This is a genomic window from Pseudonocardia sp. OZ21 (genome assembly GCF_059359135.1).
Genome location: NZ_JCADBN010000001.1, coordinates 110,912 through 168,167, shown reverse-complemented (window position 1 = coordinate 168,167; position 57,256 = coordinate 110,912). Strand labels below are relative to the sequence as shown.

General features: G+C 72.6%; 52 protein-coding genes and 1 pseudogene (2 of these 53 cut by a window edge). 32 read left to right on the top strand and 21 right to left on the bottom strand.

From position 1 onward, the window contains the following. The 11 genes from trpA to AC5L35_RS00810 form a co-directional block, all read left to right on the top strand. Positions 1-409, top strand: the 3' portion of a protein-coding gene (gene trpA, locus AC5L35_RS00860) for a tryptophan synthase subunit alpha (RefSeq protein WP_495057550.1). It extends 404 nt beyond the left edge of the window; only the last 409 of its 813 coding nucleotides appear in the window; its start codon lies off the left edge, out of view; its stop codon occupies positions 407-409. A gap of 156 nt (positions 410-565) precedes the next feature. After that, positions 566-1,519: a prolipoprotein diacylglyceryl transferase gene (gene lgt / locus AC5L35_RS00855; RefSeq protein ID WP_495058061.1), complete on the top strand. Its 954-nt coding sequence runs from the start codon at positions 566-568 to the stop codon at positions 1,517-1,519. Beyond that, positions 1,516-2,151: a DUF2461 domain-containing protein gene (locus AC5L35_RS00850; protein ID WP_495057549.1), complete on the top strand. Its 636-nt coding sequence runs from the start codon at positions 1,516-1,518 to the stop codon at positions 2,149-2,151. Before lgt ends, AC5L35_RS00850 begins: the two co-directional genes overlap by 4 nt. Before the next feature lie 62 nt (positions 2,152-2,213). Further along, on the top strand, positions 2,214-3,635 hold the full coding sequence (gene pyk / locus AC5L35_RS00845) for a pyruvate kinase (protein WP_495057548.1): 1,422 nt from the start codon (positions 2,214-2,216) through the stop codon (positions 3,633-3,635). Next, positions 3,632-4,177 (top strand): GNAT family N-acetyltransferase, encoded by a 546-nt coding sequence (locus AC5L35_RS00840; protein WP_495058060.1) that lies wholly within the window; start codon positions 3,632-3,634, stop codon positions 4,175-4,177. Before pyk ends, AC5L35_RS00840 begins: the two co-directional genes overlap by 4 nt. Then, positions 4,174-5,082 (top strand): acyl-CoA thioesterase, encoded by a 909-nt coding sequence (locus AC5L35_RS00835; protein ID WP_495057547.1) that lies wholly within the window; start codon positions 4,174-4,176, stop codon positions 5,080-5,082. Before AC5L35_RS00840 ends, AC5L35_RS00835 begins: the two co-directional genes overlap by 4 nt. Before the next feature lie 132 nt (positions 5,083-5,214). After that, positions 5,215-5,784, top strand: a complete 570-nt coding sequence (locus AC5L35_RS00830; RefSeq protein WP_495057546.1) for a DUF3558 domain-containing protein — start codon at positions 5,215-5,217, stop codon at positions 5,782-5,784. 129 nt (positions 5,785-5,913) lie between these two features. Continuing rightward, positions 5,914-6,249: a hypothetical protein gene (locus AC5L35_RS00825; RefSeq protein WP_495057545.1), complete on the top strand. Its 336-nt coding sequence runs from the start codon at positions 5,914-5,916 to the stop codon at positions 6,247-6,249. Then, positions 6,246-7,634, top strand: a complete 1,389-nt coding sequence (locus AC5L35_RS00820; protein WP_495057544.1) for a hypothetical protein — start codon at positions 6,246-6,248, stop codon at positions 7,632-7,634. Before AC5L35_RS00825 ends, AC5L35_RS00820 begins: the two co-directional genes overlap by 4 nt. A gap of 145 nt (positions 7,635-7,779) precedes the next feature. Continuing rightward, positions 7,780-9,114: an O-acetylhomoserine aminocarboxypropyltransferase/cysteine synthase family protein gene (locus AC5L35_RS00815; RefSeq protein WP_495057543.1), complete on the top strand. Its 1,335-nt coding sequence runs from the start codon at positions 7,780-7,782 to the stop codon at positions 9,112-9,114. Then, entirely contained in the window at positions 9,111-9,593 is a 483-nt protein-coding gene (locus tag AC5L35_RS00810; RefSeq protein WP_495057542.1) for a CoA-binding protein, read from the top strand. Before AC5L35_RS00815 ends, AC5L35_RS00810 begins: the two co-directional genes overlap by 4 nt. On the opposite strand, the gene AC5L35_RS00805 is transcribed toward AC5L35_RS00810, so the two are convergent. After that, positions 9,568-11,148: an FAD-dependent oxidoreductase gene (locus tag AC5L35_RS00805; protein ID WP_495057541.1), complete on the bottom strand. Its 1,581-nt coding sequence runs from the start codon at positions 11,146-11,148 to the stop codon at positions 9,568-9,570. The two genes, AC5L35_RS00810 and AC5L35_RS00805, sit on opposite strands and share 26 nt — an antisense overlap. 54 nt (positions 11,149-11,202) lie before the next feature. Between AC5L35_RS00805 and AC5L35_RS00800 the strand changes: the two genes are divergently transcribed. Further along, the gene (locus tag AC5L35_RS00800) at positions 11,203-11,847 is read left to right on the top strand and encodes a TetR/AcrR family transcriptional regulator (RefSeq protein ID WP_495057540.1); all 645 of its coding nucleotides are present in this window, start codon (positions 11,203-11,205) and stop codon (positions 11,845-11,847) included. A gap of 7 nt (positions 11,848-11,854) precedes the next feature. On the opposite strand, the gene AC5L35_RS00795 is transcribed toward AC5L35_RS00800, so the two are convergent. Together AC5L35_RS00795 and AC5L35_RS00790 are read right to left on the bottom strand one after the other, a co-directional pair. After that, positions 11,855-12,307: a hypothetical protein gene (locus AC5L35_RS00795; protein WP_495057539.1), complete on the bottom strand. Its 453-nt coding sequence runs from the start codon at positions 12,305-12,307 to the stop codon at positions 11,855-11,857. 99 nt (positions 12,308-12,406) lie between these two features. Further along, positions 12,407-13,618, bottom strand: a complete 1,212-nt coding sequence (locus AC5L35_RS00790) for a DUF418 domain-containing protein (protein ID WP_495057538.1) — start codon at positions 13,616-13,618, stop codon at positions 12,407-12,409. 130 nt (positions 13,619-13,748) lie between these two features. Here AC5L35_RS00790 and AC5L35_RS00785 point away from each other — a divergent pair, with 130 nt between their 5' ends. After that, the gene (locus tag AC5L35_RS00785; RefSeq protein ID WP_495057537.1) at positions 13,749-14,741 is read left to right on the top strand and encodes a malate dehydrogenase; all 993 of its coding nucleotides are present in this window, start codon (positions 13,749-13,751) and stop codon (positions 14,739-14,741) included. Between the two features lie 60 nt (positions 14,742-14,801). Here the strand turns inward: AC5L35_RS00785 and AC5L35_RS00780 are convergent, their stop codons facing one another. Beyond that, positions 14,802-15,260, bottom strand: a complete 459-nt coding sequence (locus AC5L35_RS00780) for a nuclear transport factor 2 family protein (protein WP_495057536.1) — start codon at positions 15,258-15,260, stop codon at positions 14,802-14,804. Positions 15,261-15,356: 96 nt separating this feature from the next. On the opposite strand from AC5L35_RS00780, the gene AC5L35_RS00775 reads away from it, so the two are divergent. Further along, positions 15,357-15,917 (top strand): TetR/AcrR family transcriptional regulator, encoded by a 561-nt coding sequence (locus tag AC5L35_RS00775; protein WP_495057535.1) that lies wholly within the window; start codon positions 15,357-15,359, stop codon positions 15,915-15,917. A 12-nt stretch (positions 15,918-15,929) separates the two neighbouring features. On the opposite strand, the gene treZ is transcribed toward AC5L35_RS00775, so the two are convergent. The 4 genes from treZ to AC5L35_RS00755 form a co-directional block, all read right to left on the bottom strand. Beyond that, complete coding sequence (treZ, locus tag AC5L35_RS00770) at positions 15,930-17,672, bottom strand: malto-oligosyltrehalose trehalohydrolase (RefSeq protein ID WP_495057534.1); 1,743 nt, start codon at positions 17,670-17,672, stop codon at positions 15,930-15,932. Positions 17,673-17,768: 96 nt separating this feature from the next. After that, positions 17,769-20,138, bottom strand: coding sequence for a malto-oligosyltrehalose synthase (gene treY / locus AC5L35_RS00765; RefSeq protein WP_495057533.1), 2,370 nt, complete (start codon positions 20,136-20,138; stop codon positions 17,769-17,771). Beyond that, positions 20,135-22,303 carry a glycogen debranching protein GlgX gene (gene glgX, locus AC5L35_RS00760; protein WP_495057532.1) on the bottom strand — a complete coding sequence of 723 codons (2,169 nt, stop codon included), beginning with the start codon at positions 22,301-22,303 and terminating at the stop codon, positions 20,135-20,137. Before glgX ends, treY begins: the two co-directional genes overlap by 4 nt. Before the next feature lie 169 nt (positions 22,304-22,472). Further along, positions 22,473-22,934: a PPOX class F420-dependent oxidoreductase gene (locus tag AC5L35_RS00755; protein ID WP_495057531.1), complete on the bottom strand. Its 462-nt coding sequence runs from the start codon at positions 22,932-22,934 to the stop codon at positions 22,473-22,475. Between the two features lie 46 nt (positions 22,935-22,980). Between AC5L35_RS00755 and AC5L35_RS00750 the strand changes: the two genes are divergently transcribed. The 9 genes from AC5L35_RS00750 to AC5L35_RS00710 all read left to right on the top strand — a co-directional run bounded on the left by AC5L35_RS00750 (position 22,981) and on the right by AC5L35_RS00710 (position 35,224). Beyond that, a complete protein-coding gene (locus tag AC5L35_RS00750) occupies positions 22,981-23,406 on the top strand; it encodes an HIT family protein (protein WP_495057530.1) in 426 nt (141 codons plus the stop codon). Between the two features lie 4 nt (positions 23,407-23,410). Next, on the top strand, positions 23,411-24,049 hold the full coding sequence (locus tag AC5L35_RS00745; RefSeq protein WP_495057529.1) for a histidine phosphatase family protein: 639 nt from the start codon (positions 23,411-23,413) through the stop codon (positions 24,047-24,049). A gap of 14 nt (positions 24,050-24,063) precedes the next feature. After that, positions 24,064-25,182, top strand: a complete 1,119-nt coding sequence (ald, locus tag AC5L35_RS00740) for an alanine dehydrogenase (protein ID WP_495057528.1) — start codon at positions 24,064-24,066, stop codon at positions 25,180-25,182. A gap of 156 nt (positions 25,183-25,338) precedes the next feature. After that, complete coding sequence (locus AC5L35_RS00735) at positions 25,339-26,610, top strand: MFS transporter (protein ID WP_495057527.1); 1,272 nt, start codon at positions 25,339-25,341, stop codon at positions 26,608-26,610. 1,415 nt (positions 26,611-28,025) lie between these two features. Further along, on the top strand, positions 28,026-29,393 hold the full coding sequence (locus tag AC5L35_RS00730) for a sensor domain-containing diguanylate cyclase (protein ID WP_495057526.1): 1,368 nt from the start codon (positions 28,026-28,028) through the stop codon (positions 29,391-29,393). A 512-nt stretch (positions 29,394-29,905) separates the two neighbouring features. Next, on the top strand, positions 29,906-31,201 hold the full coding sequence (locus AC5L35_RS00725; protein ID WP_495057525.1) for a GGDEF domain-containing protein: 1,296 nt from the start codon (positions 29,906-29,908) through the stop codon (positions 31,199-31,201). Positions 31,202-31,246: 45 nt separating this feature from the next. Next, entirely contained in the window at positions 31,247-33,289 is a 2,043-nt protein-coding gene (locus tag AC5L35_RS00720; protein WP_495057524.1) for a 1-deoxy-D-xylulose-5-phosphate synthase, read from the top strand. Beyond that, complete coding sequence (locus AC5L35_RS00715) at positions 33,289-33,954, top strand: response regulator transcription factor (protein WP_495057523.1); 666 nt, start codon at positions 33,289-33,291, stop codon at positions 33,952-33,954. Before AC5L35_RS00720 ends, AC5L35_RS00715 begins: the two co-directional genes overlap by 1 nt. Positions 33,955-34,069: 115 nt before the next feature. Continuing rightward, entirely contained in the window at positions 34,070-35,224 is a 1,155-nt protein-coding gene (locus tag AC5L35_RS00710; RefSeq protein WP_495058059.1) for a sensor histidine kinase, read from the top strand. Here AC5L35_RS00710 and AC5L35_RS00705 read toward each other — a convergent pair whose 3' ends face one another. From AC5L35_RS00705 to AC5L35_RS00695, 3 genes are all read right to left on the bottom strand, one after another. Then, positions 35,225-36,349: an HRDC domain-containing protein gene (locus AC5L35_RS00705; protein WP_495057522.1), complete on the bottom strand. Its 1,125-nt coding sequence runs from the start codon at positions 36,347-36,349 to the stop codon at positions 35,225-35,227. A 116-nt stretch (positions 36,350-36,465) separates the two neighbouring features. Beyond that, positions 36,466-37,119, bottom strand: coding sequence for a LuxR C-terminal-related transcriptional regulator (locus tag AC5L35_RS00700; protein ID WP_075949948.1), 654 nt, complete (start codon positions 37,117-37,119; stop codon positions 36,466-36,468). Positions 37,120-37,423: 304 nt separating this feature from the next. Further along, the gene (locus AC5L35_RS00695) at positions 37,424-38,005 is read right to left on the bottom strand and encodes a DUF3000 domain-containing protein (protein ID WP_344015332.1); all 582 of its coding nucleotides are present in this window, start codon (positions 38,003-38,005) and stop codon (positions 37,424-37,426) included. A gap of 114 nt (positions 38,006-38,119) precedes the next feature. Between AC5L35_RS00695 and hemE the strand changes: the two genes are divergently transcribed. From hemE to hemQ, 3 genes are all read left to right on the top strand, one after another. Next, entirely contained in the window at positions 38,120-39,190 is a 1,071-nt protein-coding gene (gene hemE / locus AC5L35_RS00690) for a uroporphyrinogen decarboxylase (RefSeq protein ID WP_495057521.1), read from the top strand. Continuing rightward, positions 39,187-40,656: a protoporphyrinogen oxidase gene (gene hemG / locus AC5L35_RS00685; RefSeq protein ID WP_495057520.1), complete on the top strand. Its 1,470-nt coding sequence runs from the start codon at positions 39,187-39,189 to the stop codon at positions 40,654-40,656. Before hemE ends, hemG begins: the two co-directional genes overlap by 4 nt. A 132-nt stretch (positions 40,657-40,788) precedes the next feature. After that, a complete protein-coding gene (gene hemQ / locus AC5L35_RS00680; protein WP_495057519.1) occupies positions 40,789-41,484 on the top strand; it encodes a hydrogen peroxide-dependent heme synthase in 696 nt (231 codons plus the stop codon). A 27-nt stretch (positions 41,485-41,511) separates the two neighbouring features. Here hemQ and AC5L35_RS00675 read toward each other — a convergent pair whose 3' ends face one another. The 3 genes from AC5L35_RS00675 to AC5L35_RS00665 all read right to left on the bottom strand — a co-directional run bounded on the left by AC5L35_RS00675 (position 41,512) and on the right by AC5L35_RS00665 (position 43,773). Beyond that, positions 41,512-42,876: a hypothetical protein gene (locus tag AC5L35_RS00675; protein ID WP_495057518.1), complete on the bottom strand. Its 1,365-nt coding sequence runs from the start codon at positions 42,874-42,876 to the stop codon at positions 41,512-41,514. 82 nt (positions 42,877-42,958) lie between these two features. Beyond that, entirely contained in the window at positions 42,959-43,399 is a 441-nt protein-coding gene (gene msrB / locus AC5L35_RS00670) for a peptide-methionine (R)-S-oxide reductase MsrB (RefSeq protein WP_495057517.1), read from the bottom strand. A gap of 68 nt (positions 43,400-43,467) precedes the next feature. Then, positions 43,468-43,773, bottom strand: coding sequence for a hypothetical protein (locus AC5L35_RS00665; protein ID WP_495057516.1), 306 nt, complete (start codon positions 43,771-43,773; stop codon positions 43,468-43,470). Between the two features lie 31 nt (positions 43,774-43,804). Between AC5L35_RS00665 and ligD the strand changes: the two genes are divergently transcribed. From ligD to AC5L35_RS00650, 3 genes and pseudogenes are all read left to right on the top strand, one after another. Further along, positions 43,805-44,851 (top strand): non-homologous end-joining DNA ligase, encoded by a 1,047-nt coding sequence (ligD, locus tag AC5L35_RS00660; protein WP_495057515.1) that lies wholly within the window; start codon positions 43,805-43,807, stop codon positions 44,849-44,851. A 355-nt stretch (positions 44,852-45,206) separates the two neighbouring features. Next, positions 45,207-45,596, top strand: a pseudogene (locus AC5L35_RS00655) (tyrosine-type recombinase/integrase); the annotation flags it as partial. A gap of 489 nt (positions 45,597-46,085) precedes the next feature. Next, entirely contained in the window at positions 46,086-46,292 is a 207-nt protein-coding gene (locus AC5L35_RS00650; protein WP_495057514.1) for a hypothetical protein, read from the top strand. A 170-nt stretch (positions 46,293-46,462) separates the two neighbouring features. Here AC5L35_RS00650 and AC5L35_RS00645 read toward each other — a convergent pair whose 3' ends face one another. Continuing rightward, positions 46,463-47,116, bottom strand: coding sequence for an Rv1352/Rv1906c domain-containing protein (locus tag AC5L35_RS00645; RefSeq protein ID WP_495057513.1), 654 nt, complete (start codon positions 47,114-47,116; stop codon positions 46,463-46,465). A gap of 510 nt (positions 47,117-47,626) precedes the next feature. Here AC5L35_RS00645 and AC5L35_RS00640 point away from each other — a divergent pair. Then, entirely contained in the window at positions 47,627-48,331 is a 705-nt protein-coding gene (locus AC5L35_RS00640) for an Imm52 family immunity protein (protein ID WP_495057512.1), read from the top strand. Positions 48,332-48,346: 15 nt separating this feature from the next. Here AC5L35_RS00640 and AC5L35_RS00635 read toward each other — a convergent pair whose 3' ends face one another. From AC5L35_RS00635 to AC5L35_RS00610, 6 genes are all read right to left on the bottom strand, one after another. Further along, positions 48,347-49,627: an MFS transporter gene (locus AC5L35_RS00635; RefSeq protein ID WP_495057511.1), complete on the bottom strand. Its 1,281-nt coding sequence runs from the start codon at positions 49,625-49,627 to the stop codon at positions 48,347-48,349. 192 nt (positions 49,628-49,819) lie between these two features. Further along, complete coding sequence (locus tag AC5L35_RS00630; RefSeq protein WP_495057510.1) at positions 49,820-51,232, bottom strand: MmgE/PrpD family protein; 1,413 nt, start codon at positions 51,230-51,232, stop codon at positions 49,820-49,822. Beyond that, positions 51,229-52,077, bottom strand: a complete 849-nt coding sequence (locus AC5L35_RS00625; RefSeq protein ID WP_495057509.1) for a cyclase family protein — start codon at positions 52,075-52,077, stop codon at positions 51,229-51,231. The genes AC5L35_RS00630 and AC5L35_RS00625 overlap by 4 nt, the downstream gene beginning before the upstream one ends. Beyond that, positions 52,074-52,952: an HpcH/HpaI aldolase/citrate lyase family protein gene (locus tag AC5L35_RS00620; RefSeq protein ID WP_495057508.1), complete on the bottom strand. Its 879-nt coding sequence runs from the start codon at positions 52,950-52,952 to the stop codon at positions 52,074-52,076. Before AC5L35_RS00620 ends, AC5L35_RS00625 begins: the two co-directional genes overlap by 4 nt. Continuing rightward, positions 52,949-54,157, bottom strand: a complete 1,209-nt coding sequence (locus tag AC5L35_RS00615; protein WP_495058058.1) for a CaiB/BaiF CoA transferase family protein — start codon at positions 54,155-54,157, stop codon at positions 52,949-52,951. The genes AC5L35_RS00620 and AC5L35_RS00615 overlap by 4 nt, the downstream gene beginning before the upstream one ends. Then, a complete protein-coding gene (locus AC5L35_RS00610; RefSeq protein WP_495057507.1) occupies positions 54,157-54,996 on the bottom strand; it encodes an IclR family transcriptional regulator in 840 nt (279 codons plus the stop codon). Before AC5L35_RS00610 ends, AC5L35_RS00615 begins: the two co-directional genes overlap by 1 nt. Before the next feature lie 172 nt (positions 54,997-55,168). On the opposite strand from AC5L35_RS00610, the gene AC5L35_RS00605 reads away from it, so the two are divergent. Both AC5L35_RS00605 and AC5L35_RS00600 read left to right on the top strand, forming a co-directional pair. After that, positions 55,169-56,563 carry an FAD-dependent oxidoreductase gene (locus AC5L35_RS00605; RefSeq protein WP_495057506.1) on the top strand — a complete coding sequence of 465 codons (1,395 nt, stop codon included), beginning with the start codon at positions 55,169-55,171 and terminating at the stop codon, positions 56,561-56,563. Beyond that, positions 56,560-57,256: the 5' portion of a dihydroorotase gene (locus tag AC5L35_RS00600; RefSeq protein ID WP_495057505.1), read on the top strand. 770 nt of this gene lie beyond the right edge of the window; only the first 697 of its 1,467 coding nucleotides appear in the window; its start codon is at positions 56,560-56,562; its stop codon lies beyond the right edge, outside the window. Before AC5L35_RS00605 ends, AC5L35_RS00600 begins: the two co-directional genes overlap by 4 nt.

The following is a 57,256-nucleotide window of genomic DNA, read 5'->3' as shown; positions in this document are numbered from 1 at the left end:
CGAGTGGCTGGCCGCCTCCGCCACGCACGACCTGGACCGGATCTTCCTCGTCGCACCCTCGTCCGGGGAGGAACGCATCGCCTCCACCGCGGCGGCGGGCAGCGGCTTCCTCTACGCCACGTCGACGATGGGTGTCACGGGGGCCCGCGACACGGTCGCCTCGGTCGCCCCGCAACTCGTGGCCCGCTGCCGCGCCCACACCTCGCTGCCGATCGGCGTCGGGCTCGGCGTGCGGTCGGCCGACCAGGCCGCCGAGGTCGCCTCCTTCGCCGACGGCGTGATCGTCGGGTCGGCGTTCGTCACGGCGAACGAACGCGGTGGGGCCTCAGGGGTACGCGCTCTGGCGGCCGAACTGGCCGAGGGCGTCCGGCGCGCAGACGTGCCGTCGGCCGCGCCCACCCCGGCCTGACATCGCCCGCCGCGCGACGCTCGTCGGACGGCGGCCGACGCGCGGTGGCGGGCGCCTCCCCGGCCGTCTGACTACTGGCGATACCGTGGCGTGGTGAGTTCTGCCGTGGCGACCGCCGTGCTGGCCTTCATCCCGAGCCCGGATCGCGGGGTCTGGATGCTCGGTCCGATCCCGATCCGGGCCTACGCGATCTGCATCATCGCCGGCATCATCATCGCGGTGCTGTGGGGTGACCGGCGCTTCGTCGCCCGCGGCGGGGAACCGGGCACGGTCACGGACGTGGCGGTGTTCGCCGTGCCGTTCGGGCTGGTGGGTGGGCGGCTCTACCACGTGGCCACCGACTGGTACACGTACTTCGGCCCGGGCGGCGATCCGGTCGGCGCCCTGAAGATCTGGCAGGGCGGCCTCGGGATCTGGGGAGCCGTCGCGCTCGGCGCGGTCGGGGCCTGGATCGGCTGCCGCCGCCGCGGGGTGCCGCTGCCGTTCTTCGCCGACGCCGTGGCGCCCGGGATCGTGGTCGCGCAGGCCATCGGCCGCGTGGGGAACTACTTCAACCAGGAGCTCTACGGCGGCCCGACCACCCTTCCGTGGGGCCTCGAGATCTACCGCAGGGTGGACCCCCAGACCGGACTCCCGGACAGCCTGGGTGGCGTCGCGCTGGATCACACGCCGATCGAGATCGTGCACCCGACGTTCCTCTACGAGCTCCTGTGGAACCTGGTCGTCGCCGCGGTCGTGGTCTGGGCCGACCGCCGCTTCCGGCTCGGCCACGGCCGGGCCTTCGCGCTCTACGTCGCCGGCTACACCCTGGGTCGCTTCTTCATCGAGATGGCCCGCACCGACCACGCCACCCGGGTCTTCGGCGACATCCGCATCAACGTCGTCGTCGCCGGGGTCGTGTTCATCGGCGCGGTGGCCTACATGGTGCTCGTCCGCAAACCGCGGGAGGTGTACCCCGTCCCCGCCGACGACACGCCGGACGGCCCGGTCGACGACGACACGCCCGGGGACGACGCCGCTGAACCTCCCGCAGCCGACGCGGCCGCGCCGGAGGCCGAGACCGCCGACCGGGATCGGGTGGTGGCCGAACCGGGCGAGCGTTCACCGTGACGTTCACCGGGTTCGGGGAGGGCGCCGTCGAGTTCTACGACGGGCTCGTCGTGGACAACTCGAAGGCCTACTGGAGCGACAACCGCGAGATCTACGAGAGCGACGTCCGGGCCCCGATGCAGGCCCTGCTCGCCGTGCTGGAACCGGAGTTCGGGCCGGGGAAGATCTTCCGCCCGTACCGCGACGTCCGGTTCGCCGCCGACAAGACGCCGTACAAGACCCACTGCGGCGCCACAGCCGGCCCGTTCTACGTGCAGATCGGCGCCGACGGGCTGATGGCGGCGGGCGGGTACTACCGGATGGCGTCCGACCAGGTGGCGCGCTTCCGCACGGCCGTCGACGACGAGCGGCGCGGCACCGCCCTGGAGAAGCTGCTCGAGGTGCTGCGTGCCGACGGGCTCACGGTGGCGGGGGAGCAGCTCAAGACCAGGCCGCGGGGCGTCGACCCGGATCACCCGCGGATCGACCTGCTGCGCCACAAGGCCCTCTACGGCCACCGCAGCTGGGAGCCCGACGACGTGCTGCACGAGGCGGGCGCGGTGGAGCGCGTGGTCACGGCGTGGCGGGCGCTGCGACCCCTCAGTGAGTGGCTGGCCGATCACGTCGGATCCAGCGACCTGCCCCGGCGCTGACACCCCCGCTGTTCTTCCCCGCGCTCCCTGATCGTTCCAGAACCCGCGCTAGACTGCTTCTCGTGAGCCGTCGCACCAAGATTGTCTGCACCATCGGTCCCGCGACCGCGACGCCGGACCGGATACGCGAGCTCGTGCAGGCCGGCATGGACGTCGCCCGGTTGAACTTCAGCCACGGCAACCGGGACGACCACAAGCGGGTCTACGAGATGGTGCGGGAGGCCGCCGACGCCGAAGGGCGTGCGGTCGGCATCCTCGGCGATCTGCAAGGCCCCAAGATCCGCCTCGGGCGCTTCGCCACCGGCCCTGTCGAGTGGCGCACGGGCGAAGAGGTGCGGATCACCGTGGAGGACGTCGCCGGCACCCACGACCGCGTCTCCACCACCTACAAGGGCCTCGCCACCGACGCCCGGCCCGAGGACCGCCTGCTCGTCGACGACGGCAAGGTCGGCCTGCGGGTCACCGGCGTGGACGGTCTCGACGTGGTCTGCCGCGTCACCGAGGGTGGCCCGGTCAGCGACAACAAGGGCATCTCCCTGCCGGGCATGAACGTGTCCGTGCCTGCGCTGACCGACAAGGACTGCTCCGACCTCGAGTTCGCGCTCGACCTGGGCGTCGACTCGATCGCCCTGTCGTTCGTGCGCAGCCCCGCCGACATCGACATGGCCCACAAGATCATGGACAGCCGCGGAGTGCGGTTGCCGATCATGGCGAAGCTGGAGAAGCCGGAGGCCGTCGACAACCTCGAGGCCATCGTGCTCGCCTTCGACTCCGTGATGGTCGCCCGTGGTGACCTCGGGGTCGAGCTGCCGCTGGAGCACGTGCCGCTGGTCCAGAAGCGCGCCATCCAGATCGCCCGCGAGAACGCCAAGCCGGTGATCGTCGCCACGCAGATGCTCGAGTCGATGATCACCAACTCGCGGCCCACCCGGGCCGAGGCGTCCGACGTCGCCAACGCCGTGCTCGACGGCGCCGACTGCGTGATGCTCTCCGGGGAGACCAGCGTCGGGCGCTACCCGATCAAGTCGGTGCGCACGATGGCCCAGATCGTCGAGGCGGTGGAGGACGGCCCGGTCAACGTCCCGCCGCTCAACCATGTGCCGCGCACCAAGCGGGGCGTGCTGTCCTACGCCGCCCGTGACATCGGGGAGCGGCTGTCGGCCCGCGCGCTGGTGGCCTTCACGCAGTCCGGCGACACCGTGCGCCGGCTCGCCCGCCTGCACACCAGGCTGCCGCTGCTCGCGTTCACGCCCACGCCGTCGGTCCGCAGCCAGCTCGCGATGAGCTGGGGCGTCGAGACCTTCCTGGTCGACTCCGTCGACTCCACGGATGCGATGGTCCGCCAGGTCGACCACGCCATGCTCTCGATCGAGCGGTTCCACCCCGGCGACCTCGTGGTCATCGTGGCCGGCTCGCCGCCCAACACCGTCGGCTCCACCAACCTCATCCGGGTGCACCGCCTGGGCGAGGAGGACCACGCCTGATCGGGGTTCGCCGCCTCGGCCCCGACCACTGGGAGCAGCTCCGCGAGCTGCGACTGGCGGCACTGGCCGAGGCGCCCGACACCTTCGCGTCCACCCTCGAACGGGAGCGCGACAACCCTCCGGAGGAGTGGCGCGAGCGGCTCCGCCGGATCGCCTGGTTCGTCGCCTACAGCGACGATGAGCCCGCCGGTCTCGCCGCCGGCACCACGTGGCCCGACGAGGTACCGGACCGGCGGCACCTGATCTCCATGTGGGTGCGGCCGTCCCATCGCGGCCTGGGCATCGCGGCTCGGCTCGTCGACGCCGTCCGGGACTGGGCCGTCGACGCCGGGGCTCGTGAGCTGGAGCTGTGGGTGGCCGACGGCAACGAGGCAGCGGCGAGGCTGTACGCGCGCGCCGGTTTCGTGCCCACCGGCATCCGCCAGCCGCTGCCGAGCAACCCGGCGATCGGCGAGGAGAACTGGATACTCGCCTTGGCCGGGACGGGGCCGCTCGACCGCGCGGGGCGTCCGGCACCCCCGGCTGAGAAGATGCCTGGGTGACGCGACCCTCCACGCCCCCCGCCGCCGAGACTGCCGAGGACAGCGCCGTCCGCGGCCAGGTCGCGTTGGACAGGCTGGTCAAGCTGCTCGACCTCGAACAGCTGGAGGTCAACCTCTTCCGCGGCATGAGCCCCCCGCAGAGCCCCACCCGCGTGTTCGGCGGCCAGGTGGCCGGGCAGGCCCTCGTGGCGGCCGGGCGGACGGTGCCGGCGGACCGCACGGTCCACTCACTGCAGGCCTACTTCATCAGGCCGGGTGACCCGCGGGTCCCGATCGTCTACGAGGCCGAGCGGGTGCGGGACGGCCGCTCGTTCACCACCCGCCGCGTGCTCGCGATCCAGCACGGGGAAGCGATCTTCTCCCTGTCCGCCTCGTTCCAGCTGCCGCAGGAGGGCCTGGAACACAGCGACCCCGCGCCGTCCGACGTCCCGGACCCGGAGAGGCTGCCCGACATCTCGGCCCGCATCGCCGCGGGCGGTGACGCGGGGTGGCTCGCGCGCGTGCCCCGACCCATCGACATGCGGTTCGTCGACGAGCCGGTGTGGTCCCCGAGCCGGAAGGGGCCGTCGGACGAACCGGTGCGGGTGTGGATGCGGGCCGACGGCGACCTCCCCGACGACCGGCTGCTGCACGTCTGCCTGCTGACCTACGCCAGCGACATGACCCTCCTCGGCTCGGTGCTGGCCCGCCACGACCTCTCCTCCAAGTCGGTGCAGATGGCCAGCCTGGACCACGCGATGTGGTTCCACCGCCCCTTCCGCGCCGACGAGTGGCTGCTCTACACCTGCTACTCGCCCACGGCGTCCGGATCACGGGGGCTCGCCACCGGCCGCTTCACCACCCGGGACGGTCAGCTCGTCGCCACCACGGTGCAGGAAGGCCTGCTGCGGCTGCGGGAGAAGTGAGCGCCCGCGACATGGACACATATCGCTGATCAAGAGCGGCATCTGAGCGCGATATGTGTCCACGTCGCGATGGGGTGGGCGGGATGCGTGGAAAGTGATCTCTGAAGGTCATCGAGCCGCTACGGTCGTCCCGTGCGACGGGTGTGGGGGGCGCTGCTCGTGGCGGCGGCAGTGCTTGCTGCCGGGTGTTCGGCGGCCGTTCCGCCGCCCCCCGATCCGGACAAGATCGAGCTTCCACAGCGCCCCCGTGAGGTGCGGGTGGACGGGGTCGACCCGTGCTCCCTGCTGACGGCTGAGCAGCGGGCTGGGTTGGGGTTGGATGGGTCGCAGCTGTTCGGCGCCGGCCCGTCCGAGCTGTACCCCGGTGCCGATGTCCCGACCTGTGCTGTCCGGGGATATGAACCGCGTGCCGTCGTTGTCGGGGTGAGCAACGTGACGACAACCGGCATTGAGCTGTACACCTCGGGCGGGTTGGTGGCGGAGGTTCGAGCAGCGGAGGTGCGAGGCTTTCCGGCAGTGGTCGCGGTGCCTATCCGGCACACCGATGGGTGCACCGTGATCGTCGACGTGGCGCCTGGTCAACTGCTGGACATCCAATTCGCCGACGGTGGACGGCTGCCGCCGATCCCACAACCCGAGCTTTGTCAGGGCGCACAGGCGGCGGCCGATGCGGTGATGGTGACGTTGCTGGCCTCTCACTAACCGGCCGCTTCATCTGACCGTGTCGCTGCAGTTCGTTCGCGATCGCACACGATCTCCATGGATCGCTCACATGCCCGAGCGCTGGCCCCTAGCGTGCGCGGAAAGCCATCTGCGGCATGAGGAGGGTCGATGCCCGGCCTGCATCCACCTGTCACACTGCGGCTGGAGCCGCACGCAATCCCGGTAGTGCGAACGGCAATCGAGGAGGCTCTCACCGAGCTGGGATTTCATTTGGTCCGCTTGCGCAGAGCTGGCTTCGTTCCCGAACCGTGGCTGGGCGACTCGATCAGCGCGGAGGTCGTCGATTACTACAACAACAGGGTCATGGATGCGGCGGACGGACCTTTCGCCGTCATGAAAGCTTATGAGGCCGAGTTGCTCAAGGTGCGCGACAACCTCCAGGTCCTGGAGGACCACTACCGCCGCACGGAAGGTGAGAACGCGGCTCTGTGGGGTCGGCTGTGAGCGACATCCGGTGGGAGGGCTACAGCCACGAGGAGATCTACGCCGCTGTGCACCAGGGCCCCGGGCAGTCGGTCTCGGCGGGCGCCGAGGCGGCGTGGGCGGAGACCGAGGCCCTGATCCTGCGCATCGACGAGCGGATCGCCGCCGCGATGGCGCAGTCCACGAACGGTTGGGAGGGAAGCGCTGCCGAGGCCGGCCGGACGGCGATGACGCCGCTCGGTCAGTGGGCTCTCGATGCCGCCAACGACGCCAAGATCACGGCACAGGCGGTGGCGCGGCAGGGCGAGCAGGCGCGGGATCTGCGCAATGCCATGCCCGAACCGAATTCCGCGCAACTCGACGCCGAGTACGACGCGGCGTTCACCGATCCCACCTATCTCTTCCACGGCCGCGACGATCTGCAGGCCGCCGAGCAGGAAAGCGCCAACAGGGCCGCTCGGGCCGTCGACCTGATGAACGGCTACACGAACAACTCCTACGAGAACCGCCGCCACATGGACTACTGGACGCTCCCGCCGCAGGTGACGGTGGAGACCACCGCGCCCGCCGCGGCCCCGCCCGGCGGTCCGGCCGGACCGGGGGCCGGGGGGTTCGGCGAGGGGAGTGGGTCGGCCGGGGGAGCAGCCGCGATCGGGACGGCGGGAGCGCCCGTGGGTGCCGTCGGCGCCGGGGCGGCTGTTCCCGTGTCGGGTCCGGCCGCCCCACCCGGTGCTCCGGCCGGGGCAGCAGCGAACGGTGGTGCCGGGGGAGGTTCCGGAGTGCCGCCGGTCGTGCTCGGGGCAGGTCCCGCGGGTGTCGGCGCCGGGATGCGCACGGGCGGTGCGCCGGCGGGAGCCGGCCTCGGCGGATCCGGAGCAGGCGGTGCACCGGGAGCGGCGGCGCTGGGCCCGACCGCCGGTGGTGGGCCGGGCGGCACGGGAGCCCCCGTGACGGGCACCGGAGTGTCGGCGGCACGGCCGGGTGCCGGGGGCGTCCGCCCTGTCGTTCCCGGGCCTCCGGTCCGCGGGGGCACCGTGCCGAGCTGGCGCGACCTGGTCCCGCAGCAACCGGGCCGCGAGGGCGGTGCGACCGGCTCGTGGCCGCGCACCGACGAGGAGCGTCGCCTGCCGCCTCCGGGCGCCGGCCGGGCCGGGGGCGAACCCCGGCCGCCGGGCGGCGAACGGCCCGCACCGGCCACCGAACCCGCACCACGCGGTGCTGCGGCCCGCGTTGCGACCACCGCGCAACCCGGCCTCTACCCGCCGCTGTCGGCGGCTTCCCCCGGGCGCGCCGACGAGGAAAGGCGCAGGCCCGACTACCTCGTCGACGACGGTGACGCCTTCGCCGACGACCGATGGTTCACCGCCGCCGTGATCGGCGCGGACGATCCGCTGCCGCCCCGCTGACCGCTCGGCACCATCAGCTTCTGCCCGGGCGGGCGGCCGGATCGACCTCCCTCGGTCGTGCCCGGTCGTCGCGAGACCGGCGACGCGTCCACCCGCGGCTGCCGAGAGCGGCGCGCGCCCCGCCGCACGAGGCAGGATGGACGGTATGAGTGATCAGGACCGTAGCTGGGGCTTCCGCACCCGGGCGGTGCACGCAGGGCACGTGCCCGACTCCGCCACGGGCGCCCGGGCGGTGCCCATCTACCAGTCCACGAGCTTCGTGTTCGAGGACACCACCGACGCGGCGAGCCTGTTCGCGTTGCAGAAGTACGGGCTGATCTACAGCCGGATCGCCAACCCCACGGTGGCCGTGCTGGAGGAACGCCTCGCCAGCCTGGACGGCGGGATCGGGGCGGTCGCCACGTCCAGCGGGCAGGCGGCGGAGTTCCTCACGTTCGCCTCCCTCGCCGGGACGGGCGACCACATCGTCGCGGCGGCCGGGCTCTACGGCGGCACGATCACGCAGCTCGACGTGACGCTGCGGCGGTTCGGGGTGGAGACGACGTTCGTGGCCGGGCGGAGCGCAGGCGGAGCCCGCATCGGCGCAGGGGGGGAGGCCGACGCCTTCGCCGCCGCGATCACGCCCCGCACGAAGCTGCTGTTCGCCGAGGTGGTCTCCAACCCGGGCGGCGAGATCGCGGACATCGCCGCGCTCGCCGACGTCGCCCACGCCGCGGGCATCCCGCTGGTCGTGGACGCCACGCTCGCCACCCCGTACCTGTGCCGGCCGATCGAGCACGGCGCCGACATCGTGATCCACTCGGCGACGAAGTTCCTCGGCGGGCACGGCACCACGCTGGGTGGGGTGGTGATCGAGTCCGGCCGGTTCAACTGGGGCAACGGCAACTTCCCGCAGATGACGGAGCCCGTCGCGTCCTACGGGGGCCTGACCTGGTGGGGCAACTTCCAGGAGTTCGGCTTCCTCACCAAGCTCCGCGCCGAGCAGCTTCGTGACGTCGGCGCCTCGCTGTCGCCGCACAGCGCGTTCCTGCTCATCCAGGGCGTGGAGACGCTGCCGCAGCGGATGGAGGCGCACATGGCGAACGCGCGGGCCGTCGCGGAGTGGCTCGACGCCGACCCTCGGGTGTCCTACGTCCGCTGGGCGGGGCTCCCCGACCACCCCCACCACGAGAGGGCCGCCCGGTACCTGCCGCTCGGACCGGGTGCGGTGTTCTCGTTCGGCGTGCAGGGCGGGCGCGAGGCGGGGCAGCGGTTCATCGAGTCGGTGCAGCTGTGCAGCCACCTGGCCAACGTCGGCGACGCCAGGACACTCGTCATCCACCCCGGCTCCACCACCCACCAGCAGCTCACCGACGACCAGCTCCGCGACGCCGGGGTGCCGCCGGACCTGGTCCGGATCAGCGTCGGTCTCGAGGACGTCGAGGACATCCTGTGGGACCTCGACCAGGCCCTGTCCGCGGCAGCGAAGGTGGAGTCATGACCTGGGAGAACGCGTCCGCCGTGCAGCGGCAGCAGCTCCTGCGCGAGACACGCACCGTCGCCGTGGTGGGAGCGTCGCCGAACCCGGCGAGGGCGAGCAACTTCGTCGCCACCTACCTGCTGGCGAGCACCGACTTCGACGTCTACTTCGTCAACCCGAACGCCCGGGAGATCCTCGGCCGTCCCGTGTACAAGACCCTCGCCGACCTGCCGGTCGTTCCCGACCTGGTGGACGTGTTCCGCCGCCTGGAGGACGTCCCCGGCGTGCTCGACGAGGTGCTCGCGCTGGGCGGCGGCGTGCGCACGCTGTGGCTCCAGTTCGGGCTCTTCGACGAGGCCGTGGCGCGGCGGGGCGAGGAAGCCGGGCTCCAGGTCGTGATGGACCGCTGCCTGAAGGTCGAGCACGCGCGCTTCCACGGTGGCCTGCACGTCGCGGGCTTCGACACCGGCGTGATCAGCTCACGGCGCCGGACGCGGTGACCGGTACGGCGGCGGTCCCGAACCAGCGGCGCAGCGCGGCCTCGGGTGAGGCGTCGACACCGGCGCCGGCCCAGCAGACGTAACCGTCGGGGCGGACCAGCACCCGGTCGACGCCGGGTCGCGCGCCGAGCGTGCTGCCCACGGGCGAGTCGACGGCGCGGGCCACGACGGCGTCGACCAGGGGATGGACGTGCTGGGGTCGCGCCGAGGGTGGGCCGAACTCCAGGAGGAGCCCGCGCCCGGACCGCAGCAGCGTGCTGACGGTGGTCGGTCCGTCGGCGGTCACCAGGGACAGGTCGACGATCCGCGCACCGACCAGCGGGTCGTCGTCCTCGCCGAGGTCGTAGCGCAGGTCCAGCCCGGACATCATCCCGGCCAGGTAGCGGTTGGCGTCGGGCAGCCGGGCCAGGTCGATCATGATGTCGCGGAGTGCGCGGACGTCGTCGGCGTCGGGCGGCGGGCTCATCAGCAGACCCTGTGCGCGCGTCCCGGCGAGGACGCGGGCGGCGACCGGGTGGCGCTCGGCGTGGTAGCTGTCGAGCAGCCCATCGGGCGCGTCGCCCCGTATCTCGGCGGCGAGCTTCCAGCCGAGGTTCATCGCGTCCTGCACACCGAGGTTGAGCCCCTGCCCACCGATGGGCATGTGGATGTGCGCGGCGTCGCCGGCGAACAGCACCGGCCCGTGCCGGTAGTCGGTCAGCTGGCGGCAGGCGTCGCTGAACCGGGTGCCCCAGCGCAGCCGCCCCAGCCGCGTCTCCGGTCCGTGCACCGCGGTGAGCGCCGCGGCCACCTCGGCGGCCGTCACCGGCGCCTCGCGCGGCAACGCGGCCTGCTCCGGGCCGCTGAACACCACGCGGTAGGGCGCCGCGGCGTCGGTGGCGTCGCCGAGGGGGTGCAGCAGCATCCAGTGGCTGCCGGTCCGGCGGGTGTGCCCGCTGATGTGGCCGATCGTCCGTGACACCGTCTCGGCCGCCGCCGCCAGTTCGATGTCGGCGCTCACCGCGCTCATCGTCCCCGCCCGGCCGGGGAACGCAGCCCCGGTCAGCCTGCGCACCACGCTGTGGGCGCCGTCGCAGGCCACCAGGTAGCGGCTGCGCAGCAGCGTGGCGCCGTCCGGGCCGGTAACTGTGGCGCTCATGCCGTCGCCAGTGGTCAGTCCGGTGAGCTCCGTGCCCCGAAGCACGGTGGCCCCCAGCTCGCGCGCGCGGGCCTCGAGGATCTGTTCGAGCCGGTCCTGCGGGATCAGGAGCCCGTCGGGATGGCGGGTACGCCACGGCCGGGCGTCGAGGGGGACGGGGAGACCGGCGAAGTGGCCGCCCGCCGCCTCGCGCGTCAGGGACTGGCCGGCAGCGGCGTCGAGGAGACCGCGCATCGCGAGGACCTCGCAGGTCCGCGCCGAGATCCCGCCGCCCCGGCTCTGCCCGCTGGGCGTCTGCTGCCGCTCGACGACGGTGACGCTGACGCCGCCCAGCGCGAGCTCCGCAGCGAGCGTCAGACCGGTCGGACCCGCGCCGACCACGAGGACGTCCGGGTGGGGCCGTGCATCAATTCTCACACCGGGAGCATAAGTAGACCGGGTGCAAGTATCAACCCGGTATAGGATCGCGGCATGGACGGAACGGGTGGGCTGCGGGAGCGCAAGAAGCTCCGCACCCGGAAGGCCATCTCGGAAGCGGCGATCAGTCTGTTCCTCGAGCACGGGTACGACGCCGTGTCCGTCGCCGACGTCGCCGCGGCGGCCGAGGTGTCCAAGCGCACGCTGTTCGCGTACTTCCCCACGAAGGACGACCTGGTCCTGCACCGCATCGCCGACCACCAGACCGAGGCCGCGCGGGTCGTCCGGGGACGGAGTGCGGGCGAGTCGCCGCTCGAGGCGCTGCACCGGCACCTGCTCGCCGGTCTCGCGAGCCGCGACCCGATCACCGGGCTCTGCGACCACCCCCAGGTCGTCGCCTTCTACCGGCTCACCGAGTCGCCTGCAGTGCAGTCGGCGGTGGGCCGTTACGTGTCGGCAGGCGAGGCGGCGCTCGCCGCCGCCCTCCGGGAGACGACGCCGGCATCGGGGCCGCTCGCGGAGGTCACGGCGCGGCTGGGCGCCGGGCAGATCCTGCTCGTGCAGCGCGCCCTGGCGCAGGCCAACCAGGCCCACATCATGGGCGGGATGAGCGCCGACGACCGCGCGCCGGACGCTCGGGCCGAGGCCGACCACGCCTTCCACCTGCTGCGCGGCGGCCTGGCTCCCTACCGGAGCTGACCGGCGATCACGCGCCGAACAGCGTGGTCAGCGCCCGCAGCACCCAGAAGACCGGCGCCGCGGCGAGCACCAGTAGCCAGAAGGACCACGCCCGGTGGCGGGCGACCAGCCACACCGCGAGGGCCGCGATGACAGTCGGGACGAGCAGGGCGCCCACGAGCCGCCCGACGTCCGAACCGCCTGCCGGCGCGCCGGCGACGACCAGGACCAGCACCACGTTCACACCGGCCCAGATCGCGGCCGCACCGAGCGCCGGTAGGAACCGGGTACGTGCCGCCGGTCGGCCGACGGGTGGCGGTGGATGCTCCCACGCCGCGGGGTAGGGCGGGGCGCCGGGCATGGGGGCGTGCGGAGGCAGGTCGTCGCGGTAGGGCGAGTAGCCGGGGGCGCCCATCCACGACGGGGCCCGGTCGGGCCCCTCGGGACCGCTCGGATCGGACGTCGGCTGCGCGCGGCTCACCCGGGAGACGGTAGCCCCGGCCTCACCGCCGCGGTCCGTTTCCGACGGCACACACGTCGTGGCCACCGTGCACACGTCAGGACGTGTGCACGGTGGCGGTCAGGTGTGCGCGGTCAGGTCTGCGCGGGGCCGTGGGCCGTAGGTCAGCCTGCGCAGCAGGACCTCGGCCGGGCCTCGGTAGCCGGCCCGGTCCGACGCCACGGCCACCAGCAGGATCACGAGCCACACCCCCACGGCCACCAGCGCCGTCTGCCACAGGTGGGCGTCGTTGCCGAGCCCCAGCGTCCAGGCGGGCAGCAGTGCCGCGAACGCGACCGACTGGGCGAGGTAGCAGGACAACGATCGCTGCCCGCACGCCTGCAGGGCGTGCGTGACCGGGCCTAGTCCGCCCCGCTGGGTCACCCGGATCGCGAGGAGGCCGAAGGCCGCGGCGTACCCGACCCCGCCGGCGTACCCGCCGAGGGCGTGCAGCGAGCCTGCGAGCAGCACCGCGATCAGCGGTGGCGTCGTCCACAGCTGCGCGATCATCAGGGCCATGGGCAGCCCGAGCAGTATCGCCGCCCCGATCCCGGCCACGGCGACGCGCACCAGCAGTGGGCGGTGCCGCTCCGGTTCGTCGAGCAGCCGGCGCCGGGCGGCCCACGCTCCGAGGGCCACCGCCCCGAAGGTCCCCAACGCCTGGCCGGGTGAGCCGAAGCTGACCCACTCCACGGCCCGGCTGAGCAGGGCGCTGCCCGGGTTCTCGATGGTCATGGACGCCAGGAACGACTGCGGATCTCCCGGCATCGTCATCCCGGAGAATGCGTAGGTGACGGTCACCAGCACCACCCCGACGGTCGCGGTGACCAGCAGGGAGATGTCGGTGCCTCGGACGAGCAGGCCGGCCATCAGCACCGCCACGAGCCCGTAGGCACCGACGATGTCGCCCGAGAACAGCAGCACCCCGTGGGCCAGGCCGATGACGATCATCCACGCGCCGCGCCGTCGCACCAGCCTCGTCACGGCGGGAGCCGGTAGCCCGACGGCGCTGCGCCGCCGGGCGAGCTGCACGACGCCGTAGCCGAACAGCAGCGCGAACATCGGGTAGGCACGCCCGTCGACGAGCATCGCCTGCAGCAGCGCCACAACCTGGTCCAGCCCGTCGACGCCGCGCGGGTAGCCGCGCATGCCGATGGAGTGCCCGTAGATGTAGATGTGGGCATTGGCCACCGCGATGAGCAGCAACATGCCGCCGCGCGCGATGTCGGGGGCGAGCGAGCGCGCGGTGGTGGGCGTGGCACCGGGGTCGGGCGGCGGCGCGGCTGCAGTCACGGGAAAAGGATAAGGCGGACAGATCACCCTCTGCCTCCACCGATCGGCGGTGGGTGTGCCGCTGCGCACTCCGCCCCGGAACGTGCTCCCCGTCGCGGCGCCGGGGCCGGCACGGGGCTAGCCTGCCTGCGTGTCTGCGACCTCGTCCCCTGTCACCGTCACCGTCACCGGAGCCGCCGGCCAGATCGGCTACGCGCTGCTCTTCCGGATCGCCTCCGGGCAGCTGCTCGGGCCGGACACTCCGGTCCGCCTGCGCCTGCTGGAGATCCCCCAGGCGGTGAAGGCCGCAGAGGGCACCGCGATGGAGCTCGACGACTGCGCGTTCCCGCTGCTCTCCGGCATCGACATCACCGACGACGCCACCGCGGCGTTCGACGGTGCCAACGTCGCGTTGCTCGTCGGAGCCCGCCCCCGCACCAAGGGCATGGAGCGCGGCGACCTCCTGGAGGCCAACGGCGGGATCTTCGCGCCGCAGGGCCGGGCCATCAACGCGGGTGCCGCCGACGACATCCGCGTGCTCGTGGTCGGCAACCCAGCCAACACCAACGCGCTGATCGCGCAGGCCGCCGCCCCGGACGTGCCTGCCGAGCGCTTCACCGCGATGACCCGCCTCGACCACAACCGCGCCATCGCCCAGCTCGCGAAGAAGCTGTCGGTGCCGGTCGGCGAGATCACGAAGCTGACGATCTGGGGCAACCACTCGGCCACCCAGTACCCGGACCTCTACCACGCCGAGGTCGGGGGCAAGATCGCCGCCGAGCAGGTGGACGACTCCTGGCTGCGCGACGACTTCATCCCCACGGTCGCCAAGCGCGGCGCGGCGATCATCGAGGCCCGTGGGGCGTCCTCGGCGGCGTCGGCGGCGAACGCGGCCATCGACCACGTCTTCGACTGGGTCAACGGCACCCCCGAGGGTGGCTGGACGTCCGCCGCCATCCCGTCCGACGGCTCCTACGGCGTGGCGGAGGGCATCATCTCGTCGTTCCCCGTCACCTCGAAGAACGGCTCCTGGGAGATCGTCCAGGGGCTGGAGATCAACGAGTTCTCCCGCTCGCGGATCGACGCGTCCGTGGCCGAGCTCGTCGAGGAGCGCGAGGCCGTGCAGAAGCTCGGCCTGCTCTGAGTTCCCGTCGGTGGGCGCGCCGTCCGGCAGCGCCCACCGACGGTGGTCATCGTGGCGCGGTCACCACAGCGGGAACGGCACTCCGCGCTCGTCCTCGGGGCGGGGGCCGAAGATGCGCCGTTCCGACTCGGAGATCGGGTGGTCGTTGATGCTGGCCTCCCGGCGCCGCATCAGGCCCTCGTCGGTGAACTCCCAGAGCTCGTTGCCGTAGCTGCGGTACCACTGGCCTGCGGCGTCGTGGGACTCGTACTGGAACCGCACGGCGATGCGGTCGGCGGTGAACGACCACAGCTCCTTGCGCAGGGCGTAGTCGAGCTCGTGCTCCCACTTCTCGGTGAGGAACGCGACGATGTCCGCCCGGCCCTGCACGTACCGGTCCCGGTTACGCCACACCGAGTCCTCGGTGTACGCCAGCGACACCCGCTCGGGATTGCGGGTGTTCCAGGCGTCCTCGGCGGCCTGGACCTTCTGTGCTGCTGTCCCGGCGTCGAACGGCGGGTAGGGCGGGCGACCGGCCATGGCGCACTCCTCGTGCAGATGGAGGGAGAACGGTCGTTCTCCGAGGCTCCGGGGTAGCTTAGAGAACGCACGTTCTCGGCAGGGTGGAGGAGTGGCGTGAATCGCAGTGACGACGATCGGCTGCTGGCTGCCGCGGAGACGCTGTACTACGCCCGCGGCATCCACGGTGTGGGCATCGACGAGGTCCGCTCGACGGCCGGCGTCTCGCTCAAGCGGCTCTACCAGCTCTACCCGTCGAAGGAGCACCTCGTCGCGGCCTACCTGGACGCGCGTGACGAGCGCTGGCGCGGACGGCTCGCCGACCACGTGGCGCAGAGCGGCGGGAGCCCACGCGACCAGCTGCTCGCCGTCTTCGACTGGCTCGGCCTGTGGTTCGCCGAGCCGGACTTCCGCGGGTGTGCGTTCATCAACGCCTTCGGGGAGGTGGGCGGGAGCGCACCCCTGGTGCTCGCCGCCGTACGCCGGCACAAGGAGCTGTTCCGGGAGTACCTCATCGGCCTCGCGCGCGGACTCGACGGGCCCGACCCGCTGGGTGTCGCCGAGCAGTTGCTGCTGCTGGCCGAGGGGGCCATGACCGCGGCGGCCGTGCTCCCGGAGCCACGGGCGGCGCAGCAGGCCCGCCGGGCCGCGGCGGCGCTGATCGCCGCCGCGGCCTGATCGAGGCCGGGCTCAGGACAGCTGCACGATCGCGAACGACTCCGGCGGCAGGCTCAGTGCGTCGGCCTCGCCCTCCACCGGCTCGGAGGCCAGCAGGATGCGGGCCACCGGGGTGCCCAGCGCGATCGTGACGGCGTCACTCCCGAGGTTGCACGCCACCCGCAGGCGCCCCCGGTGCAGCACGACGGTGCGCACCTCCTCGTCGACGTCCACCTCGACCTCGTCGAGCCACGGGTCGGACAGCTCCGGCCACGCCTTGCGGAGCGCGATCAGCTCCCGGTGCACCTTCAGCAGCGTCGCGTGCGGCTCGCCCGCTGCCTCGTCCCAGTCCAGCTTCGAGTCGAGGAAGGTGCTCTCGGCGTTGGGGTCGGGCACCTCGACGTCCGTCCCCCAGCCGTGGTCGGCGAACTCGGCGGTGCGTCCCTCGCGCACCGCGTCCCGCAGGGCCGGGTCCGGGAAGTAGGAGAAGAACTGCCACGGCGTCCTCGCCCCCCACTCCTCGCCCATGAACAACATGGGCGTGAACGGCGAGCCGAACACCAGTGCTGCGCCGCAGGCGAGCAGGCCGGGGGAGAGGGTCTCCGTGAGCCGGTCACCCGTGGCGCGGTTGCCGATCTGGTCGTGGTTCTGCAGGTAGGCCAGGAAGCGGTGGCCGGGGATGCGGCGGGTGTCGACCGCGGCTCCGTGGTTGCGCTGCCGGAAGCTCGACCACGTGCCCTCGTGGAGGAAGGCTCGGGTGAACACGTGCGCCAGACCGGTCAGGCCGGCGGCGGCGAAGTCGGCGTAGTAGCCCTGAGCCTCCCCGGTGAGCGCGGTGTGCAGGGTGTGGTGGATGTCGTCGGTCCACTGCCCCTGCAGGCCGTAGCCCCCCGCCTCCCGCGCGGTGATCATGCGCGGGTCGTTCAGGTCCGACTCGGCGATCAGCGACAACGGCCTGCCCACATGGGTGGAGAGTGCCTCGACCTCCACCGAGAGCTGCTCGAGCACGTGGGTGGCGCGCGAGTCGCGCAGTGCGTGCACGGCGTCGAGGCGCAGTCCGTCGACGTGGAAGTCGCGCAGCCACATCAGAGCGTTGTCGATCACGAACCGGCGCACGTGCTCGGAGTGCGGACCGTCCAGGTTCACCGACGGGCCCCAGATGTTGCTGCCGGCGAAGTACGGGCCGAACCGGTCGAGGTACGCCCCGGACGGGCCGAGGTGGTTGTAGACGACGTCGAGCACCACACCCAGGCCACGGGCGTGGCAGGCGTCGACGAACCGCTTGAACGCGTCGGGGCCGCCGTAGTTCTCGGTGACCGCGTACCAGCCGACGCCGTCGTATCCCCAGTTGCGCGGCCCGTCGACGGCGTTGACCGGCAGCACCTCCACCATGTCGATGCCGAGGGCCACGAGGTGGTCGAGCCGCTCGATCGCCGCGTCGAACGTGCCGTCAGGGGTGAAGGTGCCGATGTGGAGCTCGTAGAGCACGCTCCCGGCCAGCTGCCGCCCGGTCCAGGGCTGGTCGGTCCAGAAGAACCCCGCGTCGTCGTACACGCGGGACGCGCCGTGCACGCCGGTGGGCTGCCAGCGCGACCGCGGATCGGGTAGCGGGGTCTCGTCGTCGTCGAGCAGGAAGGCGTAGGCGCTGCCGGGGTTCACGTCCTCGACGGTGGCGTGCCACCACCCCGCTCCGTCGGAGGACATGGGGTGCGCGGCACCGTCCACCAGGACCCGGACCTGGTCACGATGCGGTGCCCATACGGCGAAATCGGTCACGAGGAATGATCCTGCCGGGCGCCGACCCGACGCGCCCGGCGTGACGCTGTGATGCACCACAACCCGCCCCCGGGTTTGCGCCGGGCCGCGCGGGAGCTAGGCCGGGCGCACCAGCAGCGCCACCGGATAGCGCTCCAGCACCCGGGCCAGCGACGGCGCGGAGCCGTCGACGGCGGCCCCGGTGATCACGTCGTGCCAGTCGGAGACGCCCTCGGGCAGCGGGAGCACCGTGTCGTCCCAGCCGTCGCGTGCGGCCAGGCCGACCGGAAGCCGCGTGGCCACCGCCACCAGCGACGACGAGCGGGCGAACGCCACCGCGTGGTGGGCGGCCGGACCCTCGGCGTGCAGCGGCCGGTAGCCGGCGAACACCTCGGGCCGGTAGCGGCGCAGCCGCAGTGCGCTCGCCGTGACCAGCAGCTTCGCCGCTCCGGACGCATCCACGTCCGGTAGCCAGCCCTCGTCGAGGCGGGCGAGCAGGGTGCGGCGTTCCGCCCAGTCGACCGGGCGCCGGTTGTCCGGGTCGACCAGGGAGTACTCGAACAGCTCCGTGCCCTGGTAGACGTCCGGCACGCCCGGTCCGGCGATCTGCAGCAGCTTCTGCCCCAGCGAGTTGGACCAGCCGGGGGCGTTGATCCGCGCGACGAACTCCTCGATCTCGGCCACCAGGTCGGCGTCGGCCAGCACCTGCGCCGGCCACGCGGCGATCGCCTCGTCGACCTCCGCGACGGAGTCGACGTGGCTGGTGACGAGCTTGGCCTCCTTCGAGGCCTTGGTGAGGTAGCCCGCGAACCGCTCCGCCGAGATCGGCCAGGCTCCCACGAGGTTCTGCCAGGCGAGCAGATCCAGCGACCGGTCCGGGAGCGGATGTGCGGCGGCCCAGCGGCGTACCCGCTCGATCCACTCGCCCGGGTTCTCCGCGATCGCCGCGAGCCGGGCGCGGACGTCCTCGGAGCGCTTCGTGTCGTGGGTGGACAGGGTGGTCATCGTGGCCGGCCAGGACGCCTCCCTGGCGGCCATGGCGCCGTGGAACTCGGTGGGGGACACCCCGAAGCGGGACGGGTCGCCGCCCACCTCGTTGAGCGCCACGAACCGGTTCCAGCGGTAGAACGTGGTGTCCTCGACGCCCTTGGCCATCACCATGCCCGACGTCTGCTGCACGCGGGTGGCGAGCAGGCCCTGCGGCTCGGCCAGCATCGCCTTGCGGATGGTGGCCAGCACGTCGGCGAGGTCGGGGCGGTGGGTGCGGGCCACCGAGACGGCCGTCTCCAGTGCCGAGCGGCCCTCCGGCAGGTAGCTGCGGTACACGGGGAAGCCGCAGAGCAGTTCGGCGACGGCCGCCCGCACACGGTCGGCCGCCTCGCCGGGCTCCTCGTCGGTGGAGGGCGCCGCCTCCGGCACGGGGACGAGCGCGGCGATCCGGCGCACCTCCGCGGCGAGGATGGTGTCGGTGATCTCGCGGCGCGCGGCGTGCTCCGCCGCGTGCAGCGCCTCCTTGCGGCCCACGTGCTCGGCCGTGAACTGGGTGAGCAGCCCGCCGCCGGACGGGTCGACGAACACGCCCTGGATCTCGCGCAGCGCCTCGTACCCCGAGGTGCCGTTGACCGGCCACGATGCCGGCAGCTCCTCGCCGACCCCAAGGATCTTCTCCACGAGCAGCCAGCGGTCGGGCCCGATCGCGGCGCGCAACCGGCGCATGTAGGCGCCCGGGTCGGACAGGCCGTCCGGGTGGTCGACCCGGATGCCGTCGACCTCGCCCGCGTCGACCCAGCGCAGCACCTCGCGGTGGGTGTCCTCGAAGATCTCCGGGATCTCGACGCGCACGGCGGCCAGCGTGGACACGTCGAAGAAGCGGCGGTAGGTGAGCTCCGCGGCGCCGCGCTTCCAGGAGACGAGCCGGTAGTGCTGGCGCTCGTGGACCTCCTGCGGCGACCCGGCCTCGCCCGTGCCGGGGGCCACCGGGAACGCGTGCTCGTAGTAGCGCAGCTCCGAGCGGTCGTCGGAGAGAGCCAGTTCCGAGACCGCCTTCTCCTCGTCGGCGTCGAGGATCGGCAGGAGCACCGGCCCGGCGTCCCAGTCGATGTCGAAGTGGCCGGCGTAGCGGGACTCCCGGCCGTGCGTGAGGACGTCCCACCACCACGGGTTGGCCTTCGCCACGTCGACGCCGACGTGGTTGGGCACGATGTCGAGGACGAACTGCAGGCCGCGCTCCCGGACGGCCGCCACCAGCGCGCGGCGGCCCTCCTCCCCGCCCCGCTCCGCCGAGACCCGGGTGGGGTCGACCACGTCGTAGCCGTGGTTGGAGCCCGCCCCGGACTCCAGGAGCGGTGAGGCGTAGAGCGCGCCGACCCCGAGCGCGTCGAGGTAGGGCAGCAGCTCGACGGCGTCGGTGAAGGTGGTGTCCTTCGAGAACTGCAGCCGGTAGGTGGCGGAGGGGACGGACGAGTGCTGCGGGCCCGATCCGGTCATGCGCCCGCGTTCTCGAGTCGCTGCAGAACCAGCACCGACCGCGCCGGGACGGTGTGCACCGCGCCGCCCCGGACCGTGGGCGGCTCGGCCGCCACCACACCGGGAGCGGTGGACAGCGTGATCACCTCACCGGCAGCGGTGTCGACCACCACCGCCCAGAGCGACCCGTACTCGGGGCCGGGCAGCGTGATCTCGATGTCCTCGTGGTGGGCGTTGAGGCAGAGCAGGAACGAGTCGTCGGTGACCCGCTCGCCGCGGGTGTCGGCCTCGGTGATGCCGTCGCCGTTGAGGAACGCCGTGACGCACTTGCCGAAGCCCGAGTCCCAGTCCTGCTCGCTCATCTCCTCGCCGGAGGGCTGGAACCACGCGATGTCGGGCAACGGGTCGGCGCCGCGGCGGCGCGGCCGGATCGGCCTGCCGGCGAAGAACCGGCGCCGCCGGAACACCGGGTGGGCGGTGCGCAGCGCGACGACCCCGGCCGTGAACCCGACCAGCGAGGCGTTCTTGCCCGCCAGCGACCAGTCGACCCAGGAGATCGGGCTGTCCTGGCAGTAGACGTTGTTGTTGCCGCCCTGGGTGCGGCCCAGCTCGTCGCCGTGCAGCAGCATCGGCACGCCCTGGCTCAGCATCAGGGTGGTGAGGAAGTTGCGCTGCTGGCGGGCGCGCAGGTCGAGCACCGCCGCGTCGTCGGTGGGGCCCTCCACCCCGCAGTTCCACGAGCGGTTGTGGCTCTCGCCGTCGTTGCCGCCCTCGAGGTTGGCCTCGTTGTGCTTCTCGTTGTAGGAGACGAGGTCGGCGAGGGTGAAGCCGTCGTGCGCCGTGACGAAGTTGATCGACGCGAACGGGCGGCGGCCGTCCTCCTGGTAGAGGTCGGAGCTGCCGGTGAGCCGGGAGGCGAACTCGCCGAGCGTGCCGGGCTCACCCCGCCAGAAGTCGCGGACGGTGTCGCGGTACTTCCCGTTCCACTCGGTCCACAGCGGCGGGAAGTTGCCCACCTGGTACCCACCGGGACCGACGTCCCACGGCTCGGCGATGAGCTTCGCCTGGCTGATCACCGGGTCCTGCTGGACGAGGTCGAAGAACACCGACAGCCGGTCGACGTCGTAGAACTCGCGCGCGAGGGTGGACGCGAGGTCGAAGCGGAAGCCGTCGACGTGCATCTCGGTGACCCAGTACCGCAGCGAGTCCATGATCAGCTGCAGGGTGTGCGGGTTGCGCACGTTGAGCGAGTTGCCGGTGCCCGTGTAGTCCATGTAGTACCGCTGGTCGTCCTCGACGAGGCGGTAGTAGGCGGCGTTGTCGATCCCGCGCATCGACAACGTCGGGCCCATGTGGTTGCCCTCGGCGGTGTGGTTGTAGACCACGTCGAGGATCACCTCGATGCCGGCGTCGTGCAGGTCGCGCACCATCGCCTTGAACTCCTGCACCTGGTTGCCGGGGCGCAGCCCCGGCATCGCGTAGGCGTGGTGCGGGGCGAGGAAGGCGATGGTGTTGTAGCCCCAGTAGTTGGAGAGCCCCTTCTCCTCCAGGTGGTGGTCGTTGAGGAACTCGTGCACGGGCATGAGCTCCACGGCCGTGACACCGAGGGTCTTGAGGTGGTCGATCATCACCGGGTGGGCGAGCCCGGTGTAGGTGCCGCGCAGCTCCTCGGGGATCTCCGGGTGCGCGATGGTGAGGCCCTTGACGTGGGCCTCGTAGATCACCGTCTCGTGGTACGGGATGCGCGGGGAGCGGTCGGTGCCCCAGTCGAAGAACGGGTTGACGACCACGGACTTCGGCACGAACTTCGCGGAGTCGGTGTCGCTGCGGGCGTCGGGGTCGCCGAACGGGTAGCCGAACACGGCCTCGTCCCACTCCACGGGGCCGTCGAGCGCCTTCGCGTACGGGTCGATCAGCAGCTTTTTCGGGTTGCACCGCAGGCCCTGGGCGGGGTCGTAGGGACCATGCACCCGGTAGCCGTAGCGCTGACCCGGTTCGACGTTGGGCAGGTACCCGTGCCAGACGAAGCCGTCCACCTCGACGAGCCGGACCCGCTCCTCCTCGCCGTCAGGGCCGAAGAGACAGAGCTCGACGCGTTCCGCGATCTCGGAGAAGATCGCGAAGTTGGTGCCCGAGCCGTCGTAGGTGGCGCCCAACGGATAGGCGTGACCTGGCCACGGCCGCATGAATTCCTCCGGTGTTTCGTGATCAACTGATCGGCCGCGGCCGCTCGTACTCGATCTTGCAGGGCCCGGGGCGGCGTCGCTCCGTCGGGCAGAGGTTACCGGGGTACCCCGGTAACCCGCCCGATGCAGCGGTTGCCCCCCGGGTGGCGCCGGCGGGGTGGGCGCAGCGTCATCCCAGGTGCGCGGGGAACCCGCCCGTGGCGACCGGGCTCCATCGAGTGGGCGTGATCCTGATCAGGGCCTTGCCCTGCGTGGTCATGGCGGCGCGGTACTCGTCCCAGTCGGGATGCTCGCCGGAGATCGAGCGGAAGTAGTCCACCAGCGGTTCGAGAGCGTCGGGCAGGGTGATCAGTTCGGCCTCCCCGTCCACCTGCACCCAGGGGCCGTTGAAGTCGTCGGAGAGCACCACGACCGAGGCCTTCCCGTGCCGGGCGACGTTGGTCGCCTTCACCCGTTCGGGATAGGTGGAGACGACGATCCGGCCCTCGGCGTCCACCCCGGCGGTGACGGGCGAGCCCTGCCAGCCGCCGTCGTTTCGCGGGGTCAGCAGGATCATGTGGTGGCGCGACCGCAGGAACGTGAGGAGCTCGTCGCGGTCGACGGTGGTGTTCGTTGCGATGGTCCGAGCCATGCTCCGAGCCTAGGACGCGCTCCTCGAGGCGCTAGGGTCGGCCGTGATGAGTACCGTCTTCACGAAGATCATCAATGGTGAGCTGCCCGGTCGTTTCGTGTGGTCCGACGACCGGGCGGTCGGCTTCCTGTCGATCAACCCGCTCGGCCCCGGCCACACGCTGGTCGTGCCGCGTGAGGAGGTCGACCAGTGGGTCGACGCCGACCCCGGCCTGCTCTCCCACCTGACGAACGTCAGCCGGGCCGTCGGCGCGGCCGTGCAGGAGGTGTGGCAGCCGCCGCGTGTCGGGCTGCTCGTGGCGGGCTTCGAGGTGCCGCACCTGCACCTGCACGTGTTCCCGGCGTGGGACATGGCGGCCTTCGACTTCGCCAACGCGGCGAAGACCGTCGACCACGCCGAGCAGGACGCGCACGCCGACAAGCTGCGCAGCGCCCTGCGGGCGGCAGGCCACGGCGAGCACGTCCGGGACTGACCGCGTGCAGCTCGTCCTCGTCCGGCACGCGCTGCCGGAACGCATCCACGCCTCCGACGCGGCGCGATCCGACCGGCCGGGTGGCCCCGCCGACCCCGTGCTCACGGAGCTGGGGGAGCGCCAGGCCGCACGGCTCGTCGACGCGCTGGCGGCCGACCGCGTCGAAGGTCTCTACGCCAGCCCGCTGGCCAGGGCGCGGGGCACGGCCGCCCCGCTCGCCGCCGCGCTCGGGCGGGCCGCGGAGATCGTCGAGGACCTGCGCGAGTACGACGCCGACTCCGACCACTACGTACCCGTCCACGAGATGGCCCGGCTCGACCCGGCCGCGTGGGAACGGATGCTCGCCGGCCTCCTGCCCGCCCACGTCGACGTCCCGGCGTTCACCGCGCGGGTCGACGGCGCGTTCGAGCGGATCATCGCCGCGCACCCCGGCCGCGGGACGGCCGTGGTCGTCGCCCACGCGGGCGTGGTGAACACCTGGCTCGCGCACCTGCTCGGCCTGGCCCGCCCCCTGACCTTCCCGCTGGACTACACCGGGATCACCCGGGTCCTCGCCGGCCGCGACGGCCGCCGGGTGGTGCGGACGGTCAACGAGATCGCCCACGTGGGCGACCTGCTCGCCATGACGGCAGGCACCGAGTAGGGCAGGATCCGCAGATGCTGGTAGGCGTCCCGCGCGAGGTCAAGAACCACGAGTACCGGGTGGCGATCACACCGGCAGGCGTGCAGGAGCTGACGAGCCGCGGCCACGACGTGCTCCTCGAACGCGACGCCGGGGCGGGCGCGGGCCTGCCCGACGAGGAGTTCCGCGCCGCCGGCGCCCGTACCACCGACGACCCGGACGAGGTCTGGGGCGAGGCGGAGCTCCTGCTGAAGGTGAAGGAGCCGGTTCCGCAGGAGTACCACCGCCTGCGCGCGGGCCAGGTGCTGTTCACCTACCTGCATCTCGCCGCGTCGAAGGAGTGCACCGACGCGCTCGTCACCGCCGGGGCCACCGCTGTCGCCTACGAGACCGTGCGGCTGCCGGACGGGTCACTGCCGCTGCTCGCCCCCATGAGCGAGGTGGCCGGCCGGATGGCGCCCCAGGTCGGCGCCCACCACCTGCAACGCACCGAGGGTGGGAGGGGTGTGCTGCTGGGCGGGGTGTCCGGCGTCCCCGCGGGGAAGGTGGCCGTCATCGGGGCCGGGGTCTCGGGGATGAACGCCGCAGGCATCGCGGTCGGGCTCCAGGCCGAGGTGCGGGTGCTCGACACCAACATCAACCGGCTGCGCCAGATCGACTTCATCTACCGCGGCCACCTGCAGACCATCACGAGCAACGCCTACGAGGTGGAACGCGCCTGTCTGTGGGCCGACCTCGTCATCGGCGCGGTGCTGGTGCCGGGCGCCAAGGCGCCGACCCTGGTGTCGAACGACCTCGTCTCCCGGATGCGACCGGGATCGGTGCTCGTGGACATCGCCATCGACCAGGGCGGCTGCTTCGCCGACTCCCGCCCGACCACCCACGACGACCCGGTGTTCGACGTCCACGACTCGATCTTCTACTGCGTGGCCAACATGCCGGGCGCCGTGCCGAACACGTCCACCCGGGCCCTCACCAACGCCACGTTGCCCTACGTGCTCGCTCTCGCCGAGCGCGGACTGGCGGGCGCCGTGGCCGCCGACCCCGCCCTCGCGGCGGGCGTCAACGTGGCGGCCGGTCAGGTCGTCCAGCCCGAGGTGGCGGCCGCCCACGGGGTGCCGGCCGTGCCACTGACCGAAGCACTCCCGGCCTGAGCCCCCGCCCCGCCCCGCCCCGGCAACCGGTGTGTGCCGATCCTCGGTCGGCGGGTGCGCCGTGCACGGAATCCGCTGACCGGACGCGTACGGTTGCCTACGCTCGGTGCAGCGAGCCGCACCAGCGGCATGGCATCTGTCGAGGGGAGCGGCCGGATGGCGGGTGCAGAGCTGGGCGCGGTGTTCCGCGTGCGGGAGTTCCGGGTCGTCTGGGCGGCCGAGCTGCTCTCGATCGCCGGTGACCAGCTGGCCCGCGTCGCGCTCGCCGTCCTGGTGTACGGCCGGACCGGTTCCGCTGCCTGGGCCGCCGCCACCTACGCGCTCACCTTCCTGCCGGCGCTGCTCGGCGGGGTGCTCCTGTCCGGCCTGGCCGACCGGTACCGCCGCCGCGAGGTCATGATCGCTTCGGACGTCCTGCGCGCCGTGCTCGTCGCCGCCATGGCGATCCCGCAGCTGCCGCTGTGGGTGCTCTGTGCGCTGCTCGTGGTCGTGGTGCTGCTCGGCTCGCCCCACACCGCAGCCCAGGGCGCGCTCCTGCCGGAGATCCTGCAGGGGGAGCTGTACGAACGCGGGCTGGCCGTCCGGCAGATCACGAGCCAGACCGCGCAGCTGGTCGGGTTCGCCAGCGGCGGGTTGCTCGTCGCCGCCATCAGCCCGTCGCTGGCACTGCTGGCCAACGCGGTGTCGTTCGCGCTGTCGGCCGTACTCGTGCGCACCGGCGTCGCCGACCGGCCCCGGCCCGGCACCACCGGCGGGAACGACGAGGCCGGCGGGCCCGCCGCCGACGCCCCCGTCGGAGGGCTGCGGGGCGTCGTCGCCGCGCTCGTGGAGATCGCCACCGACCCGCGGCGGCGCGCGCTCGTGCTCCTCGCGTGGCTCGTCGGGTGGTACGTCGTGCCCGAAGCGCTCGCCGCGCCGTATGCCGACCAACTCGGCGCCGGTCCCGCCGTCGTGGGACTCCTGATGGCGGCCGACCCGCTCGGGAGCGTGGCCGGGGCATGGCTGTTCGTCAGGTTCGTGCCGGCCGAGACACGGGCGCGCCTCGTCGGGGTGCTCGCCGTGGGTGCCGGCCTGCCGCTGATGCTCTGCCTCTTCCGCCCCCCGCTCCCGCTCACCCTCCTGCTGTGGGGGGTGTCGGGGATGCTGTCCACCGCCTACCTCCTGCAGACACAGGCGAGCTTCGTCCGGGCGACGCCGACGGTGGGGCGCGGACGGGCGATCGGGGTCGCGGCGTCCGGCATCATCGCCGCGCAGGGAGCGGCCGTGCTCATCGGCGGGTTCCTGGCCGACACGTGGGACCCGTCCACCGCCATCGCGGTGGCCGGGAGTGTGGGGGCCTTCCTCGCGCTGGGGGTCGCCGTCGCGTGGCACCGTGCCAATCGGCACGACACCGAGACCGTCGGCTCGACGGTGCTCTCGCGCGGCTGACTCCGCCCGCATCCTGCGGGCCCACCTGCTCGGCCTCCGACTGATCGCCATCACCAGTTGTGGTTGCGCATCGCGCGTCCTCCTTCCTGTTCACCGGGGTCGCGGGGGGGCTCACCAGTTGTGGTTGCGCACGGGCTGTCCCTTCGTCGGGGTGGGCGGGAAGCGGGCTGGGGTCACCAGTTGTGGTTGCGCACGGGGCTCCGTCCTCGGGGTGGGCGGCGAGTGGGGGCGTGATCACCAGTTGTGGTTGCGCACGGGGCGTCTCCTTCGGGTTGGTGGGGCGGGTGGGGGGTGGTCACCAGTTGTGGTTGCGCACGGGGCGTCTCCTTCGGGTTGGTGGGGCGGATGGGCGGGCGGTGAGTTCGGGTCACCAGTTGTGGTTGCGCATGCCGTGTCTCCTTGTCGGATCAGTGGGGCGGGACGAGTGCTCACCAGTTGTGGTTGCGCATTGCTGCCTCCTCGGGTCGGACGGACGAGTGGTCGGGAATTCGGTCACCAGTTGTGGTTGCGCACGCTGTCCTCCTCGGGCGGTCGGTGTGCTGGGCGGACGGTTCACCAGTTGTGGTTGCGCATGTGCCACTCCTTGTCGGGATTCATCGGGTCCGGGGTGAGTGCTCACCAGTTGTGGTTGCGCATGACGCCTCTCCTCCGTTGGTCGCCGGGCAATGGCCTGTGATCACCAGTTGTGGTTGCGCATCGCGACCTCTCTTCCATTCGTGACGGGCAGGTTGCTGTGTCGTCACCAGTTGTGGTTGCGCATCGCTGTCTCCTCGGGCCGGGCGGGTGGTCGGGAATTCGGTCACCAGTTGTGGTTGCGCACGCTGTCCTCCTCGGGCGGTCGGTGTGCTGGGCGGACGGTTCACCAGTTGTGGTTGCGCACGGCGTTCTCCTTGGTGGGTGTGTGGGGTGGGGGCGGGGTTCACCAGTTGTGGTTGCGCACCGGGCTCTCCTTCGTCGACGGGTCGGGACGGAGCTGGTTGATTCACCAGTTGTGGTTGCGCATGTCTCTCCTCCGTGGGATGGGCTGCGGCCTGCTCGAATCACCAGTTGTGGTTGCGCATGACTGCGTCCTCCTCGTGCTGTTCGTTCTCCACTTGGCGGACGTCGAGAGACGTCGGCGTAGATCGTGGGCAGTCGAATTGCCGGAGTTCGTGCGGTGGCCCCGGCCTCTCCCGCACATGCCGTTCGAACCGGATGCGGGCCTATGTTGCATACGTGTGCCAGTTTCCGCCGTCTGAGCCTCGGGGCGCCGCGCATTCGGCCTACCTCACTGACCCGGAAGTGGGTTCGTAACGGCCTGTCGCTCCGAGCGGCGTCACTGTGACACGGGCGGCTGGAGATCCCGCTCGGGCGGGTGGTCTTCACCGACGGGCTCCACTAGGCTCCCGCCAACGCCCAGCGGACAGAGAGCACGGATGGGATCTGACGGAGCCACGGAGACGGTCCGACCGCTCTCGCGCATGTTCGCCGTTCGCCGATGGGCGATCTGGGCACTACCGGGTCGGCTGCTCGGCCCCGTGCTGCTGGTCGAGGTCACATCGGTGGCGCTCATCGTCCTGGGGCTGGCCGGTCACGCCGGTCCCACGCCGGCGCAGCTGCAGATTGCGGGCGTCCTCTGCCTGCTCGGCATCGCCCACACCGAGGTCGCCGTCGGAGTCGAGCGCGTGCGGCGGCGGGTCACGGACGGTAACCACGTCGACCTCAGCTCCGTGTGGACGTTCGCGGCAGCGGTGGCCCTGCCGCCCTCGTACGCGGCGCTCGTGGCCGTGATCGTGCACTGCCACCTGTGGTGGCGGGCGTGGCGGCTGCGCGTCCCCCTCTACAAGCAGGCCTTCACCTCCGCCACCGTGGTTCTCGCGTGTATCGCGTCGGCCACCGTGCTCCAGCACTCGGGCGGTGGGACGGAGATCGGCAGCAACCACCAGCTGTGGGCGCTCGGGCTCGCGCTGCTCGCCTACACCACGGTCAACAGCTGCCTCGTCGCCGGCGCGATCGCGGTGAGCAGCCCGGAGGCGAACCTGTCCAAGGTGTTCGCCCCCTGGGACGAGAACGTGCTCGAGATCGCGACGCTCTGCCTCGGGGCCCTCACGGCCATCGCGCTCGGCATCAACCCGTGGCTCGTCCTGCTGGTCCTGCCGCCGCTGCTGGTGCTGCACCGCGCCGTACTCGTCCGCCAGCTCGAGGAGGCCGCCAGCACCGACGGCAAGACCGGCCTGCTCAACGCCGCGGCATGGCATGCCCAGGCGGAGCGCGCCCTGCGGCGCGCGAGCCGCCACGACGGTGCCAAGGGCGTGCTCGTCCTCGATCTCGACCACTTCAAGACGGTGAACGACACCTACGGCCACCTCGCGGGCGACCAGGTCCTGGCCGCCGTCGCCGCCGCACTGCGCACCGAGGTCCGCGACCGCGACCTCGTCGGCCGGTTCGGCGGCGAGGAGTTCGTCGTCCTGCTCGGCGGTCTGGAGGGCAGCGGCACGGCAGAGCTCGAGGCGGTGGGCGAGCGGATCCGGCGCCGCGTCGCGAACCTGCGGGTCGAGATCCCCACGCCGGACGGGCCGCTCACGGTCGCCGGCCTCACCGTGTCGGTCGGTGCCGCTCTCTCCCCCACTGAGGGCGCCGACCTGAGGACTCTGCTGCAGATCGCCGACGCGGCGCTGTACACCGCCAAGCGCGCCGGCCGGAACGTCGTGCGGATGGGCCTCGCGGTGCCGGGGCAGCACCCCGCCCAGCACGCCACCCGGCTGTCCACGGCGGCGGGTGAGCCCCCGGCCGCCGCAGGCTGATCCCCGCCCGCGAGTCACCCGATCCCCGCCCGCGTTTGCTCGGCCGAAGGACCGCCTCCGCGACCCGCAGCCGCCGGCGCGGGCGATCAGCCCGAGAACGGACAGCAGGACGCTCATCGTCCGCTCCCGAGTCGCCACACGCGCCCCGCGAGTCGCCCGGATCGCGCGCGGGAGTCGCCTGCTCGCTGCGCTGCTCCGGGCGCCGGGCCCGCCCAGGCCTCCTCGCAGAGGCCGTGGGCTCTTCGCAGACGCCGGGGACCCTGTGAAGAACCCACCCGCTCTGCGAGGACGCACCCCGCCCCGCGAGTCGCCCGCTTCGCGGGCGCGAGTCGCCTGGCGAGCAACAGCCGGCGTTCCATCACCGCAGGCTGAGACGGTTCCGTTACGGATCGTGACGAAACCGTCGGCGGAGTCCACCCCGAAGAGCGATCTCGATCCTCCTGACATGCCCTCTGCGGCTCACTAGCCTCGGCGCCACGCGCTCTCGGTGTCGGCGGAAGGAGATCGCGGTCGTGGCTGATCTGGCGCCGCCGACTACCGGCAGGTGGGAACTCTGGGGGCTACCGCCCCGAGCCGTCACCGTCGTCCTCGCGGTGGAGGCCGCCGCCGTCGCGTTCGTCGTGGCCGGTGGCGCCGTCCCGTCGTCGGGCGACCTCGGGCTCGCCGCGTTCCTGACCGTGCTCAGCGTCGTGCACACCGAGCTGGCCACCGGGATCGAGCGGATCCGGCGGAGGGCGGCGCAGACCTCGTACTTCGACCTCAGCTCGGTGTGGACGTTCGCGGCCGCGCTGCTGCTGCCGCCGATGCTCGCCGCCGCCGTGATCGCGGCGGTGTACCTGCACCTGTGGCACCGGGTGTGGCGCCCGGCGAAGGTGCCGCTGCACCGGCACATCTACACCACGGCCACCGTCGTGCTCGCGGCTGGCGCCGCACACGCCGTGGTCCAGCAGGCGGGTGGGCTGCCCACCGGGGCGGCCGACGCGTCGGGGGTGGCGGGGATCGCCCTGGCCGTGCTGCTCTACGTGCTGGTCAACACCGTGCTCGTCGCCGCAGTGATCGTCCTGACCAGTGAGCGTCCCGGGTTCCGTGACCTCGTCGGCGGGTGGGACGACAACACCGTGGAGATCGCCACGATCTGCCTGGGTGCGCTGGCCGCGGTGGCGCTCGGCTCCACACCGGGCCTCGTTGCGCTCGTCCTGCCACCGATCCTGGTGCTGCACCGCGCCGTGCTGGTCCGCCAGTTGGAGGAGGTGGCGAGCACCGACGGGAAGACCGGCCTGCTCAACGCCGCCGCCTGGCAGGTGCAGGGGGCGCGGACGGTGCGCCGGGTCCACCGCTCCCGGGGTACCGCCGCCGTGCTGATCCTCGACCTCGACCACTTCAAGGCCGTCAACGACTCGTACGGCCACCTCGTCGGCGACGACGTGCTGGCGGCCGTCGCGGCGGAACTGCGCTCCGCGGTGCGCGAGCAGGACGTCGTCGGGCGTTTCGGGGGTGAGGAGTTCGTGGTGCTGCTGCCCGACCTTCCACCCGGTCCGGCGGGGGACACCGAGATGCGTGCGGTCGCCGAACGCCTCCGTCAACGGGTGGCCTGCATGGCCGTCGCCGTCGACACGCCGGACGGCGTCCTCACGATCGGGGGCCTCTCGGTCTCCGTGGGCGGTGCGGCGGTGCCGATCGACGGCACCACCCTCGAGCAGGTGTTGAACGCCGCCGACGCGTCGCTCTACATCGCGAAGCGCGACGGCCGGAACCTCGTCCGGTTCGCGGCTCCCGTCGAGATCCCCACCCCGCGCAGCGGCACCTGACGGGATTGCCGGGCCCGGGGTGGCGGCCTCTCGTAAGCTGAGCCGGTGACCGTGTTGCGTTCAGTCCGTGGCCCGGCCGATCTCAAGCGCCTGGGGGTCGACCAGCTCGCCCCGCTCGCTGCCGAGATTCGCCGGGAGCTCGTGGCCTCGGTCTCCCGCACCGGCGGGCACCTCGGCCCCAACCTCGGCGTCGTGGAGCTCACCATCGCGCTGCACCGGGTGTTCGACTCCCCGCGTGACACGTTGATCTGGGACACCGGGCACCAGGCGTACGTCCACAAGATGCTCACCGGCCGGCAGGACGGCTGGGACCGGCTCAAGAAGTCCGGCGGGCTCTCCGGCTACCCGTGCCGGGCGGAGAGCGAGCACGACCACGTCGAGAACAGCCACGCCTCCACCTCGCTGTCCTGGGCCGACGGAATCGCCCGTGCCTACGCGCTCACCGGCCAGCAGCGCCACGTCGTCGCGGTGATCGGCGACGGCGCGCTCACCGGCGGGATGGCCTGGGAGGCGCTCAACAACATCGCCACCGGTGGACACAAGCCCGGCACGGAGGGCGAGGCCGGCCGCAGGTTCGGTGCAGGCAGGCGAATGCCCGGTGGCGGGGAGGACGAGGGCGGCGCCGTCGCCGTCGCCGCCGACCGCAACATCGTGATCGTCGTCAACGACAACGGCCGCTCGTACGCGCCCACGATCGGCGGCCTCGCCGACCGGCTGGCCACGCTGCGGCTGCAGCCGGGCTACGAGCGGGTGCTCGACGCCGGCAAGCAGGCCCTCGTGAACACCCCGGTCGTCGGCAACGCCCTCTACGCCGGGCTGCACGCGCTGAAGGCCGGCATGAAGGACGCGCTGAGCCCGCAGGAGCTGTTCTCCGACCTCGGCCTCAAGTACTTCGGACCGGTCGACGGGCACGACATCGCCGCGATGGAGTCGGCGCTGCGCCGCGCGCGCCACTTCGGCGGCCCCGTGATCGTCCACGCCGTCACGCGCAAGGGCGCGGGGTACCCGCCCGCGGAGAACGACACGGTCGAGCAGATGCACAGCCCGGCCGCGTTCGACCCGGAGACGGGCCTGCCCACCGGGCCCCCGTCCGTCGGCTGGACGAGCGTGTTCGCCGAGGAGATGGTGGCGCTGGGCACGAAGCGGCCCGACGTCGTCGGCATCACGGCGGCGATGCTCGGTCCCACCGGGCTCGCGCCGTTCGCCGCGGCGTTCCCCGAGCGCTGCATCGACGTCGGGATCGCCGAGCAGCACGCGCTCACGTCCGCCGCCGGGCTGGCCGCGGGCGGGCTGCACCCGGTGGTCGCGCTGTACTCCACGTTCCTCAACCGGGCGTTCGACCAGCTCCTGATGGACGTGGCACTGCACGGGAAGGCCGTCACCCTCGTGCTGGACCGGGCCGGTGTCACCGGCAGCGACGGGCCGTCGCACAACGGCATGTGGGACCTGTCGCTCCTCGGGATCGTGCCCGGCATGCGGGTGGCGGCGCCCCGCGACGCGCAGACGCTGCGCGAGGAGCTGGCGGAGGCGGTCGCGGTCGACGACGGGCCCACCGCCATCCGCTTCCCCAAGGGCAGCGTGATCGACTCGGTGCCCGCGGTTCGCCGCGTCGACGGCGTCGACGTCCTGCGTGAGCCCGCTCCCGCCGGCGACCGGAGCCCGGCCGTGCTCATGGTGTGCGCGGGGGCGTTCGGCGAGCTCGGCCTCGCCGCGGCCCAGCGACTGGAACAGCAGGGCATCCCGGTCACCGTCGTCGACCCGCGCTGGGTGCTGCCGGTGCCGCAGGTGCTCGTCCGGCTGGCCCGCGAGCACCGGCTCGTGGTCACCGTCTCCGACAGCGGCCGCCACGGCGGGTTCGGCTCGGCGCTGGCCGACGAGCTGCGCGCGGCCGAGTGCGACGTCCCGCTCCGGGACCTGGCGATCCCCCAGCGGTTCCTCGACCACGGCAGCCGTCCCGACGTGCTGGCCGCCGCGGGGCTCACCGCGCAGGACGTCGCCCGGCGGGTCACCGAGTGGGCGGCGGCGCTTCCGGGCCTCCAGCTCGTCGACGAGCCCGCGTCGTCGGCTCCGGGAGAGCAGGCGCGCTGATGCGCGTGCTCATCGTCGAGGACGAGCGCGCGCTTGCCGACGCCGTGGCTCGGGGGCTGCGCCGCGAGGGGATGGCCGTCGACGTGGCCTACGACGGGGACGCCGGGCACGAGAAGTCGGTCATCACCCGCTACGACGTGGTGGTGCTCGACCGGGACCTGCCCGGGATGTCGGGCGACCGGCTCTGCGCGGAGATCGTCGCGTCCGGGGCCACCACGCGGGTGCTGATGCTGACGGCCAGCGGCACGCTCGCCGACAAGGTCGACGGCCTGTCGCGCGGCGCGGACGACTACCTCGCCAAGCCGTTCGACTTCCCCGAGCTCGTCGCCCGTTGCCGCGCGCTCGGCCGCCGGGCGACCCCGGCCGTGCCGCCGCTGCTCACCGCGGGCGACCTCGCGCTCGACCCGGCCCGGCGCACCGTGCACCGGGCCACCCGGCCCGTCGAGCTCACGCGCAAGGAGTTCGGGGTGCTGGAGGTCCTGCTCGGGGCGGGCGGGGCCGTGGTGAGCAGCGAGGAGCTGCTGGAGCGCGTCTGGGACGAGAACGCCGACCCGTTCACCACCACCGTGCGGGTCACGGTGATGACGTTGCGCAAGAAGCTCGGTGACCCCGGCGTGATCGAGACGGTGGTCGGGGCCGGCTACCGGGTACCGGCCGCGGGCTGAGCGAGGCGCTGCCGTGGCCGAACCAGCGAGGCCGGCAGCGAGGGCCCCCGAGCCCGCGCGGGGCGCCACACGGCCCGACAGAGGGCAGGGTGAGCCCGTGGTGCCGCCGCCGACCGTGCCGGTCCGGGAGAGCACCGGGAGGCGGCTCGGTGGCAGGGGAGTCGGGCTGCGCCCTCGGCTGACTCTCGTCAGCACGGTCGTCGTGGCGTCGGTGAGCGCGCTGCTGCTGTGGCTGGGCTGGCTGCTGGTCGGTGGTGTGGCCCGGGCCGTTCCCTCGCTGCCGCCCGGCACGACGGTGCGGGTGGGGGACGTGGCCGTGCCCGCCGAGCAGCTCCAGGACGCCGTCGGGGCCGCCGCGCGGGCCGACGTGCTGCGAGCCGGGCTGATCGCGTTCCCGCTCCTCGTCGTCGCCGCCGCGGTGGTGTCCTGGGTGCTGGTCGGCCGGGTGCTGGGCCCGCTGCACGCGGTCACGGCCACGGCCCGGCGGCTGACCGTCGAGTCGCTGGACACCCGTACCGGGCTGCGGGACGCCCGTGGAGAGGTCGCCGAGCTCGCCGCGGGCTTCGACGCGATGCTGGACCGGCTGCAGGCGGCGTTCGACGCTCAGCGGCGGTTCGTGGCCAACGCGAGCCACGAGCTGCGCACCCCGCTGGCGGTGCTGCGCACCGAGGTGGACGTCACGCTGGCCGACCCCGATGCCGACGTCACCGAGCTCCGGCGGATGGCCACGGTCGTGCGGGACGCCACCCGGCGCGCCGACGACCTCATCGCGGGGCTGTTGCTGCTGGCCCGCACCGAGGGGGCCGAGCTGGCCGACGTGCGGCCCGTCGACCTCGCCGAGCTCGTCGCCCCCGCACTGGCGGGTGTCCGCGCGGACGCGGCCCGGCGGGGGCTGCGGGTGCAGGTCCGCACCGTGGCCGCGCCGTCCTGGGGCGACCCGGTGCTGCTCGAGCGCGTGGCCGGGAACCTGCTGGAGAACGCGGTGCGGCACAACGTGGCGGGCGGCTGGGTGGACGTCTGCACCGGGATGCGTGACGGCTTCGCCGAGCTGCAGGTCGCCTCCAGCGGTCCGGTGATCCCGGCGGACCGGGTGCCGGAGCTGTTCGAGCCGTTCCGTCGGGGTCCGGTGGAACGCACCGGTGACGCCCCCGGTTCCGGGCTGGGGCTCTCGATCGTGCGCGCCGTGGTGCAGGCCCACGGTGGGCTGGTGCGCGCCGAGCCGGTGCCCGGTGGGGGGCTGGCGGTGACGGTGCGGCTGCCGGCCGGTTGATCAGCTGTGGGCCTGTAGCGCCGTCTCCAGGTGGGGGGTCAGCAGCTCGATCTGCCACGGCCGGGCGCCACCGGCGCGCAGCGCTGCGGCCACGTCGCCGTCGGCGGGTGGGGTCCAGCACAGGCGGCGGAGGAGGTCGGGCTGCAGGAGGTTCTCCACCGGCACCGACCGTTCCAGTCCGACGGCGACGATGGCGGCGCGGGCCGCGGTGAGGCGGGCGGCGGCGTCGGGGTCGCGGTCGGCCCAGCGACCCACCGGAGGCGGCCCGTCGGCGGGCGGGGTGACCGCGGGCAGCGCCGCGGCGTCGAGCTGGGTGGCCTGCTGCAGCGCGGCGAACCAGTAGGAGGTGAGGCGCCGCTGGGCCCGGCCCCGGAACACCGGGAGCGCCGCGAGGTCGCCGGGGCTGGCCGGCGCGCTCGCGGCAGCCTCGATGATCGCGGAGTCGGGGAGGACCCGGCCCGGTGCGATGTCGCGTTCGGCGGCGAGCCGGTCGCGCGCCTCCCACAGGGCCCGCACGGCCGCGAGTGCGCGGGGCTTGCGCAGCTTGTGCAGGCCGGAGGTGCGCCGCCACGGCTCGGCACGCGGCTGGGGCGGCCCGGCGGTGCGGACCGCCTCGAACTCCTGCATGGCCCAGTCCAGCTTGCCCTGCTCGGCGAGCAGCCCGGCGAGCACGTTGCGCAGCTCGACCAGCACCTCGACGTCGAGCGCGGCGTAGACGAGCCAGTCCTCGGGCAGCGGGCGGCGGGACCAGTCGGCGGCGCCGTGGCCCTTCTCCAGGCTCAGGCCCAGCATCTGCTCGACCAGCGGGCCGAGACCGACGCGGGGGAGCCCGGCGAGCCGTCCGGCCAGCTCGGTGTCGAAGAGCGAGGACGGGATGAGGCCCGTCTCGGCGAGGCACGGCAGGTCCTGGTTGGCCGCGTGCAGCACCCATTCCGGCCCGGCCAGCGCCGGCACGAGCTCGGACAGGTCACTGCGCAGCGGAATCGGGTCGATCAGGGCCGTACCCGCACCGACGCGACGTAGTTGTACGAGATACGCGCGCTGCGAGTACCGGAAGCCGGAGGCTCGTTCGGCGTCGACAGCGATCGGCCCACTGCCCGCCGCGAAAGCCTCCGCGGTGCGCATCAGCGCGGCCCGGTCGCCGACGACGCGCGTCAGCCCGTCCCGGGGTGCCAGCAGCGGTACTGCTGCCGGAGCGTCCGGCCGAACGGCCTGCTCTTCTTCGTGCTGCGGATCTGCGGTCAGCGGATGACCCCGGCCCGCATCGCCAAGGCGACCATCTGAGCTCTGTCGCCCGTGCCGAGCTTGCGCCCGATCCGGGAGAGGTGGCTCTTCACCGTGAGCGCCGACAGGCTCAGCGCCTCACCGATCTCCTTGTTGGACTGCCCGTCAGCCACCAGTTGCAACACCTCCACCTCACGGGCGGAGAGCTCGCGTGGTGTGTTGTCGGTGCCCGGCACGCGGGTGCCCGTGGCAAGCAGGGGGGCCACCGTGGGATCGGCGTACACCCCGCCGTCCAGCACACGCTTGACGCCGTCGGTGACGATCGCCGCCGAGGCCGACTTCAGCAGGTAGGCCTGCGCACCGGCCTGGAACGCCGAGCGCACCGCGTACGGGTCGTCCGAGGACGCCAGTACGACGAGCCGGTTCCAGCCCAGCGACCGGAGTTCGGTCACCAGGTCGAGCCCGCTGCCGTCAGGCAGCCCGAGATCGAGGATCGCGAGATCGCACGGCCCGTTGGCGTGCGCCCGGGCCCGGGCCTCGGCCACCGAGGCGGCTTCGTACACCGTGCCTGCGCCCATGGAACGCAGCCGCGCGGCGATCGCCTCGCGAAGAAGCGGGTGGTCGTCGACCACCAGCACCGAGAAAAGCTCTTCCCGCGGATGCGGGACCATCGCGGGCGACAGCACAGCACCTGGAGTGCCGCGAACTGGTGCGCCCTGGCCCACAACGGCCACGTCACTACCTCCCTGGAGTCGGTCGTTGCCCCCCGACCGGCACCAGACCCCCGGTCGATGAAGCTGTCGCCCGACCGCCCGAGGAGGTGTCGTGGAGGAAGCGTAGCCCCCCAAGCGGTCTAACGTCGTGTGGTGGTTCGAAGTTCTCCGGGTGAAAGTTACAGCGTTGTCGATATCCATCCACCCGACCGGGTGACGGAAGGGATCACCCGAGGCATCGAAGTCGCAGGTAGCAGCCGAATCAGACCGTTCGGTGGGCAAGTGGAAGTACCCCGACCGGAGGTAAGCCGGCCGCCGACGCGATCAGAGCGCAGAATGCCTCTGCGTGACGGGACAGATCCGGACCGGTAGGAGTCCACGACGCACGCAGCTCCACGTCGTCGTCGCGGCGGGGTCCTGCGATGTCGCCGAAACGCACCGATGAGGTCTGGGTGACGGTGCCGCCGAGTGCCACGTACTCGGCGTGGCGCGCCTCGAGGGCCTCCGTGAGCCACGACCACCCGACCACGGGCAGCATCTCGTCCCCGAGCTGCTCCGGATCGAGGCGGGCCTGCACGAAACAGACCAGCCGGAAGGTGCCCTCCCAGGCGTCCTGGCCTGCGGGATCGTGCAGAAGGATCAGCCTGCCCGAGGTGTCCGGTTCGTCCAGTTCCTCGCCGGGGCTGCGGCCCGCGTCCGCCTCGACGCTGAAGGCCCACGTGTACGGGGCGAGCCGGGGAGGTGCATCGAGCGCGGCCACGATCAGCTCCGGTCTCGGCCGGATGGCGCGCAGCGAGGCGACCGCCTCCAGGAACTCTGGCGGTGGTGTGGTCGTTGCGGGCACGAGTGCTGACTCTAGGTCGCTCTCCGTGTTCGGGTGACGAGGCGCGCCGCGCGATCGCACGCCCGACCGTGCACGGACGGGTGATCCATTCGGGGGGCGTGCGACGATGAGGTCATGAAGCTCGACTCCGCGAGCGGTCTCGCGCCTACGGAGCGGCGGGACCTGCGGTCCGCGCCGCTGCTCGCCGCGGTGCGAGGAGAGGCTCCTTCGCACGTCCCGGTGTGGTTCATGCGGCAGGCCGGGCGTTCGCTACCCGAGTACCGCGCGCTGCGCGTCGGCACCGGGATGCTGCAGTCCTGCCTGACGCCGGATCTGGCGTGCGAGATCACGCTCCAGCCGGTGCGCCGCCACGGCGTCGACGCTGCGGTCCTGTTCAGCGACATCGTCGTGCCGCTCTACATCGCTGGCGTCGGCGTGGACATCGTGCCGGGCACCGGGCCGGTGGTCGCCCACCCCGTGCGCACGATGGCCGACGTCGAGCGCATCCCGTCGTTGCACGCCGAGCAGGCCGCCCCGGTGGCCGCGGCGATCGGCCTGCTGCTGCGGGAGCTGGGTGACACCCCGCTGATCGGCTTCGCCGGCGCCCCCTTCACGCTCGCCTCCTACCTCGTGGAGGGCGGCCCCAGTCGCAACCACGAACGCACCAAGGCCCTCATGCGGTCCGCGCCCGAGGTCTGGCACGCGCTGATGGCCCGCCTCGCCGAGTCGTGCTCGGTGTTCCTGCGGGCCCAGATCGACGCGGGCGTCGACGTCGTCCAGCTGTTCGACTCGTGGGCCGGTGCGCTCTCGGAGCGCGACTACCGCCACTACGCCCTGCCGTACTCCACCCGCGTGCTCGAGGGGCTCGCCGACACCGGCGTGCCGCGGATCCACTTCGGCGTGGGCACCGGCGAGCTGCTGGGTGCCATGGCCGAGGCCGGGGCCGACGTCGTGGGCGTCGACTGGCGGATCCCGCTCGACGTGGCGGCCCGCCGGGCCGGCGGTACCCATCCGGTGCAGGGCAACCTCGACCCGGCCGTCCTCTTCGCCGACCAGGAGTCGATCGAGGCCGAGACGCGCCGGATCGTCGACGAGGGCCGCCGCACCCCCGGGCACGTGTTCAACCTCGGCCACGGGGTGCTTCCCGAGACCGATCCGGACGTCCTCACCCGGCTCGTCGAGCTGGTGCACAGCCTGCGGCCGTGACGGTCCCCACCGTGCCCGTTCGACCCGTGCCCGCGCACCGCGCTCCGCATGTCGCCGTCGTCGGAGGCGGCGTGTCGGGGCTCGCCGCGGCGCACCGGCTGCGGGTCCGCCTCGGCCCCGCCGCCACCATCACCGTCCTCGAGCAGCGCGACCGCGTGGGTGGCGTGCTGCACACCGTCGACCTGGCCGGCGCACCCTTCGACGTCGGCGCGGAGGCGTTCCTGGCCCGGCGCCCGGAGATGCCGCTGCTGCTGGGCGAGCTCGGCCTCTCCGACGCGCAGGTGCACCCCACGGCGGCCACGGCATCGCTGCGGGTGAACGGGCGCACCACGGCGCTGCCCGGCGCCACCCTGCTCGGGGTGCCGACGAGCGCCGCCCGGCTGGACGGGCTGCTCTCCGCCCCGGGACTGGCCGCTGTCGCGGCCGAGCCGGCCCTGCCGCTGCACTGGGAGCCCGGGGCGGACACGGCGCTGGGCGGCCTGCTGCGCGAGCGGTTCGGCGCCGAGATCGCCGACCGGCTCGCCGACCCGCTGCTGGGCGGGGTCTACGCGGGACGGGTCGACTCACTGGGCCTGCGGCCCACGATCCCCGCCCTCGCCGCCGCCCTCGACGCGGGAGCCCCGTCGCTCACGGCGGCGGCCGACGCGGCCACCGTCCCGCCCCGGAACCCGAAGCCGTCGTCCGAGGGGCCGCCCGCGCGGCCCACCCCGGTGTTCGGCGCGCTGACCGGCGGCTACCGCACGCTCCTCGACGCGCTGTCCCGCGCCGCCGCGGCGGAGGTGCGGCTCGGCACCACCGTCCGCGACCTGCAGCGCCGTGAGACCGGCTGGCGGCTCGTGCTCGGCCCCACCACCGCACCCGAGATGCTCGACGTGGACGCCGTGGTGCTCGCGGTCCCCGCCCCCGCCGCGGCCCGGCTGCTCGCCGTGGTGGCGCCGGTCGCGGCCCGGGCCGCTGCAGAGGTCGAGCTGGCCTCCTCGGTGGTGGTCGCCTTCGCCTACCGCCCCACCGACGCCGCCGGACTGCCGCCCACCTCCGGCGCACTGGTCGCCACGGGGGAGCCGCTGTCGGTGAAGGCCTTCACGCACTCGACGAACAAGTGGGCCCACCTGTCTCCCGACGGACTCGTCCGGTTGCGGGCCAGCCTCGGCCGCTTCGGGGAGGCCGCCACCCTGCAGGTCGACGACGCCGAACTCGTCCGCCGCGCACGTGCCGACCTCGCGGCGCTCACCGGGATCACCGCCGAGCCCGTCGCGGCCCACGTCCAGCGCTGGGGTGGGGGGCTGCCGCAGTACGGCGTGGGCCACCTCGACCGCGTGCGGACCATCGAGGACGAGCTCCCGATGGGGCTCGCCGTGGCCGGCTCGGCCCTGCACGGCGTCGGGGTGCCCGCCTGCGTCGGGACGGCCCGCGCGGCCGCTGAACGGCTCGTGGCGCATCTCACGGCGCAGACCGCTCCGGTCTGACAGCCCCGTTCCGGGGGCGTGGCCAGCGGCCCGTGAGGACGGCGCCGCTCGCTCCGAGATGATGTCCGTCCGGTGGTCGGCGAGCGCCCGTCGCCGGCCGGCCGGCCCCGGCCCGCGTGGCAGGATGGGGCCATGGCGCGCCTCGACTACACCGAGCTGAACAGCACCATCCGCTACACGATGTGGTCGGTGTTCCGCGTGGAGCCGGGACGGCTGGGCGAGGACCGCGCCGAGGCCGCCGGCCAGTTCACGGAGTTCCTCGACGCGCTCGCCGACAAGGGTGTGGCCGTCCGCGGCGTGTACGACCTCGCCGGGCTGCGCGCCGACGCCGACTTCATGATCTGGTGGCACGCCGACAACGTCGAGGCACTGCAGGCCGCGTACGCCGACCTGCGCCGCACCACCGCGCTCGGCCGCGCCACCGTGCCGGTCTGGAGCCAGGTGGCGCTGCACCGGCCGGCCGAGTTCAACAAGAGTCACCTGCCCGCGTTCGTCGCGGGGGAGGACCCGAAGCGCTACGTCTGCGTCTACCCGTTCGTGCGCTCGCTCGAGTGGTACCTGCTGCCCGACGACGAGCGCCGCCAGATGCTCGCCGACCACGGCATGCAGGCGCGGGGCTACCCCGATGTGCGGGCCAACACGGTGCCGTCGTTCGCGCTGGGCGACTACGAGTGGATCCTCGCCTTCGAGGCCGACGAGCTCGACCGCATCGTCGACCTCATGCGGCACCTGCGCGCCACCGAGGCCCGCAGGCACGTCCGGGAGGAGACGCCCTTCTTCACCGGGCCGCGGGTGCAGCCGGGCGAGCTCGTCGCCACCTTCCCCTGATCGGCCCCTGATCGATCGCGCCCCTGGTCAGGGACACGGCTCGAAGAGGCGGCGCGTGTCGTTCTCCGAGGGCGCGCCCGCGGCGGCGTAGGCGGCCGCGTCGGAGAACCGGCAGCCGAAGGCGGGGTCGGCAACGGCCGCGCGGTCGGTCACGTCGTCACCGTCGGGCCGCGTGCCGTCGGTCACCCACGCCACCAGGTCGTCCCACGCCCGGCCCGCCTCCACGGGGGAGAACTCGCAGTGGCCGGTGGCGCGGACGGCCCGCTGCACGAGAAGCTCGGAACGGCCTGCCTCGGCCACCTCGGCCGCGTAGACCTGTTCCATCGAGAACGGCACGAAGAGGTCGCCGAGACCGTGCAGCGACAGCACGGGCACATCCGGCGTGCCGGCCACCTGCGCGACGGGGGTGAGGTCGTCGGACTCCCGGGTGCGCGCGTCGGCCACCGGAACGCGCTGCACGGCGGTGTCGAGGTCGACGGGCTCGTCCGGCGCGTAGTCGGTGTCCACGTTGCCCGCCACGAGCCCGGGGTCGGCGGCCACCCCGTCGACGGGCGTCTCGGCGGTGTCGGGCACGCCGAGGTCGAACAGGAAGTCCTTCCAGTAGCCGAACGCGGCGTCGGCGCCGGGCCGCTGACCGCCGGAGTCGAGGACGGTGGCCGCGCGCAGCTGCTCGGCCGCCGGGGTGCCGACGGCCGGGTTGCCCGGAGCGAGCCCCAGACCCGCGTAGATCTTCGGGAGCACGGCGGTGGCGTAGTCCGGGCCCGCCGGGTACGCGGGCACCCCGGCCAGCGCGCCTGCCGCGAGCTGGAAGTCGAGGAAGTAGTCGAACAGCTCGTGGTCACCGAGCACGCCGCACATCGGCAGCGCGCCGTCGTAGGCGCCCGGGTTCTCCTCCAGCGCCCGCGCCACGACGTGCCCGCCCATCGAGACGCCGGCGAGATACGTCCGCTCCGGGGCACCCACCAGCTCGCTGAACTCCGCCGCCAGCTCAGAGGTGGAGCGGACGCCGGAGGCGATGTCGTAGCCGTTGCGGTCGTACGACGACGACGCCCACGCGTACCCCTGCGCGGCGAACCGCTCGCGCAGCCCGTACGGCGGTGCGTCGACGGTGAGCTCGGGGCCGTTGCCGCGGAAGCCGTGCGCCCACATCACGAGGTCGCCGTTCCACTGCGGCGGCACCTCGACGGCGTAACCCGCGTTCCGGTGGATGCCGGCGAGCACCCTGGTCTCGCCGCCGCCCGCCGGAAGCGGGGCGAGGTCGGGGAGCACGATCGTGTAGCCGGGTCGTGCTCTGCTCTCGTCCGGTGGTTCGGCCGGCGCTGCCGCTCCCGTCGATGCGCTGCACCCGATGAGGCCGGCCAGCAGGATCAGCAGCGGACGGGGACGCGGCATCGAGAACCTCCGGCGACGTCGACAGGGTTGATCACATCCCTACCGGTTGCGCGCGCCGGAGGCCAGAGGCCGCGGAGCTCGATTACGCGTCGGGTTCCAGGCGCAGCGAGATCGAGTTGATGCAGTAGCGCAGGTCGGTGGGGGTGCCGTAGCCCTCGCCCTCGAAGACGTGCCCGAGGTGGCTGTGGCAGGTGGCGCAGACCACCTCGACGCGCTTCATGCCCAGGCTGACATCGGTGCGCTCGATGACGGCGTCGCCTGCCAGCGGGGTGAAGAACGACGGCCACCCGCAGTGCGACTCGAACTTGGTGTCGGAGCGGAACAGCTCGGCCCCGCAGGCGCGACAGGAGTAGACGCCGGAGGTCTTCGTGTCGGTGTACTCCCCGGTGAACGCGCGCTCGGTGGCCGCCTTGCGCAGCACCTGGTACTCGGCGGGGGTGAGCTGTTCGCGCCACTCGGCGTCGGTCTTGACGACCTTCGGGTCGGGCTCGGCGAGCTGGTGGTCGGCGTGGACGGGATCCATGCGCTCCAGAGTATGTCCGGATCCCGGCGCCGCGCAGATCCACTCATGACGGGGTCATTACGGTGGCTCTACAGCCAGGTGACCAGCACGAACGTCAGGACGTCCCACACCAGGTGCGCCGCCACGGCGAGCAGCAGCAGCACCACCAGCACCGCGGCCCACCGGCGCTCACCCTGGGCGCGGTTGGCGCAGTCGGCGAAGTCGCTCACGCCGTGGAGGTAGCCCTCCACCGTGTACGCGGGCCGGTTGGTCTGCATGCGGTCGAGGTGGGCGGCGAACGCCTGGGCCTCGGGGTCGTCGGGGTCCATCCCGACCAGTTCGCCGTCGAACTGCCGTGACCGGGTCGAGCGGTCCGGCTCGTGAAGTTCGGGCATCCGCCGAGGGTAGCCGGTAGCGTGCGCCGACGTGGCGAGCAAGAGCGCGGTGCTGCTCACTGTCCCCGGGCCGAACGGCTCCCGCGAGGTGCGGCTGACCAGCGCGGACAGGGTGTACTTCCCGGAGCGGGGGATCACCAAGGGCGAGGTGGTGGAGTACTACCGCGCCGTGGCCGAACCGCTGCTGGGGGTGCTGCGTGAGCGCCCCACCAACCTCAAGCGCTATCCCGACGGCGTCGAGGGTGAGCCGTTCTACTCCAAGCGGCTCCCGAAGGGCGCCCCGGACTACGTCGAGACGGCGCGGGTGACGTTCCCCAGCGGTCGCGTCGCCGACTCCCTGTGCCCCACCGAGCCCGCGGTGCTGCTGTGGGCGGCGAACATGGGCACGTTCGACTTCCACCCCTGGCCGGTGCGTCGCGCCGACACCGACCACCCCGACGAGCTCCGCATCGACCTCGACCCGCAGCCGGGCACCGACTTCGCCGATGCGAAGGAGGTGGCGGCGGTGCTGCACGGGGTGCTCGACGAAGCAGGCCTCGTCGGCTGGCCCAAGACCTCGGGCGGGCGTGGCCTGCACGTGTTCTGCCGGATCCGGCCCGAGTGGGACTTCATCGACGTCCGGCACGCCGTGATCGCGATCGCCCGCCGGGTGGCCGAGCGGCTGCCTGCGAAGGCCACGGTCGACTGGTGGAAGGAGGAGCGCGGGGAACGCGTGTTCCTCGACTTCAACCAGGCCGCCCGCGACCGCACGGTCGCGTCGGCGTGGTCGGTGCGGGGGCGGCCGCGGGCCACGGTGTCGATGCCGCTCACCTGGGAGACGCTGCCGGACGTCGAGCCGGAGGACTTCGACGTGCGCACCGTCCCCGGCCTCCTCGCCGAACGCGGCGACCCCCACGCGGGGATGGACGCCGCCGTCGGCGGGATCGAGACCGCGCTGGACTGGTACGCCGCCGACGAGCGCGACGGAGGGCTGGGGGAGATGCCCTACCCGCCCGAGTACCCGAAGATGCCGGGCGAGCCGATGCGGGTGCAGCCCTCCCGCGCGCGGCCTGCTACCAGCGGAAACAAGTCCGACTAGCGGCGAGCCGAGCGACGCATAGCGCTTACTCGCCCGATAAGGTCAACCCCAGGCCCGAGCGCCTCGACGACCTCACCGCGAGCTTCCGCCGCGATTTGCGGGCCGAGGGCAAGGCGGACCGCACCCTCGTGCTGTACGCGATGAGCGTGCGCATGCTCTCCGACTGCTGGTCGACCACGCCCGAGGGCCCGTCCTCGATATGACTCGTTCGGGAAGGTGAGCTGCCGGCGAACCCCATGAGCGGACTCGCGCCGTCAGAGGCGCCAGCACCCCGCGTTCCGGCGCTGTCCGACGAGGAGCTGTCGGCGCTGACAAGGCGTGCCAGGGGGCACGCTGGTATGACCGGCGCGATGAGGCGGTGATCTGCTTCCTGCTCGACTGCGGCCTGCGAGTGTCGGTGCTGTGCGGGCTCGCCGTGAAGGACATTGATCTCGACCGCGAGATGGCGCTGGTGACAGGCAAGGGTTCGAAGGTTCGTCCGGTCTACTTCGGCGCCCGCACCGCCCGAGCGCTGGATCGCTGGCTCCGTGAACGCCGTAAGCACCGCTGGGCCCATGCCGATGCGTTCTTCCTCGGCGAGCGCGGCCCATTTACTCCAGACGGTGTGCGCGACATGATCAAGGTACGCGGCGAGGCTGCCGGCATCCAGGACCGACTGCACCCGCACCGGTTCCGTCACACCTTCGCCCACGACTACCTGCTCAGTGGCGGACAAGGGCCTGACCTCAGGCGGCTGGCCGGCTGAACCTCCGATGTCATGTTGGAGCGCTACGGCGCGTCCGGGGCGGACGTACGGGCTCGTGAGGCAGCGAAGCGATTACGTCGGGGAGATCGAGTATGAAGCGACGTACCCACCTCGCCGACGTCGCGAACGCGGTCATCCCGGATCTGACGGTCTGGCACCGAGATCCCGCGACGCAGCAGGAGGAGACCAAGCGCGAGCAGCAGCACGCTGCGCGTGCCGCGGAGATGGCGACCTTGATCGGCAGGTCGGCCAAGCTGCGGAGGCGGCTCGCCGACCACGAGTTCCGGTGCCCCGGGGCGCGTGGTGGCCCGCGCGTACAACATTCCCGATCAAGGCGGGATGACGGGTGGCTTGCTCGTCGTCCCCGTGGAAGCGCGACGGCAAGACCGCACCACCCGCGGCACGTGGACGCGCGCGGAACCGTGGTGGCTGGGAGTGCGTCCCGGGGTCCAGCTGCACTGCCGATGCCACAGAACGTCCTGATCGGGCGTGCGCCAGGACCTCACGTTCGACTTCTCCAACTCGGCGGTCATCACCGACGAGAACGGCGCCATCGTAAACAACATGTGGCAGCACGACTCCACGTCCATGCGGGCCGTGATGCGGGTTGGGTACCACCTGGCGCAGCCGGTCACCCAGTCCGGCACGGCCGGGGTCCCGGTCTCCGTCGTGGTGCCAGCAGACCCGGCAAGCTGATCAGACTTCTGGTCGCCGTCGTTCCCCCGTGTTGTCGGCGGCGACCGGACCCGGCGCTCTCCTGCGTCTGGCACGACCGCAGGGGGTGTCCCAGCGGCGACCGTGGCCTACTTGGCGGGCCGCGGTTGTCGCCGCTCCGGCGGTGCCACGGCCGACACTGGAAGAGTCGATCACGACTTCGTCCATATCCCGCACCGCGCGGTCTCGAACAGCTCCCCAGCCTTGACCGTCGCGATCTTGGACCCGTTGCCCAGGTCGTTGTCGATGATGTCCTCGCCGTTGGCCTTGAGCCGCGCCCAGTAACACATCGCCGACGCGCCCTGCGCCGACCCCTTGGTCTTGTACTTGCCCGGCGCGATGTCCACGCCCACCTCGAACGTCCCGTCCCCGGTGATCACCGTCGCCGGCCCCGCCGGCACCGGCGGGGGAGGGGGCGTCATGGTCGTGACCGGCGCCGCGACGTAGGCGTAGGGCTTGCCGGGGCACAGGTAGTTGTGTGCGGCGTCGATGACCCACGACGTCGTCCTCGCGTCCATGATCGTCCCCTCAACGAGGGCCGCCTCCAGGATGGGCCGCGTGACGTCCGGCTTCCCGATGATCTCGCATATCTTCCGGCCCGTCGTGATCGTGTCGGCCTTGCTCAGGGCCCTGACGTTCGCAGGCAGCCACTGCGGGGCCTGCACGTCGTCGTAGAACTTGTCCTCGGGCGACTTCACCGGCGCCGTCGTCGGCGCCGCCGCCGGCTTGAACACCGTCGTGTCGGCCGGTGCGCCCGAGCACCCCGCCAGCACCGCCACGAGCGCCGCCATGATCAGTCTCTTCATTGCTGGTCCAATCACATGGTCGGGCTCCGGTCGTACTTACTACGCGCCGTGCCGGTGATCCGTTACAAACGGCGAAACAGACGAAGTAGCGATCTGCACGACCTCCGGACGGCACGTCGTTCGCAAGATCACCACGGCCATGTCCGCCCCGGTGCGGGTCCTCGCCGTCGCCGGTGCCTCCCGCGGTACCGCAGCAACGGGTTGGGACGCTGGGCAGCGCGACAGCCACCAGATACGGTGCTCATGGGCTGGACCTCTATTCCGGTCAAGGGCCCGGGGTCCGGTGCTACCAACACCGGCCGGGGCCGCCTACCCGGCCTCAGATTCGCCTGATAACCGAGGGCCCGTCGCTACCGAATGACCTGCGTAACTGCTGGTCAGCACACCGCATACCGGGTAGGCCCCCCGAAGATGCCGGGCGAACCGATGCGGGTGCAGCCCTCCCGCGCTCGACACTGACACGTGCGAAGATCCCGGTGATGCCCTGATGCGGCGGATCGGGAGACCACGGTGCTGAACGTCGTCGTCAACGGAGCGTGGGGAGTCCGGGCGGAGGGGCCGCAGCGGCTGGCCGAGCGCTGGACGGCATTCCTGTCACGTCTCGAACAGATCGATCCGACGTCGTTCGGTGGCTGGCGGGAGGCGGCGGACGACGATTCGACGGCATCCATCGTCCCGTTGACAGTGCCGGCGCTGCGCGATTACATCACCAGCAGCAATCCCGAATCCGACGCCGGCGCCGTGGGCTACACGGTGTCGCTGACCTCCTTCGGGTCCGGAATTCCCAAGGTGATCGTCCGAAGTCAGGCCGGCGGGAACTCCCCGTATGTGACGAGCTCCTGTGCCATAACCCTGCGGGCAGCCGGAATGGACGAGTCGGTGGTGCTGGTGCGCCGCTCGGCGGAGATCCTCGCAGTCCTGGCGGAGACCTGGGACATCGATCGCGGGCAGGTCTGCAACAGGGAGCAGAACGCCGCCGTCCAGACCAGATTCGGTCTCAAGAACTCGGATCCGCGGTGCGGTCGCTCGGTCTATCTCTCCGCCGACCGGGCCGCGCGCGTTCCCGAAGGGCTGCCTGGCATCTCGACGCGTACCGGACAGGGCGGTCTGATCCTCGATCTCACCCGAGGCGGCACGTTCAATCCGGACATCACGACCATTGTCGAGGTCAACCGGCGCCTGCGTGCGTCGGGTGCTCTGTACGTCGATCGGTGATGCCGAGCGAGCCGGTCACGACGCCGAGGCCGCCTGCGCGGTGTCGGCCGGCACGGTGCGGCGTTCCCTCGGGCCGAACAGCATGAGCAGCGCACCGGCGGCGGCCAGCACGCTCATGAGGACGAACCCGCTGGTGTACGTGCCGGTGCCGGACACGATGAGTCCCATGATGATCGGCGCCACGATCCCGGACAGCGCGAACGCGGCGTCGGTGAACCCGGCGGCGCTGGCCGGCTGGGCAGGCTCGGCGTCGATCGAGGCGACCCACCAGATCCCGCCGGTGATGAACCCGAACCCGACGCCGAGCGAGATGAACACCAGCGCGACGGTGAGGGTGGGATGGAGGATGATCGGGATGAGTGAGCAGGCCGACAGCAGCAGCGCGACGCCCATGATCGTGAAGCGGCTGCGGATGCTCTGCGTGCGGGCGTAGAAGCGGTCGACGACGAACCCGCCGACCAGCGCACCGACCACCCCCGCGGCCCACGGGGCCACCGAGAAGGCGCCGACGGCCGTGATGCTGAGCCCGTAGGTCGAGAGGTACTGCGGCAGCCAGTAGAGGAAGCCCCAGAACATGAAGCCCCAGGCGAAGTAGCCGGCGGCGACGATCCACAGGTTGCGGTTGGTGAGCAGTGCCCTCCAGTCGACGCGACTGCGGCTCGCCGCCTCCTCGGGCACCCGGCCTGCGGTGATGTGGGCCAGTTCGCGGTCGCCGACGTGGCGTGACTCCTCGGGGGTGTTCGCGAGCAGGCCGATCGCGGCGATCGCCCAGGCGACCCCGAGCACGGCCATCAGCCAGAAGGTGCCGCGCCAGCCGATCAGGGCGATCAGCTGGGTGAGCAGCGGACCGGCGATGAGCAGGCTGCCGGAGACCGCGACTCCACCGATGAGCGCCAGGGCGAACCCCCGCTCGACCGACGGCAGCCAGCGGCTGACGATCCGGGTCGCGGCGGGAAAGGCGGGTGCTTCGCCCGCGCCGAGGAGGATCCGCAGGAGGAGCAGCCCGGCGAACCCTCCGGCCACCGGGATGAGCGCCACGGAGATCGAGAAGATGGTGATCGCCACCATGAGCACGCGGCGCGGGCCGAAGCGGTCGACCAGCGGGCCGGACAGGAAGGCGAACACCATGTAGCCGACCGCGAAGGCGCTGCTGATGACGCCGTACTGGGCCGTGGTGATCCCGAACTCCCGCTCCAGCGGCGCGACCGCGAACGAGATCGCGCTGCGGTCGATGTAGTTGATGACGATCAGCGCGACGACCAGGGCGATCGTCGCCCAGCGAAATCGGGTCCTCATTGGCGTACCTCGCTGTGTGCTGAAACGGCGCTGTGTGCTGAAACGGCTCGCATCGAATTCGTTCCGCTGGTAGGAACGCATCCTTTTGTTCGGTCGAGCCTGGCATCTGGGAGCATTTCCGGTCAATCCGCGGCGACCGGAATTTCAGGTCTGTACGCGGTCGTTACAAATGTTCCGCTTAGGGGAACGACATCACGACGCCTGTCGGAGAAGCTCCGTGACACCGGCGACGTCACGGCCGTCCCTCAGGTCCCAGACGGCCTGGGCGAGCTTCCGGGCGGCGTCCGGGCTCACCGACCGCTCGGCGTTGCCGGTGAACTTCACCGACAGCTCGGCGTCCGACAGCGGCCGCTGCGGACCCCCGCGGTTGGCCCGCACCCGCTCGGTGACAGTGCGGCCGTCGGCCAGGACGGCGGTGAGCACCGCGGGGAACTGGCGGGGGAAGATCGCGGTGGACTCCGCGTCGGCCTCGCACCGCACTCGCGCCGCGAGTGCCAGCCGGGCCGGGTCGGCCGCGGCCGCGTCGGTGAAGTCCTCGTGGAAGACCCCGAGGCCGCCACCGCCCAGCAGGGCTGCCGCCACGGTGTACGGACCGCTGAACGCGGCGTGGTAGCCCGAGCGGGGCCGCGCCTTCTCCTCCGGCGGCTCGGCGATGGTGCGCAGCACGGGAGCGGGCACGCCGAGCGTCAGGCTCCGCACCGACTCCGCCGTCACTCCCGACGCCCGCAGCGCCAGCGCTGCGTCGATCCCGGCGTGGGTGAAGTGGTTGCACGGATAGGGCTTGAAGAAGATGCCGGGGGTCTCCCACCGGTCGCCGAGTCCGTCGGTGATCCGCTCGACGTGCACGCGGTCGCCGCAGAACGCCTGCAGGAAACCGAAGCGGCCCTCCAGGACGGTCGGTGGCCCGGTGAGCCCGTGCCGCGCGAGGTCGGCGGCGGCCACACCGGCGTGCGCGGCCCACCCGCAGTGCACGCGCTTGATCGTGCCACCGGTGCGGTTGGCCTCGATGATGCCCGCGCCCATGCTCGCCGCGATGCCGATCGCCGAGGTGATCGTGTCGGCGTCGAGCCGGCGCAGCATCCCGGCCGCCACGGCGGCCCCGATCGCCCCGCAGATCGCGGTGGCGTGCTGGCCGCGCTCGAAGAACACCGAGTTGCCCAGGTCCTCGTCGTAGCCCGCCATCCCGAGCCGGCAGGTCACCTCGATGCCGACGGCCGCGGCGTCGAGCATCGCCGCGCCGGACGCCCCCACCTGCTCGGCGACGGCCAGCGCGGCGGGCAGCACCGCTGAGGACGGGTGCAGCACCGAGGGCAGGTGCGTGTCGTCGAAGTCCAGGCTGTGCCCGAGGGTGCCGTTGACGAGCGCGGCCGACGGCGCGGGCAGCCGGTCGCGCGACCCGATGGCGGTGGCGACGCCCGTGCCGCCCCACTCGCGCACGACGGCGTCGACGATCCGGGCCGGCCCCTCGGCACGGGCGGCGAGGCAGTTGCCGAGCACGTCTACCGTGCGGGCGGCGAGGTCGTCGCGCAGGAAGGAGGGCAGCCCGTCGCGGACCACCCGCTCGGCGAGCATCCCCACCTGCTGGGCGGGAGTCGGACCAGTCATGCGCCCACCACCGCAACCGGCCGCACCGGCGACCCGGTGCCCCCGACGATCCGCAGCGGGGCCAGCACGAACAGGAACTCGGTGAGCCCCTGCCGGGAGGCCTCCTCCAGTTCCAGGTGCTCGATGATGTGGATGCCGTTGTCCACCAGCAGGATTCGGTGCACGGGCAGCACCCGGTGGCCCGCTCCCGCCGGGATGTGCTCGAAGGCGGTGGTGTCGGCGCCTGCCGCGACCACCCCGCGGTCGGCCAGCCAGCGCGCACCGTCCTCGGTGACGCCGGGGACGCCGCTGTCGTGGCCGATGTAGGTGACGGGGTCGGCGAAGTGCCGGGCCCAGCCCGTGCGCACGAGCACCACGTCGCCCCGCGCCGGCTCGGCGCCCGCTCGCTCCGCCGCCGCGTCGAGGTCGGCCGCCGTGACCGGGTGCCCGCCGTCGAGCACCTCGACGCCGTGCGTCGCCGCCACGTCGAGCAGCACCCCGCGCGTGATCATCGGCGGGATGCGCTCCGCGCCGTGCTCGGCGTGCTTGCCGCTGCGCTGTCCCGCCTCGGCGTCGACGCCGCCGTACAGGCACCCGTCCTGGCTGACGTGGGAGAGCGCGTCGACGTGGGTGCCGACGTGACCCCCGGTGATGATGAGCTCGTTGGATGCCGACCCGCCGTCGGGACGTACCACGTCGCCGTGGCGGCGGATCAGGTTCATCCGGAACCCGGGATGGTTCGGCGACGTCGACATGCCGGTGACGAGCGGATGGCTGAGCTCGACGGTCCGCACGCCGCGGGCGACGGCGGCGAGCAGCGCGGCCGTGGTGGGGTCGGTGGCACCTGTGGTTCGGGCGGTCGTCACGAGCGCTCCCTCCCGGCCGCCGCTGCGGCCGGATCGTCGGGTCCGGGTGCGAGGTCGAGCAGCCAGCGCGCACCCGCGACCACCGCGGGGTCGACGAACCGGCCGCGTTCGTCCACGAAGGCGCTCGCGCCCTGCTCGGAAGCAGCCTGCAGCGAGTCGAGCAGCGCACGTGCCGAGTCGATCTCGCCCGGTGCCGGGGTGAACGCCCGGTGCACGGGTTCGAGCTGGGTCGGGTGGATCACCGAGCGGCCGAAGAAGCCTTCGTCACGGGCGGCGATGCTGTCGGCAGCGAGGCCGTCGAGGTCGGCGAGGTCGGTCCAGACCGCGGCCACCGGGCTCGGGAGTCCGGCCGCCCGGTTGGCCACGACCACGCGCTGGCGGGCCCACCGCAGCGCCGCGTGGTCGCGGACGTGCAGGTCGGCGGCCAGGTCGGCCTCGCCGAGCGAGACACAGGCGACCAGGGGGTGGCAGCGGGCCAGCAGGAACGCGTTCTCGACGCCCAGCGCCGACTCCAGCAGCAGGTGCACCGGCACGGCGAGCCGCTCGGCGAGCTCCGCGGCCGGGGCGGCGTCGGCCGACTTGGGCACGCGCACCCCGTCGGGGCGGGCGCTCGCCAACGCGTCGGCGTCGGCACGTGCCCACGGGCTGTCGAGGGCGTTCATCCGTACCCAGACCGGCACGGTCCGCGGCGCCTCCAGCGCCGTGACGGCCGCGGCCCTTGCGGTGTCCTTGGCCTGCGGCGGTACGGCGTCCTCGAGGTCGAGCACCACGGCGTCGGCGGATCCGGCCAGCGCCTTGGCGACGAGGTCGGTGCGGTGGGCCGGGACGTAGAGCCAGCTACGGGCCCGGCCGAGCGCGGTGGCCGGGGCGCTCACACCGCACCCGCCGCGCGCAGCTGTTCCAGCCGTGCCTCGTCCACGCCGTAGCGGGCGAGCACCTCGGCGGTGTGCCTGCCGAGCGGCGGGCCGGACGTGCGGACGCGGCCCGGGGTCTCCGACAGCCGGAACGGCACGTTCTGGAACCGGATCGGGCCCAGCTCGTCGTCGTCGACCTGGACGATGCTGCCGAGCGCCCGGAACTGCGGGTCGTCGAGCACGTCGGCCGCGGTGTAGATCGGCGCGACGGCCGCCTGTGCCTTCTCGAACTCGGCGATCACCTCGTCGCGGTCGCGCTCGGCGATCCAGCTGCCCACGGCGTCGTCGAGCTCGTCGGCGTGCTCGGCACGCTGCCGGCCCGAGGCGAACCACGGCTGGGCGGCCAGGTCGGGACGCCCGACCAGGTGCAGCACCCGCTCGGCGATCGACTGCGCGCTGGTGGAGACCGCGACCCACTGGCCGTCGGCGCAGCGGTAGGTGTTGCGCGGCGCATTGTTGCCCGAGCGGTTGCCGGTGCGCTGCTGCAGCACGCCGAGCTGGTCGTACCCGATGATCTGCGGTCCGAGCAGCGTGAGCAGCGGCTCGATGATCGCCATGTCGAGCACCTGGCCGCGGCCCGTGGAGTCGCGGGCGCGCAGCGCGGTCATGACGCCGAACGCGGTGGTCAGCGCGGCGACACCGTCGGCGAGCCCGAACGGTGGCAGTGTGGGCGGGCCGTCCGGCTCGCCGGTGATCGCGGCGAAGCCGCTCATCGCCTCGGCCAGGGTGCCGAAGCCGGGCCGGTTCGAGTACGGCCCGAACTGGCCGAAACCGGTGACCCGCGCGAGCACCAGACGCGGGTTGAGCTCGCTGAGCACGTCCCAGCCGACGCCCCACCGCTCCAGCGTGCCGGGCCGGAAGTTCTCGATCACGACGTCGGCGTCGGCGGCGAGCGACCGGAACAGCTCCTGGCCGTCGGAGGTGGAGAGGTTGAGGGTGACCGACTTCTTGTTGCGGCCGAGCATCTTCCACCAGAGCCCGACGCCGTCGCGCTGCACGCCGTGGGTGCGCGACGGGTCGCCGCCGCGCGGGTGCTCGATCTTGATCACCTCGGCGCCGTGGTCGCCGAGCAGGGTGGCGGCCAGGGGCCCGGCGAAGAGTGTGGCGACGTCGAGGACCCGCAGGCCCGCCAGGGCGTCGCCGGTGACTGTGTCCGGCGTCGTGATCACGTCCTTCTCGTGGCGACCGCGGCTGCGGTCGCAGTCATGCCGGTGCCGGATCGCGTCCGGGCACCGGAGGTGGCACCGAGGCGCCTCGAGATGTGTTCGGCCACCGTGACGACGCGCGGGGCGATCAGCCCGACGAGCTCCTCGCCCATCCGGTAGCGCGGGCCGCACACCGAGATTGCGCCGACCACCTCGTCCGACAACCCGAAGACGGGGGCCGCGACCGACGCCGCGTCGCCCTGCCGCTCGCCCGCGGACGTGGCGAAGCCGCGCTCCCTGGTCAGGGAGAGGTCGGCGGCGAGCACGTCCCGGTCGACGATCGTGGCCGGGGTGAGCTTCTCCAGCGGGGCGTCGAGGACGCCGTCGAGCACCGCGGGCTCGGCGAACGCGAGCATGCACTTGCCGCTGCTGCCCGCGTGCAGCGGGAACCGGCGGCCCAGCTCCACCGACATCGTGATCTCGTGGGTGCCGGTCACCTGGTCGAGGTAGACGCGGCCGTGCGGCACCGGGGTGCTGAGAGTGGCGGTCTCGCCGAACTCGTCGCGGAGCTGCCGCAACGGGGCGAGCGCCGCGGAGCGCAGGTCGGAGTCGCGCAGCGCCCTCGCGCCGAGTGCGGCCGCGGCCGGCCCGAGCCGGTACTCCCTCGTGGCCTGGTCGAGCACCACGAGCTCCCGGCCGGCGAGCGACTGCAGGATCCGGTGTACCACGGCCTTGCTCAGGCCCAGCTCGCGGGCGATCCGCGAGACGCCGAGCGCCGACGGCCCCTCGGTGAACAGCAACAGCACGTCGGCGACCCGAGCAGTGCTCTCGGTGCCACCGCTCGGCTCCCCGGTCGTCACCATTGTCTCCCGCCTGTCCGCACGTATCGCTTGGCGGAACGAGCTTGAGCGCGTCGACCGCGCCCTGTCAAGCGATGCTCTCGCAGGCCTTGCCCTTGCTGGGGGACGAGCGGTACAGATGGAGGGGAAGCAGTTGCAGAGCCCGTTCCGATGAGCGGAACGAAGGGGGCGAATGGACGTCGATGTCGTGGTGGCCGGAGCGGGCGGTGGGCTCGCCGGCGCCCTCCGGGCGGCACAGCTCGGGTTGGACGTGCTGGTGGTCGAGGCCGACGAGCACCACCTGCGCTCCAACAACACCTCGATGTCCACGGCGATGATCCCCGGCGCCGGTTCGCGCTTCCAGCGCGCCGCCGGGATCGACGACTCCCCGGAGGGGTTCCTCCGCGACATCGCCGCCAAGACCGGCGGGCAGGCCGATCCCCGGGTCGCGACCGCCCTCGCCACGGTCAGCGCACAGCTCGTGGAGTGGCTCGCCGACCACGTCGGGATGCCGATCGAGCTGGCGGGCGACGTGGACTACCCCGGGCACAGCGCCCGGCGGATGCACACCCTCCCCGGCCGGCACGGATCCGTGCTGCTGCAGGGCCTGGCCGACGCGGTACGGGCGCACGACCGCATCGACCTGCTGGCCCCCGCCCGGCTCGTCGCGGTGGGCACCGACCGTGCCGGGGACCGGAGCGCGGTCGTCGAGTATCCCGACGGGCGGCGCGAGGAGATCAGCACGCGGGCGGTGCTGCTCGCCACCAACGGGTTCGGCGCCGACCCCGACCTCGTCCGCACCCACATCCCCGAGATCGCCGGGGTCGACTACCACGGCAGCGCACAGTCGCGCGGCGACGCGCTGCGGATCGGCGAGTCACTCGGCGCGGCCACCGGATTTCTGGACGCCTACCAGGGCCACGCCGCCGTCTCTGCCGCCGCGCGCACGCTCGTCACTTGGTCGACGGTCATGCAGGGCGCGCTGGTGGTCGACGGGGAGGGCCGCCGCTTCGGCGACGAGACCGTGGGCTACTCCGAGTACGCGGCGCTGCTGGCCGCCCGGCCCGGCGGGTCCGGCTGGATCGTGCTCGACGAGCGCATCAACCAGCGCTGCCGCAGTTTCACCGACTTCCGTGACGTGGTCGACAGCGGCGCCGTGCGCACCGCCGACACCATCGGCGAGCTCGCCGAGCGCACGGGGATGTCCGCCCCGGTCCTGACGGCCGAGGTGACCACGATCGCGGCGGTGGCGAGGGGAGAGGCGCTCGACAAGCACGGTCGTACCCACGTCGCGGCCCCCCTCGCCCCGCCGTACCAGGCCGTCGAGGTCGTGCCCGCGTTGTTCCACACCCAAGGCGGTCTGCTGGTCGACCAGCACGCCCAGGTGCTCGACACCGGGGGCGCGCCGCTGGGTGGGCTCTACGCGTCGGGCGGGGCGGCGGTCGGCGTGTCCGGCCACGGCGCCGCCGGCTACCTGGCAGGCAACGGGCTGCTGCCCGCGCTCGGCCTCGCCTACCTCGCGGCGGGCCACCTGGCTGCCGCTGCCGTACCCACGACCCACACGCCAGCCCCGAGAGGTGACCGATGACCCGTCCCGACCTCATCATCCGTGACGTCCGGGTGGTTCGTCCCGGCGTCGAGGACGTCGACACCGCCGACATCGCCGTGAGCGGCGGTCGCATCACGGAGGTGGCCCCCGGCATCGAGCCCGGGCCCGGCACCACCGTGCACGACGGCCGTGGCCGCCTGGCGTTCCCCGGCGTCGTCGACGCCCACCAGCACTGGGGTATCTACAACCCGCTCTCCGACGACACGGCGTCCGAGAGCAGGGCCTGCGCGCAGGGCGGGGTCACCACGTCGCTCACCTACATGCGCACCGGCCAGTACTACCTCAACCGGGGCGGGAGCTACGCGGAGGTCTTCCCCGAGGTGCTCGCCGCGGCGCAGGGCCGCTCCTACGTCGACTACGGCTTCCACCTCGCGCCGATGCAGGCCTCCCACATCGACGAGATCCCCGCGCTGGTGGCCGAGCACGGCGTCACGTCGTTCAAGATCTTCATGTTCTACGGCAGCCACGGGCTGCACGGCCGCTCGGCGGACCAGAACGCGTTCCTGATGATCCCCGAGGGGGAGCGCTACGACCTCGCGCACTTCGAGTTCGTGATGCGCGGCGTGCAGGCAGCGCGCGAGGCACACCCGGAGCTCGCCGACCAGATCTCGCTGTCGTTGCACTGCGAGACCGCCGAGATCATGACCGCCTACACGCGGATGGTCGAGCAGG

Excerpts from the sequence above, each read along its gene's own strand:
- lgt (WP_495058061.1), top strand. The coding sequence starts at position 566 with ATGCTCGGTCCGATCCCGATCCGGGCCTACGCGATCTGCATCATCGCC.
- AC5L35_RS00825 (WP_495057545.1), top strand. The coding sequence starts at position 5,914 with ATGCCCGGCCTGCATCCACCTGTCACACTGCGGCTGGAGCCGCACGCA.
- AC5L35_RS00815 (WP_495057543.1), top strand. The coding sequence starts at position 7,780 with ATGAGTGATCAGGACCGTAGCTGGGGCTTCCGCACCCGGGCGGTGCAC.
- AC5L35_RS00810 (WP_495057542.1), top strand. The coding sequence starts at position 9,111 with ATGACCTGGGAGAACGCGTCCGCCGTGCAGCGGCAGCAGCTCCTGCGC.
- AC5L35_RS00800 (WP_495057540.1), top strand. The coding sequence starts at position 11,203 with ATGGACGGAACGGGTGGGCTGCGGGAGCGCAAGAAGCTCCGCACCCGG.
- AC5L35_RS00780 (WP_495057536.1), bottom strand. The coding sequence starts at position 15,260 with ATGGCCGGTCGCCCGCCCTACCCGCCGTTCGACGCCGGGACAGCAGCA.
- treY (WP_495057533.1), bottom strand. The coding sequence starts at position 20,138 with ATGACCGGATCGGGCCCGCAGCACTCGTCCGTCCCCTCCGCCACCTAC.
- glgX (WP_495057532.1), bottom strand. The coding sequence starts at position 22,303 with ATGCGGCCGTGGCCAGGTCACGCCTATCCGTTGGGCGCCACCTACGAC.
- AC5L35_RS00755 (WP_495057531.1), bottom strand. The coding sequence starts at position 22,934 with ATGGCTCGGACCATCGCAACGAACACCACCGTCGACCGCGACGAGCTC.
- AC5L35_RS00750 (WP_495057530.1), top strand. The coding sequence starts at position 22,981 with ATGAGTACCGTCTTCACGAAGATCATCAATGGTGAGCTGCCCGGTCGT.
- ald (WP_495057528.1), top strand. The coding sequence starts at position 24,064 with ATGCTGGTAGGCGTCCCGCGCGAGGTCAAGAACCACGAGTACCGGGTG.
- AC5L35_RS00735 (WP_495057527.1), top strand. The coding sequence starts at position 25,339 with ATGGCGGGTGCAGAGCTGGGCGCGGTGTTCCGCGTGCGGGAGTTCCGG.
- AC5L35_RS00730 (WP_495057526.1), top strand. The coding sequence starts at position 28,026 with ATGGGATCTGACGGAGCCACGGAGACGGTCCGACCGCTCTCGCGCATG.
- AC5L35_RS00715 (WP_495057523.1), top strand. The coding sequence starts at position 33,289 with ATGCGCGTGCTCATCGTCGAGGACGAGCGCGCGCTTGCCGACGCCGTG.
- AC5L35_RS00705 (WP_495057522.1), bottom strand. The coding sequence starts at position 36,349 with ATGCGCACCGCGGAGGCTTTCGCGGCGGGCAGTGGGCCGATCGCTGTC.
- AC5L35_RS00700 (WP_075949948.1), bottom strand. The coding sequence starts at position 37,119 with ATGGTCCCGCATCCGCGGGAAGAGCTTTTCTCGGTGCTGGTGGTCGAC.
- hemE (WP_495057521.1), top strand. The coding sequence starts at position 38,120 with ATGAAGCTCGACTCCGCGAGCGGTCTCGCGCCTACGGAGCGGCGGGAC.
- hemQ (WP_495057519.1), top strand. The coding sequence starts at position 40,789 with ATGGCGCGCCTCGACTACACCGAGCTGAACAGCACCATCCGCTACACG.
- AC5L35_RS00675 (WP_495057518.1), bottom strand. The coding sequence starts at position 42,876 with ATGCCGCGTCCCCGTCCGCTGCTGATCCTGCTGGCCGGCCTCATCGGG.
- msrB (WP_495057517.1), bottom strand. The coding sequence starts at position 43,399 with ATGGATCCCGTCCACGCCGACCACCAGCTCGCCGAGCCCGACCCGAAG.
- AC5L35_RS00665 (WP_495057516.1), bottom strand. The coding sequence starts at position 43,773 with ATGCCCGAACTTCACGAGCCGGACCGCTCGACCCGGTCACGGCAGTTC.
- AC5L35_RS00645 (WP_495057513.1), bottom strand. The coding sequence starts at position 47,116 with ATGAAGAGACTGATCATGGCGGCGCTCGTGGCGGTGCTGGCGGGGTGC.
- AC5L35_RS00635 (WP_495057511.1), bottom strand. The coding sequence starts at position 49,627 with ATGAGGACCCGATTTCGCTGGGCGACGATCGCCCTGGTCGTCGCGCTG.
- AC5L35_RS00630 (WP_495057510.1), bottom strand. The coding sequence starts at position 51,232 with ATGACTGGTCCGACTCCCGCCCAGCAGGTGGGGATGCTCGCCGAGCGG.
- AC5L35_RS00605 (WP_495057506.1), top strand. The coding sequence starts at position 55,169 with ATGGACGTCGATGTCGTGGTGGCCGGAGCGGGCGGTGGGCTCGCCGGC.